Genomic DNA, 57671 nt, shown 5'->3' with positions numbered 1-57671 from the left:
AGTACCTTCATATCATAGACATATCCGGTCTGAGGATCTACTTCCCCTTTCAACTGTACAATCAACTCATAATTGTGACCGTGAAAATTGGGGTTATTACACTTACCGAATACCTCTTCATTTTTTTCAGCCGACCAAGTCGGGTTGAATAATCGATGCGCTGCGTTGAAGTGCTCTTTACGAAATACGGATACTTTCATTGAAGGTAGAAACAGGAGATCTGAAATTTTTGTTTAATTATTTTTCAATTCTTTTAAACAAAAAGACCAACGTCCTGCATGTCAGTTTCTTAATTTATGGAAAGATTGCAAAAGTAGAGATAATTCATCCTCAGCCCAAACTACCCTTTTTTTGCTCTCATCCCTACAACCTAAACGGTTTTGGATTTGGTTCCATGATAGACAGTTTTGCTACTACTGACAAAAATGACAATAATCAGCTTGGCAAAGTTTTTGACTATCTGGGCGATAGCTTACATTTGTTGATCACCCAACCAACTTATTTATGACAATCACCCAAGGAATACTCCTTCCTTTGATCTGGGTTATGAGCTTTACCAATCTCCCGGAAAAAAGTGAAGCTACTCGTGTCGTAGTCAATCCGAAAGACGATTCGGAAATCCTGCTGGAGCATCTATCTGAAAAACACAAAAATTTACCCTCACTTCCTGCTATCGATCTAGCTCTTGAAGGTTACGAAAAACTGGAAAATGAGCTTAAGAATCCACTTTTAACGGTCATTGATTTTTCCTTGCCTTCCACAGAAAAGCGACTTTGGGTAATCGATGTAGAAAAACAGGAAATACTGCTCAATACTGTAGTCTCACATGGCAGAAACTCCGGCATGTTGATGGCGGAAAAGTTCTCCAACCGTCCGGAATCCTACCAAAGCAGTCTTGGATTTTATAAAACAGCCGAAACTTATCACGGAAAGCACGGCTTTTCCCTAAGACTGGATGGCCTCGAAAAAGGGTTTAATGATCAGGCAAGAAACCGCGCTATTGTGATTCATGGCGCTGATTATGCACGAGAAGAAGTAGCCAAAATGTCAGGAAGATTAGGACGGAGTTTGGGATGTCCTGCAGTTCCGACAGAGGTTTCAGATAAGGTAATTAATTTGATAAAAGACGGTTCATTGATTTTTGTGTACGCCCAAGATCAAAACTATCTCAGTAATTCTGAAATGATTCAGCCCTGATCAATTCCTTAAGAATTTCAGCAACTCTCCGTCTCGCCCATAAATATCTGAACGAAAATGGGGAGTCCCTTTGGAATCCGCCCAAAAGGTAAGGTAAATCAAAACAACAGGAATTTTTCGCGGAAGATTGACGATTTGCTCCTTCTCCTGGTGCATGGCTTTTTCGATTTTTTCCAAGGTCCAAGTAGGATCATCTTTCAGCAAAATCTGAGCAAACTTCACTGGATTTTGAAGGCGGATGCATCCATGGCTCAGGGCACGGTCTTCTTTTTCAAAAAGTGATTTGGAAGGAGTATCGTGGATATACACGCTATGGCTGTTTGGGAACATAAATTTGACTAATCCCAAAGAATTGCTCCCTCCTGGCTTTTGTCTAATCATGTAAGGAAAAGACTTAGAAGACCAGTTGATGGTTGAAGGATCCACCAGCTTGCCTGAAGGAGTCACGACCTCCATGTTTTTCTGTTGAAGATAATTGGGGTTTTTCCTGATAGCAGGGATGACCTCGTTTTTTGCAATGGAAACAGGGATATTCCAATATGGGCTGAAAACGATATAGCTCATCTGTGCAGAAAAAATAGGTGACTGATGGTAACTCTTCCCGACAATCACTTTGGAGGAAAATACAGTGTCCAGCTTGTTGACATAGTCTAACTGAAAATTGGCGATATTGACCAAAATAAACTCAGCATCGCGAACGGTATCAGGCAACCATCTGAGTCTTTCCAGATTGATAGCCGCTTTATCCATAAGAAAAGAAGGAGAAGCATTGAATCCAGAAACTGTGTTTTTACCAATTGCACCATCTGGCTCCATCCCGTTTTCTTTTTGAAAACTTTTCACAGCAGCCACCAAAACTGAATCATAAAGCTTTGAATCCAGGTTGTCACCAGACTTCAAATGCCCCCAAAATCGTAACCTTTGGCGGATGGCTGGTATGGCTGAATGGGTATCACCCGGCTTTATTGCTTTATCGATTTTGATAGGTTTCCAATCCAGTGTATCGCTTTTTTTCAGCTCATCCAAGGTCCTGATTACCTCCCTGCCTTTTCGATAAATGGTAAAATCCGGGTACAATTCCTCCAATTTCTTTCTCACAGAGTTTTCCTGGATCGCCCGATTCAGTAAAGAAACATAATCTGCCTTCTGGGGTTTGCGTGAAATCTCCCAAGAAGAAGTTAATTGGGATGGATCCACTTTTCCCCTTTCGAGATGAGAGGCAAGCTTAAAGAAAGCATCCGTCAATAAAAGGTCTAAGTCTGCCAGCTCTTTGTAATCATTGGCCTGTCCCGCTTTTTTATTCGCCTCAAAGGTCTTGAAAAATGAGTCTATCAATCCGATGTGGTAATCAGAAGGATTAAGTCCGTCAAATTTAGACTGCCTGATCTCGAATCTGAGCTCATAAGCCTGTTCGGTGAGAATACCATTGACAGACCAGGCCTCGTCATAGTTTCGGTCATCGTAATAGACATAAATATTCGGAGTGCTATGAAGAGTAATACCCCTGACAGTAATTTTCTTTCCGGGATTTTCCTGCTCCAGTATTAACCTAAGCTGATCAGAAGTAGAACTCCTAAAAAGAGGATACCCCGTGCAAAACCCAAGAGTGGCTATGACCAGAAAAACGGTTAAAAAAAAGGACTTGCTCATACAGAAAGATTATTGAACCTGAAAATCCTGGTATTTCCTTCCCAAAGTCCATGCCTCTTTGAGCATACTGAGGAAATCGCCCATTCTGTGCAAAGGAATCAGATTGGGACCATCACTGAGTGCTTTGGCAGGCTCGGGGTGGGTCTCGATAAAAAAGCCATCTATTCCCGTTGCCGCTGCCGCTCGAGCCAAAATCGGAGCAAACTCGCGTTGCCCCCCACTACTGCCTCCCTGTCCACCAGGCTGCTGTACTGAGTGGGTAATATCGAAAACTACCGGAGCAAACTGACGCATGATCGGCAGCCCCCTCATGTCCACGACCAGATTGTGATAGCCCAATGAAAATCCACGCTCGGTAAGGCAGACATTTTCGTTACCTGTCGATCTGACTTTTTTCACCGCATACTGCATATCCTCAGGTGCCATAAACTGACCTCTCTTGATTTTTACCGCTTTCCCGGTATTGCCTGCTGCCAAAAGCAAATCGGTCTGACGACAAAGAAATGCAGGAATCTGAAGCACATCGACAACTTCGGCGACTTCCGCGGCTTGGTAGCTTTCATGAATATCGGTCACTAAGGGAATGTCTAAGGCCTTTCCAACCCGTTGCAACACTTCCAGGGATTTATCCATCCCAATACTTCTGAATGAACCGGAAGATGTCCGATTGGCTTTGTCGAAAGAAGCCTTAAACACATAGGAAAACCCGTTTTCCTCTGCCCAAGCTTTTACTTTTGTCCCGATTTCCAAACAAATATCAAAGCTTTCCACCGCACAGGGACCAGCAAAAAGAACTGGTTTTTCGGATCCAAGCACCACTCCTTCCCGGATATGCATGGGTTGGGTATTTCGTATCATCATTCCTTATTGGATAAATTTTCGATTAATGGGATAAGCTGTCCTTTAGCATGAAGCAAGATGTCCGAAAACTCGCGGAAGACTCCCTTACCCCCTGCCAGGGGAGAGATATAGTGGACTGCAGATTTGATGTAGGGCAAAGCATCCGAAGGGGCCACCGCCAATCCTACTTTGGACAGAACAGGCAAGTCAATCAGATCATCCCCGATATAGGCTACTTCTTCCAGGGTCAATTCCATGGTCTCCAGAACTTCTGAAAGTTTTTTGAATTTATCCTTGACCCCATGGTAATGAAAATCAAAGCGAAGTTCTTCACATCGGTTTTCGACTACCTGAGAAGCCCGACCGGTAATTGCCCCGACCAAGAAACCGGCCTTTTTCATATGCTGAACGATCAGGCCATCTTTTACATTGTACTTTTTGTATTCCGTTCCGAGGTCGTCATAAATAATCCCTCCGTCGGTGAGTACTCCGTCTATATCAGTGATTAGGACTTTGATGGTTTTGGCTTTTTCAAATACCTCCTCAGGCACGTGATTCAGGTAGTCCTGAATTATTTTTTCTGTTTCCATTGAATTGAATAAAGATCAAGTCTGCGTTGCTCCAGGTTTCTTACACTTCCCGCTTTACGCTGCTTGGTAAGTAAATCAAGGTCCACATCGGCAACAATGGTAGTTTCTGCGTTTTCGGAGGCCATAGCTACCGTGGCATCATGCGGAAATGAAAAATCTGAAGGCGAATAAATGGCTGCCTGAGAATACTGAATGTCCATATTCTCCACTTTAGGAAGGTTTCCGACCGAGCCGGTAATCGCCACATAACATTCATTTTCGATGGCTCGTGCCTTGGCGCAGGTGTTGACGCGAAGGAAGGCATTTTTGGTATCAGTCCAGAACGGTACAAAGAGGATATCCATTTCCTGCTCTGCCAAGATCCTTCCCAGTTCGGGAAATTCCACATCATAGCAGATCAAAATACCTATTCTGCCGGCATCCGTATCAAAGACATTAATCCCGTTTCCACCCTGAAGACCCCAGTAGGCTGCTTCATCCGGAGTGATATGGAGCTTGTATTGCTTGTCCTGGGTACCATCCCTACGACAGAGATAGCTGACATTACGGAGTTTTTTACCATCGTACTCAGGCATGGATCCTGCGATAATGTTGACGTTGTACGAAACGGCCAATTCGCTCATTCGACCTACAATCTCATCCGTGTAATCTGCCAAATTTCGAATGGCTTCAGAGGCATCCATATCATTGAACTCGGCCAACATTGGAGCATTGAAAAACTCTGGGAGCAGACAGAAATCAGATTTATATCCTGAGACTGTATCCACAAAAAACTCTACCTGCTGCATCAGATCATCGACATTCGAAAAGCGGCGCATTTTCCACTGCACCAATCCCAGTCGTACAATTGATTTTTTATTTCCAATGAGTTTTTCTTCCTTTTCGTAATAGATGTTGATCCATTCGAGAAGCGTGGCATAGGCTCTGGAGTCAGTATCTTCGGGAAGGTATTTGGTGATTACTTTTCTGACGTGAAACTCATTGGCCAGCTGAAAGGATAGCACTGGATCAAAAATCTCCCGGTTTTTCACAAAGTCGATATACTTTCTGGGAGTCATTTCATCCGCATACTTGGAATATCCGGGAATCCTCCCCCCTGCAATGATGGAACGGAGGTTGAGGTTTTCACAAAGTTCCTTACGCGCATCATAAAGGCGACGCCCCAGCCTCATTCCCCGGTAATCCGCATGGACAAAAATATCAGTTCCATAAAGGGTGTCTCCATCCGGATCATGGGTGTCAAATTTCCCGTAGCCAGTGATTTCATCATAAGTATGATTATCCCCAAACTTGGAATAATCCACGATAATACTCAGAGCTGCTGCGATGACCTTCCCATTGTCCTCGATACAAATCTGGCCTTCCGGAAATACTTTCAATTGATTTTTGAGTTCTGCTTTGGTCCAAGCGCCACCCTGATTTCTGTAAATTGACACCATGATCTCCCGAATATCTTCATAATCAGAAAGTTTGATATTCCGGAGTTTGAGTCGGTGTTCTAATTCTTCTCTTTGCTTACTCATTTGCCAAAATTACATCAATTAGGTCAGAACTTCTTTAAAATTGGGTTTTTATGAGGATGCACGTCCAATGCAACCCTATCAAGCTGTGCACCACATCTAAGCTCTTGTGAAGATTCTGAAATTTCAATTTTTTATCAGTAAACTCCTGCCATTCCCCCTGAGGAAGAAATTTGAATAATTGGGAAAATAGTCTAATTTTTGTCCTTAAAGACTAAGCTGATTTATTTTTACCAGTCTGAAAATGAAAAGATTACTTCTGGTTTTTGTGTTTTTATTGTCCTGGGAAGCCAACTCTCAGAGCTTTTATCGGTATCGATTTGAGGCGCCGTGGTCTATTTCCGCGGGCATAGGCCCCACACAATATTTTGGGGAATTATATTCATTTTGGAAGTATAGCGAAGGGGTTCAGCCAGATTGGCACGCCAACTTTTCGATTAATTATATCTTTGGGACCCATCTAAAATCCAGGCTGGAAGGTACTTATTACAAAATGTCCGGATCAGATCCTCCATCAGATCCCAGAGCTTATCGAACACCTAGAAACCTTCATTTCCAGGCTAAAAACTGGGAGGTTTCGACCATTATCGAATACTATTGGCATCCGGTCAAAGTCAATAATATCACCCGCCACCTGTGGAATCCTTACATTTTTGCAGGGGTTGGCATGTCGACCAACAATCCTCAGGCACAGCTCGATGGCAATTGGGTGGACCTGCGTCCCCTGCAGCTTGAAAACAACCCTTATGAAAAATACATTGTGGTTTTTCCTATGGGTTTGGGATTTAAATACAAGCTGAATGTATACATGGATTTCCGATTTGAAGGAAATTATCGGTACACTTTGACTGACTACATGGATGATATTTCAGCTTACAATGTAAACGAATTTTACCTAGACCTTGTGGACGATTATGTGTCAGGTGCCAATCCCGACAGATTAAGACTAGCAATCAGAAATCCGAGTTTTATGGATGACAATGGCAATCCGGATGTTCAAAAAATACTCCAAAACCGAGGTAGAATCCGAAGAGGGTCAGGTCTGACCCATCGGTATGATGGATATATGACCTTAAGCGTTGGACTGGAAATTTACTTGTCCGAGGACATCTTCGACAACTGGATATTCCGTAACCGAATCTATGAGAAACGATTTAGATTCTGGTAAATCCCGGGACTAAGGAAAATATCCCTATCAGTTTGGAATGGAGCAAAAAAGCTACAACACAAGGTTGCAGCTTTTTGAAGATCGTTTCTTAGCAAGAAAAAGAAAGATCTCTAATCATTCTTAATACTCAATACCCCCATTTCGGACTTAAAGATCAACGTATCGGTAGTTCCCACAAGATAGGCCGGCATTCCCTTTCTATCTCCTGAAACCACGGCAGCAAGTTCGATACTTTTTGATTTGCAAAACTCAATAATACCCTGCTCGATATCCTTGTGGTTAAACACATGGGTATGTAAGACAAGCTCTTCATGGCCTTTGGAAAATCCAGACATTGCTTGCTCAGATTCGGTAGAGCTGACAAAGCCTTCAGGAGTATTTATATAAACCAAATGAACGGATGCCTTAAACAACTTGGCTATCGGAACCATCTTGGAGAAGGCTTTTTTGGAAGACTCATTAAAAATGGAAGCAAAGGCGATTTTTCGGAAGGCATTTCCATCCAGTACCTTTTTCACGGCCAAAACAGGGCAATGAGATAATCTGATTACTTTTTGGAGATTAGAACCGATGAATTTTCCTTCTATAAACCCTTTTCCGTAAGCACCCAACACAGCTAAGTCTGCCTGAGATTTTTCCAAAACCCGAAGAATCTGCTCATATGGCACCCCTATTTTCACCACGATTTCAATGGGCGCTTTGGCAGGCGCCACTCTTTTCAGGTAGTCAGGTATGACTGATTTAGCTTCCTCCATTTCCTCAATCAGATCTGGATATTTTTTCTTTGCCTCTTCAGGAAGTAAATCCCAATCTACCTCTGAAGGAACTACAGTAACACAGATAATTTTAGCCCCTGATTTCACACTGATCCGCTGGGCTGTTTGAAGTGCAGCAAGAGAATATTCCGAAAAATCGAAAGGTACGACAATGGTTTTCATGGGATGGAAGTTTTGGTTGATGATCAAATTTCACCTTTGTTTCCAAAAAAATCCGTGCAAAAAATCAGCTAAAAACCTGATAAATGTTAGTATAAATCAACTAATTAGAAATCAAATTCCATTTTAACATCACATCTCCCATAGGATCCACATTCCATATTAGCGGGTCTAAAGCCTAATTTTTCATAGAGATGAAGTGCTGGGCCAAGCTTGGTGCTGGAGTAAAGAGCGAGCTTTTTAGCACCTTTCTCCCGAGCAAGCTCAAGGATTCGATTTCCCAACAAAAATCCCACACCTTTTCCCTGAAATGATTCGGCAACGCCCATTTTGATCATTTCCCAAAGGCCATCTCCCTTAGGAATCAAAGCTACCGTTCCGACAATTTCCTGTCCGACTTTTGCAAAAATAATTTCCCCTCCTTTTGCCAAAATAGTCTCCTCAGGATGCTCAAGCTGATCAATATCAAACTGCTCAAGGGAAAAATATTTTGATACCCAAGCCTTATTGATGGACTCAAAGTAGGGCTGAAGCTCTGGAGAATAAGGAATAATCTCAATAGAATGCATAGTAGCGATCAGAAATACCTACCAAAAGTAGCCAGAAAGGATTAGCTTAGAAACGGTAAAATCAATCCCTTGAAAAATATGAGAAAGACATTTCTTCTGCTTGGCCTGTTGATTTTTGCGCTAGCGACACACTATGCACAGGCACAAACTCCCGAGGAAAAAATCAAACAATTGGGTCTTAGCATCCCTGAGGTAAGCCAACCCATCGCCAACTATGTAAAATGGAAGCAGGTGGGCAACCTACTCTACCTCGCCGGAAGCGGACCAAAAATCTACGGGAAAGTAGGCGCGGACCTCAGTGTCGAACAAGGCTATGAAGCTGCCCGGGCTACCGGATTGGAAATCATTGCCGTACTCAAGGCTGCCACAGGCGATCTGAGTCGCATCAAGCAATTTGTCAAAGTACTGGGAATGGTCAATGCGACTCCGGAATTTACGGCCCAACCTGCAGTCATCAATGGATTCTCTGATCTGATGGTAGAAGTGTTTGGAGAAAAGGGAAAGCATGCACGGTCTGCCGTGGGAGTTGGTTCCCTACCCAACAATATGGCCGTAGAGATTGAGGTGATCGTGGAGTTGGAGGATAAGTAAGCGGTAGCAGTGTTAAGTGACCTGTATGCCCTTACACGGTGACTGAACACTGAATACTGACCACTAAAAAAGACTTCCCTGAAACCCATGGCCTTCCAACTCTAGGAGGGCCTTTTTTCTGTCCAATCCTCCCGCATATCCAGTTAAGCTGCCGTCGCTTCCCAGTATCCGATGACAAGGAAGAATGACTAAAATAGGATTGGCACCAATCGCTGCCCCAACAGCCCGGATGGCAGCAGGATTACCAAGCTTTTGCGAAAGCTTCATGTACGTGGTCGTCTGCCCAAAAGGAATCTTAGCCACTTCCATCCATACTTTTCGCTGAAAGTCCGTCCCTCCCAGTCCGATCGGCATATCGAAGTTTTTTCTTTTCCCAGCAAAATACTCCTCCAACTGCTCTTTGGCACTCAAAAGCACCTGATCCAACATTTCATCGTCAGTTTGCTCCTCGGTAAACTGCAAACGGCTCAGACAACCCTCTCGGGACTCAAGCAGGATATTACCAAAAGGGGAAGAGATGATGGGCATAGGAAAAGGTGAATTGGTTAATAGTTAATTGGTTTGAAAAGCGATTGGACATTGACCAAGCAATATTTCAACGCTATTTCACGAAGCAAAGTGGCGTCTATTTCAACAGTATTTCTATTGGATCTCAGATTTCAACTCATCGCCAGGCGGTACCTCCACACTTCCCGGACTTGCTCAATGTCCACTTCGAATGGAATGTAGATCGGATTGGCTGAGCAAAGCAAGAGTTTCTGATCCGATTTGATTTTGTTGTAAGCAATCTTGAAGGTCACCCCATCCTGCTCGGTGACGATCACGTAGCGTTCTCCGTCTTTGATCGCCATCCAGTCATCCACGTATTCGCACACGATCCAAGCTCCATCGGGAATCGGCAGCATGGAGTCTCCATCCACCTGAAATACCCTATGCTTTTTGTCTGTGGGCAAAAAAGGCAATGAAAATCGAGGCAACTCAGAGATAAACTCCGGATCGGCAAAACCTGCCAAATAACTGGCCTTTGCTCGTTGAGAGACCACCTCGATCAGTTCGCGTCCCTCGGCATCTACCGTGGTAGAGAGAATTCGCAGCTTTCGCCCCCGGAGAAACTGATCGGTCTCCAGAAGCTCACGGAGCTTGTATTCGGAGTAGGTAGTCAAGTCTTCACGGAGAAGTATATCTATAGAAACTCCGAGTTGATCGGAGATTTTCACCAACGTATCCAAAGGAGGATTGATGTTGAGTTCGTAGCCTGCGAGTTTGGATCGGGAGATGCCTACAGCTTCAGAAAAGGTTTCCTGGGTGAAGCCTTTCTTTTTGCGGAGGAATTTGAGGTTGGTATTTAATGACATTGATATTTTTAAGATATGCTGTGCGAGATAGTTTTTAAGATATAGCTAAAGCTGAGATACTTGAGGAGATACGCTGTGAGAGATAATTTTTTAAGATATGGCTAAAGCCGAGATAAAAATGAAGATATGCTGCGCGAGATAGTTTGACACTATCCCAAATCCTTCTTGGCTTCATAGGTCGTTTTTATCTGCCCATTTAATTTAATCTGTAAATTTTTCGCGATCGAAAACATGGCTTCGTGTTCTTCTTTAGCAACGATTCCTCGTTCAAACCCAAGATCAATCCAGTGATCCATGCCCTCAGATAGTGAGGCTCTTGAGATATAATAAAATCTAATCCGCTCCAGAAAATGATATCTAGCATACCCCTCGGCAATATTTGCCCCAACAGAATCGATAGCCTCCAACATTTGGTCTCCCCAAGTTTTACGCTGGTGATATCCCAACCTCTCGTAAATCAGCCAAGCCATAGCGGATAATTCCCTTGCCAATTTATAGATCGTTAATTCTTTGAGCGGGATATACTTCGATTTTTCATTCATAGCTATAATAAATTAAAAACCAATACTATACAATTATTTTTCAAGACAGCTACGCAGATATTTTCAAGATATGACTGCGTCAAATAGCCCCTATCTCGCGAAGCATATCTTCATTTCTTCAAGATAGCTACGCAGATATTTTTAAGATATGACTGTGTCAGATAGGTCCTATCTCGCGAAGCATATCTTCATTTTTCAAGACAGCTGCGCAGATATTTTCAAGATATGACTACGTCAAATAGCCCCTATCTTGCGAAGCATATCTTCATTTTTCAAGACAGCTACGCAGATATTCTCAAGATATGACTGCGTCAAATAGCCCCTATATCGCGAAGCATATCTTCATTTTTCAAGATAGCTACGCAGATATTTTCAAGATATGACTACGTCAAATAGCACCTATATCGCGAAGCATATCTTCATTTTTCAAGACAGCTGCGCAGATATTTTCAAGATATGACTGCGTCAAATAGCCCCTATCTCGCGCAGCATATCTTTTTTAACCCCGACAACTCCCGCCACTTTCCTAACCCAAATCTACTCTTTTTGATTAAATTATAAACATTAAAATGTTAAAATAATCAACAAAAAGCCATGGAAGGGAAGCGAAGCATTGTGCATATGGATTTGGACACGTTTTTTGTGTCAGTAGAGCGGCTTTTTGACAGCCGACTGAATGGCAAACCCATCCTGATCGGAGGATCGAGTGACCGGGGAGTGGTGGCCTCATGCAGCTACGAGGCGCGTAAGTTTGGGGTGCACTCGGCCATGCCCATGCGGACCGCGAGGCAACTCTGCCCCGAGGCGGTGATCGTACGGGGGGATTTTGAGAAATACAGCCAAAAATCCCACGAGGTCACCGAGATCATCAAGGAGTCCGTCCCGCTTTTTGAAAAGTCCTCCATCGACGAGTTTTACATCGACCTCACGGGCATGGACCGCTTCTTTGGCTGCTTCAAGCTCGCCCACGAACTCCGGCAACGCATCATCCGCGAGAGTGGACTCAATATCTCCATGGGCGTATCCGAAAACAAAACCGTCTCCAAAGTCGCCACCGGAGAGGCCAAGCCCAACAACGAAAAGCAGGTGCCTTTCGGTGAGGAAAAGCCCTTTCTCGCCCCACTCTCCGTACGCAAAATCCCCATGATCGGCGAGAAAACCTCCCAAACCCTCTACAACATGGGCGTCAAAAAAGTCCATACCCTGCAGCAGATGCCCTCCGAACTGCTCGAAGCGACCTTTGGCAAAAACGGGAAGATGATCTGGGAAAAAGCCAACGGCATCGATCGCTCTCCGGTGATCCCCTACTCCGAGGCCAAGTCGGTCTCCTCCGAAAACACCTTCGAAGAGGACACCATCGATGTGAAATTGCTGGAAGCTACCCTCGTAGCGATGACCGAGCAGCTCGCCTCCAAACTCCGGCAAAAAGGCCAACTCACCGCCTGTGTGAGCGTGAAGATCCGCTACTCGGACTTTGAGACGCATACCATGCAGCAGCGGATCCCCTACACCTCGGCAGACCACACGCTCCTGCCCGTGGTGAAGGAACTCTTTCGCAAGCTCTATAGCCGCCGACTCCTCATCCGTCTGATCGGTGTGCGCTTCAGCAGTCTGGTCTATGGCAACTATCAGATCAAGCTCTTCGAAGACAGCCAAGAGCAGATCAACCTCTATCAGGCCCTCGACAAGCTCAACGTGAAGTACGGCGACAAAACTGTCTGCCGGGCCGTGGCCATGGGCGTGGGAAGGAGAAGATTTAATCCATTTAATGGAATGGAGGTGTGAGAAAGTAAGAAGTAAGAAAGCACGTGTGTGAGTAGCTTAAAAATGTAATCTCTCGATCGTAACCGAAAATAAATAGGTAAATTTTCGGTTACGATCGAGGAAATTCACATTTTATCCTCCACCATAATCGTAGATGTCTTGTCTTTGGTCAGATTCATTGCTCCTGATTGGGTAGGAACGGTCACTTCTGATTGGTTTGTTACCTGACCACTTATGCCTCCCAAATACAGTTGAAGGTCCGCCTTACTTCGATCGAGAAAAAGATTCAACGATTCGATGCCTACCACCTGAAGCTGGGAGTTATTACCCCCCGAAAAATCCAAGTGTTTCACGCCATGATCCTTATCCAAGGCTAGATGTCCTGCTATAGAATTGACTTTTAAGGTATCCAACCCCATACTTCTCAAGCGAACTTCGGTCACTCGGTCCATGATGATGGACTTGATGCCTCCTACCTGAATGGAAAAATTTCCGTTTGGTCTTTGTCTCATCCCCTTGATAAACAAGGTGTCGTTGCGGACTTCATGAATAAATGGATCCGGATCTCCATAATTTTTGTCACGATTATGAGAAGTAAACACTCTGTCATACTGAATAGATCCTTTTTTACTTCCATCAAGCTGAACAACCCAAGAGTCACTGATTGAAACGACTGAAAAATCACCCAAGATCTCCCACGATTTGTTTTCAATCTTCTCGACAATGGATGCCCCTCTCAGCATGGAATAGCGAAAAGACACAAGCAAGGTGACCATGATACTGGCCCAAGCGAAAAGAAGGAAAGAGAAAAGAATTTTATTACTGGTTTTCATTTTCATGGAGTTGTTGGATTAAGGGTTCAAAATCAGCCAAGGTCAATCGAAGTACCTTGGCCTGATGGACGAGTTTGGGGAGTTCATCTTGGATGAATTGGGCCTTTTCATCAGCAGCCAATTGCCGCCTGGCCTGATCGGAGACAAAAAAACCGATCCCGCGACGATTGTCGATGATGCCCTCCTGCTCCATCAGCGCATAGCTGCGCATGACGGTGTTGCGGTTGACCTCAATATCGGCTGCCAGCTCACGGACAGAAGGAATCCGATCTCCTGGAGCGAGCTTACCCGTGAGAATCTGATCCACAAGCCAGTCCCGGATTTGGAGAAAGATGGTTTTGTGATCGCCAAATTCCATCCTAAACCTCCCGCTCTTTTAATTTGAAATACGCTACCACATAGCTCAAAGCCGAAGCAGTGTACAGTAGGAAGATGATCACCAATATCATCAGTGGTACACGGTCAAAAATCTCTGGCTGATCAATACTTATACTGAAGTCCCAAACCGATTTTTCCTTGCTAAATAGGATTTGTGACAAACCAATCGAAGAACCTGCCAAAATCAAATAATAGACAAAAAGACTAAGCGGGGTCAGAACCACATTCCACTTGCCGAAATACAGACTTCCTGAGAAAAGTAAAGAAATGAGAAGAAGAGAAATTCCTGCAACCAAAAGCTGAATTGCCCAAGTATTTCCAGAGGAGGACATAAAAAGTGTCAATTCAAGAAAAGAGATATCAGAAACTCCCGTTACCCCAATGACTTGATCAATCAAATCTGTCCAAATCCAATGGGCCGCCTGAATGGCTGTCCAAAAGATAAAAGGCAACACCAACTCTGCCAAGGCCATGAAGAAGACAAACTGAGCTGTCAATTTCTCCAAAATCGAGGACGGCAAAAGCAAATAAAACTCGGCTGATGATCTACTGCGCAACTCTTTGAAGCTTTGGGCAATGACCACAAACAAAACCAAAACTCTAAAAGCAATAAAAAGACTGATGTAGGCACTCTTATCCCAAATCGAATGATTAGGATTTCCCCCATCAATATATAGCTCAAATTGTCTGGCACTTTCTGAATTTTTATACCACACAAAAAGCATGAATAACAGGGTGAAGAAAAATGTACCGATAACCAGCATCAAATAATACTTCCTATGAAGCAAAAACTCCAAGCGCATCAAATTAGCTATCCTTTTGAAAGACAATTCCTTCATAGCTTCACTTCATTTAGATCTGACACATATTTCCCCTCTATATTCCCTTCGATTACTGCCTGAAAGAGCATTTCCAGGTCTGGACTTCCCCCGCTTATCCCGCCGTTTGATTTGGTAATATATCGGGCGCCCAAAAGATGGGCTTCAGTATAAATGGAATCCGGCGGGCTATCTGCCCCCTGACCAAAAACAAAAGACTCTTCAAGGATTTCTATATCTGCCTGAAGCTTGATTTTCCCCTCATCCAAAACCACCACCTGATCGATCAAATGCTCGATATCCTTGACCTGATGGGTGGAAATGACCAAAAGTTGATCCTCTCCCAGATTGGCAGAGACCACTTTTCGAAAAGCACTTTTAGAAGGAATATCCAGCCCGTTCGTGGGTTCGTCGAAAAGTAATAGCCTCGTTCCTGCACTCAACCCAATAGCGATTTGGAGTTTTTTTTGCTGCCCGTAGGAAAGATTGGCGATGCGATGACTTGCCTCGATCTGAAAATCCAACAGCAATCGATTCATCTTCTCCGAATCAAATCCAGAATAAAACTCTCTATAAATGCCGACGTATTCGCTGACTTTTAGGTGTTCTGGAATTGATACTTTCTCCGGGATAAACAACAGTTGATCCAAAAACCGAAGTGGACGATCAAATGTCATTTCCCCCTCACAGAGGACCCTTCCGGCTGTTGGGCGAAGTAACCCTGCCATCAATCGGATCAAAGTGGATTTCCCGGCCCCATTTTTACCCAGTAATCCGACCACCTTTCCACTTTTCAACTCCCAATCCAACCCCTCAAAAAGCAGAGGCCTCTTTGGGTAACCAAAATTTACCTGCTCAAAAACAATCATTCCATTAAAATTTATGTGTCATAGTGTATTATGACACCAACATACCTCATTAGAATTTGCATTCCAAATTTTTCTGACAAAAAATCACTCCCCCCTCCTTTCATTTTATATACCTGACCTCTATCTTTCGCTAGACCCTAAATTCTCTAGCTATTGTTTTCCTTTATTCACCGAATTGGCATTATGCTCGCCCTTTTGATAACTCTAGGGCTATGCAATTCGGTTTTTTCTCAAAAATTCACCTCCTCCCCCAATCCTGAATTTGACTCCTTAATCCTGAAAGCTTATGGACTTCGATTTATCAATTGGGACAGTGCAATGACCCTCATTGGAAAAGCTCAAAAATTTCCCGAGCTCAGTCCACTTCAGGAAATCATGATTGCCAATCAGCTGGGTTCTCTTTATTACATAAAGGGCGACTATCCGCTGTCGCTTCGTTTCTACAGCCAAGCCATCGAACTCCTCGAAACTTCCCCTGACCTTCCTCAAGAAGCTTTGGCTATGAACGGACGGGGACTGATTTATCTGAGCCAAGATGAGTTTCAGAAAGCAGCGGATATTTTTGAAAAATGTGTTCAGATCAATTTATCAATAGGTGATACAGGAAGAGTAGCAGCGAGCTATTTTAACCAGGGAATCGCATTTGATGAACTGAAAAATTACGACCTCGCCCTCGCTTCTCTTGAAAAAGCCATTGCGATTTCGGAAAAACTACCCGATCTCCAAATCAGGTATATGAGCTTCAACCGGCAAGGTCAAATCAAATTGGAACAAGGGGAATTGGAAGAAGCAAAACGACTGTTTTCCAAAGCACTTTTCGAAAATCCTAGCCCAAACAATTGGGAGCAAACCTTTGCCAATACCGGCCTAGGCATGATTGCTCTTCGGGAAAACAACCCTCAAGAAGCGGTTCAATTTGGTCTAAAAGCCTATGAAGCCGCCAAGTTGGTTAAGGCATTTTGGGACAAAGAAAGGGCCACAAGCTTACTTTCGGATGCCCATGAGCAGCTTGGTCAATACCGGGAAGCCCTGGAGTTTGCCCGACTCAACAAGTCCTATGCTGACAGTCTTTACAATCAGGACAAAAACGCTGAGGTGAGCTACCTTCAGCTTCAGCTTGCGGAAGCTGACAATGCCGCGCTAGAGCAAGCTAAGCAAATCAGCGACCAACGTGCTCAAATCAGCAACAGAACCATCCTTGGCCTCAGCCTGATCTTGGCCGTTTTAATGGTTGCTCTTTTCCTGTATCGCAGGTGGCTGAAAGAAAAAGAAAACCTTAATTCACAGTTGTTGGAGAAACAAAAAGAAATCATCCAGCAAAATGAAAAACTTAACCGCCTTAATGAGGAGAAAAACAAGCTTTTCTCCATTTTGTCCCACGATCTCAAAACACCGATCAACTCTATCCGCCAAATCTTGGAGCTTCAGTCTCTGAATCTTCTAAACCCGGAAGAAAAAAGAAAATCCGATGAAATGCTCGTCAGACAAGTCCAGCACACCGACCAAATGATGGATCAGTTGCTTCGTTGGGCGCATGCTCAAATGGAAGGAATAATTACCCAGCGGGATGCGGTCGATCTGAATACTATCATCCAAAAAAGTATTGCTCAAAACGATTTCGTGGCCTCTAAAAAGGAAATCCAGTTTGATTTCTCTCCGGATGATTCCCAACCCAAAATACTAGCTGACCGAACCCAAGCCCAAATAATCATTCAAAATTGCATTCAGAATGCTGTCAAGTTTTCCCATGTGGGCGGGAAAATACACCTATCTACCCTAGACCGGGAAAACCTAATCCGGCTGACCATTCGGGATGAAGGTGTTGGAATTCCTAAAAACAAACTTGCCGAAATTCAGGAAAAACGAAGCCCTGTCAACTCCTCAGAGGGCACAAACAAGGAACTGGGTACCGGACTCGGATTGCTACTCGTCAGACAATTCATCGAGATGAACGAAGGAAAGATTCAGATTGAAAGCGAGCCTGGAAAGGGAACGACGATCACTCTTACATTTGAAAAAGCAGCTTAACATGAATTCCCCCTACCTCTTTCAGACTAAAAGACTGGGTTTTAGACTTTGGCAACCCTTTGATCTGGATGATTTCACCGCCATCAATGCCGATCCTGAAGTCATGCGCTTTTTTCAAAAACCTTACACTCTTGAAGAAACCCAATCCATGATGGATCGGATGCAGCGGCTGTACGAAGAAAGAGGGCACTGCTACTTTGCCGTCGACCTGCTGGAAACCAAAGATCTGATCGGAACCATCGGACTGGGCTGGAAAACCTTCGAAGCAGACTTCACTCCCTGTGTGGACATCGGCTGGAGAATAGGAAAAAAATGGTGGAATCAAGGGCTTACAAGTGAAGGCGCTAAGGCTTGTCTCGACTTTGCCGGACAACTAGAAATCAAAGAAGTGTTTTCCTATGCTACAGCCACCAATCTTCCCTCTATCCAGGTGATGAAAAAAATCGGCATGCTCTTTTGCTATGAATTTGATTATTCAGAACTCAGGGACTATCCGGATCTGAGGCAATGTGTGCTATATAAAGCGATGCTGTGATTTAGATTTACGATTTTGGATTTAGGAATTACGAAATTCAGAGCAGCACCCAAGCTCCTCTCTCAAGCCATTCCTGTTTGATTTTTCAGCGTTGTCGATTTCTGATTTCACCCGACACTTGTTGGTTTTCAATCTTCCCAAATACTTCCTGACTCCAGGCAAAGAACTATTCCAAAGTTTGGAACTTTGGAAAAGCTGTAAACGGCGCCTCGCAACTTGATAAATGACGCAAGCTACTTGGATCTAAAGTCTATTCTCTTATGTCTTGCTTATTGATACCAACTACTTGATACTAAAAAAGCCACCCCCTTTCGAGGATGGCCTAGCTCCACCGCTACCCAGCTATCAGTTGGAGCTCTTCAAAAATAAACCTGCAATTCCCAATACTTCCTGCATAGAGAGTGGCTCATCCCAGGCTTCGGACACCCCTGCCGAATCGATACCAGTCAAATTTGAGACATTCACTCCCGCATGGGTGAGATTTTCTTCTCCGGCATAAATCCCGGCCGCTGCTGCCGGAAGAGTTCCGATCGAGTTGCCCGTGATCCATCCTTTTACCGTATCCTGACCTTTTTTGGTGCGTAGTCTTCGGATCATGGAGGCATGTCTTGCTTCTACCGAGTGAATGGACAAAGCCGCCGTCAGCACCACATCACTTTCCATCACATTGGCGGCCTGTCCTTTGTAGGCTCTCACTCCCGTATCCTCGAATGCCTGCGCCAAAGCGAGAAAAGTCGGATAGTCCTGAAATGGCCTAAAATTTCCTTCTGCTGTAAAATCAAAGTCAGGTTCCGCGACAGGCGTGCCGTTGAGCACACTGCCTATGACCTCTGTGAGAAATCTCACGTGAGCCAATTCATGATCCCTGATTTTCTGGATAATCGGCCTTTCAGCCATCGCTACCACACCTGAATCCAGCCCTAACTGATAATATCGGTATTCCAAATGCTCCAAAGTGAGTGCATAGTTGAGCACATTGATCAGAGAAGCCGTGTCAGCTTTGGCGATATGAGGAATCGAATTCAGGACAGAAAGTGGGACAGCTGCCAGCGCGATTTTCTTTCCAAAATCACCAAATTGGCGAAATGCATCCCTGCGGGAATAAAATCGGTCTTTGGCCTCTGCATCTTTGGTATCAGGACAAATCGTGTCCAATAGTTTCATCAAATTCATGATTTCTGATTTTTAGGATAAAAGATTAACTCGGCAATTGACTGAAGTCGATTTCAGTCTTCACAAACGCACTGGCAGCTGTAAGCACCTGCTGAAAATTGAGCGTACGCTCAAGCCCATTGGCATCAATCAGATCATCTCCGGCAAAATCCACCGAATTGGGATTAATCAGGTCGCGGATAGCCGCGGCATGACGAGCCTCCACGGAGACAATTTTCCCGGCAATCAACAATAGGTCCGCATTTGTCAAAAACTGCCCTGCCCCATTGTAAGCAGCCACTCCTAAGTCCTCAAAGGTCTTTGCAGCAGCCAACACAGCATTGCGGCTATTGAAATCAATACTGCTGAAGTCTACCTCTAGATCTCCGATGGCATTAGCACCTAAGGCCACTTTAAAAAACTCCCGATGGGCCCGCTCATGCTTTTCCAGGTCCCCCATGATGGTCTTTTCCTCGGCAGTAGCATTGGCAAAATAGCCTCCCTTCATGACCTCAGCATAAAATGCCGCTTCAAGCTGCTCCAGCGCATAAGCGTAATTGAGAATTCCCACATCACCCGAACCCAGATTCACCATACCTGGCATCGAGGGCATGCTATCCTCGTCGTTACATCCCATCAGCAGCAGTCCTGCCCCTGCAACAGTCAGCGACCCCATTTTGAGAAATTGTCTCCGGGGATTAGCCGTCTTCAGTCCTTCCGGCATAAATAATTCGTTTTTCATTAGTCTTGTGTTTAGGTTAAAATCCGGTTTAGAATTCCATGGAAAAATCTGATCATTGACCGATTTGAAAGGACTTACGAAGTGGAAGGATGAATTGGATTTTAGGAATTGAAAAAAATTGCAATTATTATTTTTTGCCAAAATCCAATTGAAACACCTCGGTTTTTGTCGAGGATTTTTAAAACGGCATGATTAAATTGATATTCATTTTTCTGATTATCAGAAAGTTTGATATCGGCACTCCGATGGGAGTTACTTGTTTACTAATAATTATTCACTTAACACAAACCCAAATTCCATGAAGTTTTTATCCAATACCCAAATCCTTGGGATAGCACTATTGCTATCTGTTCTGCTTATTTCAGGCTGTATGACCGAAGACAGCTCCACCACTGATCCTCTTCTTCCAGAAGTGAATACCGAGTTAAAAAATCCAGATCTTTGGCCAAATCCATTGGACAACTTGAGATTAGATCCTAGCACCCTAAAAATGCTGGCTGAACTACGTCAAGCAACGGTTCAATACCACGACATCAACGTAGCGCTGGAAGCTGGATACGAACAAGGTTCTGAATGTGTGTCATCTCCATCAGGAGCAATGGGGTTTCATTATGTGAATTTCGGTTGGGTGGATGGAGAATATGATCCCTACCAACCAGAAGCCTTATTGTACGAGATGGACCAACATGGCAAGATGCATCTTGTCGGTGTTGAATTCGTAGTGGTAGCAGATCTCTGGGATTTAGAAAATGAAATGATCCCAAATTTTGGAGTGCAGGAATTTGATGAAGCTTTCCCCCCTGCACCTTTACCCTTCCGAAATTATCAACTTCACGTTTGGGTTTGGAAAGGAAATCCAAATGGAATATTTACCAAGTTTAATCCGAATGTCAAGTGTAATTAATTCAAAAAAAGCCTTCTACAATCGGAAGGCTTTTTCATTTCCCTAATTCATATTTTTATCTTCAAGGCAATTAATCCCTGAATCATGAAATTTTCATTTTCCTTACTCCTTTCAATCTTTATCCAATTTGCAGTTTTCGCTCAATCCCCTTCTACCAGAGAAATGGACCGGATCAACTGGATGGAGTTTGCTGAATTTGTCCCCTCCAACATCAACACCGTCCTTCTTCCCACCGGCACCCTTGAGCCTCACGGAGTCATCAATAACGGTGCTGACAATACCGCTCCATTTGCTATGGCCAAGGCTATTGCCGCTGAGCTCAATGCGATGATCGCCCCGACTTTGAACTATGGCATCACCGGAAGTATGGCTGCCTACCCTGGAGCATTCCAAATCTCGGAAGAGGCCTATGCGCCCTTCGTGAGGGACATCCTCAAAGGACTGGCAAAAAATAAATTCAAAAATATCATCATTCTCAACGGGCATGGAGGAGGACAAACGGCCGTACTTCAAAAAGTGGCTGCAGAAGTGGCCAATGAGCTTGGCATCCGGACTTTAGTCATCAACTGGTGGTCTTACGCTTCAGATGTCACCATGGAGGTCTTCAAAGAAGATGGTGGACATGCAGGCCTAAACGAGACGGCTTACATCCAAGCCATTGATCCGACTTTGGTGCACAAGGACCGCTATAATTCAGATCAGGCCACTGCCTATCCCAAACCCAACACCTGGTCAGCCGTTCCTTTCCCTTCCTCCATTGGACTCTATCAAGAAGGTCAGGGCTACCCCAACTTTGACGAAAAACAGGCCAAGGAATACTTCCAAAAAGTCAATGCAAAAGTGGCAGGATTGATTAAGGAGACAATTCGAAAGTGGGATTTGGCAGGTCTCTAGGGTTCGAGGTTCATTAGTTCGGAGTTCGAGTTTCGTTGCTGTTCGGTGTTCGAAATTCAGCGTTCCGCGTTCAAAATTTTACAACTTTGAACATCGAACCAGGAACATCGAACTTCGTAGTCAATTCTAATTAGCTGCAACCTCTGTATGACCGACCAAACCTACCAAAACCTTCTCGCCGCCGATTTCAAACCGGGTGAATACGATTCCTGCACCTTTATCGCCTGCAATTTTTCTAATCTCAACTTCCATGGCTCAAGCTTTGAAAACTGCACCTTCCGTGACTGCGACCTGAGCAATGCCAAGGTCTTCAAAGTGGGTTTCCAGAATGTCAGGTTTGAGCGATGCAAAGTGCTTGGGGTGCATTTCAATACCGCTAATGCCTTTTTGATGGAATTTCAGTTTGACCACTGTCAACTGGACTACTGCAACTTCTTTAATCTTAAACTCAAAAAATCCCGCTTCATCCACAGCCGCCTGCTCGAAGTAGATTTCACCCAAGCCGAACTGCAAGAGGTGAGTTTTCAGGGTTCGGATCTCAGCGGGGCCGTTTTTGATAGAACGAATCTTGAAAAAGCCGACTTCAGAGAAGCGATGAATTACCAAATCGATCCGGAGATCAATAAGGTGAAAGGCGCGAGATTTGACTTGGAAGGTTTGCCGGGGCTTTTGGCTAAGTGGGGAATAAAAGTGGGGTAAAAGATCAATAACCAATTTTCAAATCCAATGATCAAGGAGGGTTTTCAATGACCAATGACCCTTGTACCCCCCGCCCCCCTTAAGTGGGAGATCTGAGAATAGTGGTTGTAGCTATTGAAAATTAAAAAAGCCAGCCTCAATCGAAGCTGGCTTTCTGAATTAATGAAAATCGACCTTATTTTTTAATCAGCCTTCCGGTCATTACCATCTTGCCAACCTGAATCTGAACCGTGTACATGCCCGGAGCCAGTCCGTTCACATCCAAAGTCTGGACAAAGGTCGCCTCTCGGGTAAACTGATCGCTGATCACCATCCTACCTACCGCATCAAATACCCTCAAGGATACTTGGGAAGGCTGATCCAGTTCTACCAAGACGTTGGCTCTGTCCTCTGCTGGATTAGGATAGATCAGGAACTCGCCAATTTTGAGTTCACGGAAGAGTGTGATGTCCTTGCTGATGGTCTGTCCCGCACGGTCGGTGCTGAATACGGTCAGCTTCATCTCTGCATCAGGCATTCCTGTTCCTTTCCAGATCAAGCGGTTACCTTCCACGGCCAAGTCCGGATGTCCTTCCACTCGGTAGGTATGGACATTATCCACAGGATCCACCGTACTAAGAAGACCAATCTGATCGCCTACTCTCAGCTGATTGGAAACAGACTTGCTGCTCAGCTCGATATCTAATGCCTTTGGCTTGTCCAAGACCAAGATATTCAATACAGGAGTCGAACTGAATCGAGCCTGAAGCTGAGGAGTGGATAAGGCTTTCACCTGATACATTCCCGGAGTCAGAGGTTCATAACCATCTTCAATCCAACTCAGACTTAGGTTTTCTTCCACTTCAATACCGGAAATCACTTCCTCAAAAGCAGTATTCCAAGGCACAGTCACCAGTTCAGGGTTTTGGAAATCCAATCTGGCTCCATTTCTTCTGATTCTTGGAGCGGTTCGGACAATTCTCACGGTAGCTCTTGCGGTGTTTCCGCTGGCATCCGCCACATTGATGGTCACATTATACGTCCCTGCGGTGGTAGTGATAGTTCCTGCCGGGATAGACTGGACATATGAATCTACCCCACAATTGTCAACAACAAATTCACTGAAATCAGGAATCTGATAAGTTTCACCTTCTGGCATAGTGAATTTAATATCCTTTGGAAGTCCAACAAAAGTAGGTGATGTCGCATCCTGAATAGTCACAAAAGCAGGTGCAGAAGCCGTGTTTCCGTTTACATCGGTTGCTGTAAGAATGACCTCTCTCGTACCCAAGTCTACACAGGTAAACTGTGTCACATTGATACTCAAGCTTGCTATTCCACAGGCATCCCGCGTTCCCCGATCGATCGCCCCCGGAGTCAAAGTGGCTGTCCCATCCGCTCCGAGTCTTAAGTTGATATTTTTAGTAGCCACGGTCGGTAATGTCTGATCCAAAACAGTTACTAGGATGGAGGTAGAGTTGGAATTTCCATTTTCATCCGTCGCCGTCAATTGAACGATAGGACTAACTGCCACATCTGCACAACCGAAGGTCAAGCGATCCAAGGCAAGTAATAGATTTTCTGGAGCTGTGAAATTATCCGTGGAACCGTTATTCACCTGTTCCGGAGTAATGGTTCCAAATCCATTGGCATCCAAAATCACTGTAACGGCCTGACCGATTGCTACCGGAGGCGTCATATCATTCAGTGTGATGCTGAAGGTTTCCGCCTCGGTCTCATTCAGGAATAGATCTGTGACGGTGAAGGTGAAGGAATCCGTTCTTGCCGTATTCACCGTGTTCTGATAGCTCAACTTGCCAGTGGCAATATCAGCCTGAGTGAAGATGTGGCCAATTTCTGCCACTGCTCCATCGAAGCTTAGGGTGCCAGCAAGCGGTAGAGACTTGATGGTAAATACCAGCTGATCTGCCGGTGACTCGTCATCATCTGCACTGAGGTCAGCTTGAGTAAAGGCTCTCGAGGCATCGGTGTCAAAGGTACCAGTCTGATTGACAAGCGTCGGAGGAGTATTGTCCAGAGTAAAGAACCCTGACTCTGCAAACTCCCCGCCTGCCAGAGCTCCGTCAATGGCTTGCAGGCTCCATTCAAAGGTCTTGCCTTTGTCCGCTTCGGAATAATTCCACTCATAGAAGGTATTCAAGGAAGCATTACCTAATCCTGGAAGCAATCTCCAGCCATCGCTTTCCAGTGCTTCAGGAGTTTTGGAATAGTTCGAAGACCCTACTTCACGGATAAAGAGGTTGTATGAAAGAGAATTCACCGGAGTCTCAGTATCCGAAGCAGCCCCCCATTCTAATCTCATTTTTTGCTCAACCGGATTCGGCATCGACACCAGATTCATTGGAGCGGTTGGCTTCGCATTGGCAGAACCTCCATTTTCTACATGGTTATTCAAATAGATCCTTGTTTTCAACTGGTAGGAACTATTAAGACCGGAAATAGCTATGTCCAAATCTCCATCTCCATCCAAATCTGCCCATCCACCTCGGGAAATCAGACCTAACTCCAAGTTAAGTGGCAGTTCTTCAAAAACATCTGAACCCTGATTTCTATATACTCTGGATATAAACCGTTGCTCTTCGGTTGGTTGAGTAAAGTCTATTCCTGAACTCAGGAGATCCAAATCTCCATCATTGTCAAAATCCCCCCATTTGATCATTCCCGCCCAGTGTGGCTGAATGTTCAGATTTACTGGAGTAAATTCATCACCTCCATCATTTCGATATAGACTGCTAAAGGCTTGCCAAGAAGAATTACGTCCTGAAATGAAAAGATCCAAATCCCCATCAGAGTCATAATCTCCCCAATCCATTGCAGGTTCAATAAATCCTGGTATCGGTGTAACCACTTCTGTAAAGGTATCCGCTCCGTCATTTCGGTAAAGTTTAGAAAGAGGAGTCCCATTGGGCTGATTTCCCGAAACAAACAAGTCTAAATCTCCATCCAAATCATAATCAACCCAATTTAAATTCCCCACATGTAGTTGCTCAAGCCCGGCATCAACTTCAACAAACTGGTTACCTCCCTCATTTCTATATAATTTGGTGATAGGTATGTAAAGATTTGTGCCTTGGTCAATTCCCAAATCTCCAATTACTGCCAAATCCAAATCACCATCATTATCAAAATCACCCCAAGATCCGGTTCCTTGTCTAAGGCCAATAAGATTTGCCTGGATGTCAACAAATCCATCTGGGCCATTATTTTGGTAAATTCTACTAGCAAGGGTGCCGTCAACCAATCCATTTGTGAAGAAATCCAAATCTCCATCTCCATCGTAATCTCCCCATGGGGATTGGGTATTGATGGATTGGACTCCAATCTGCTGATCAATGGCACTGAAGGCTCCAGTTCCGTCGTTTTCAAAAAATCCGGCCAGTTGAGAAAAACTATTAAATGAGAAATCAAGATCCCTATCTCCATCCAAATCCCCAAGATCCATAATTCCCTTGTCTGAAATTGTAGCCACCAAATCAAATGCTGCTCTTGGCGCTACCTCATCCAACACCCCATGAATCCTTACCGCACCGCTTCGCTTTTCTCCATCGAACCTGGTAAAAGAACCAATAGCCAAAAGCTTACCGTCACTCTGCTGCAACACTTTCTGAACATTTCCATTAGCTCCCAAACCAAAATCATATCGAGTGTCCAAAGATCCATCTGGATTGATGGCAACAATTCGATTGGCAGGCTGACCATTATAGGTGGTAAAACCTCCACCCACGAATAGTCCTCTATCCCTTCTGGAAAATACAGTGCGGATGAAGCCTGGAGGAAATCCCCCTCCCGTATTAAAGCTGGTATCCAAAGAACCATCCCGATTGATTCTGGCTATTCCATTAATAGTTGTTCCGTTGAAGCTTGTAGGCCCTACAATTACAATTTTCTGATCATCCTGAATCGTCAAATCCCAAGCTTGACCAATTAAAGTTGCTGAAATGGAGGGATCTGCCGAACCATCAGGATTGAGTCTAAAAAGCCTAAACTCGAAAGCATCCGGGGAAACATTTGCCCCAAAGACAATTTTTCCATCTTCCTGAATCCCCAAGGGTAAACCGCTTCGGAATTTGGGTACACCGGGAACAAAACTAGAATCCAAACTTCCATCCGGGTTTAATCGAACAATTGCGTTCACAGGGACAGAGTTGTACCCATTAAAATCTCCTACAACCACAATTTTACCGTCTTTCTGGACCGCGATATTCCTGACTAAGGTATTGAATTGTAACCCTGTGAATCCGGTCCCGGTTTGGAACGAATCATCTACTGAGCCATCTTCATTGAGTCGTACCAATTTTTGGATCGTTTGACCATTAACTTGAGAAAAATTTCCACCCAATAGCAATTTGCCATCAGCTTGTTTGGTCATTACATAAACTTGTCCGTCGGTTTGGGCAACAAAACTCTCATCACGGGTACCATCTGGGAAGAATCGGGCAATATTTCCTATCTCAATCCCGTCAAAGCGATTGAACACTCCACCTACATAAAATCTACCATCCTCTTCCACTAATCCCGTAGATGCAAATGGAGGTGAAATCGCCCCTCCCCCTTCGGAATACAATGCCTTGAAATTCAGGGAACAATCCACTTCTCCCAGTCCTTGACTGTTGCCGGTGATGATAATTTCTTGGGTTTGCGTGCTCTCATTTCCCGCAGCATCCCGGTAGGTCCAAGTAATCAAAGTAGATCCTACTTGATTAAGCGGGAAAATGGACAAATCGGTCGTTGCGGTTACCGCACCATCCACAGCATCTGTTGCTGTAGGCGCTATCAGTTCATCGGCATTGATTCCGCATTGGGATTGGATAGGAGCGAGCGTCCCAACGTTAGGTACGGGTGGAGTGGTGTCGCCTTGATTGGTACTGATTCCATGTATTCTGGCGATATTCACTCTTGTAGTGCCATTATAAGTGGTGAATGCTCCACTGATTAAAATTTTACCATCAGGATATCCTTTTAGGTCAGACACTGTTCGGTTTGCGCCTGTTCCAAAATTGAATTGGGTATTTCTACTCCCATCAGAATTAATGCTCACCAGATTAGTTGCAGTAGTACCGTTGTAGGAGGAAAAAGTACCTCCAGCTATAATTTTATCTGATGAGTAAATGAGGATTAAGCCGACCGAGCCATCAAAGCCAGTTCCTGGATTAAAAGATGTATCCAAGGTTCCATTTGAATTAAGCCTTGCAATTCTGTTCCGGGAAATTCCGTCAAAGTTTGTAAATGCTCCACTAATATAAATTTTACCGTCATCAGCCACCTTTATCTCTGAAATACGATTGTTTGCTCCAAAGCCAGGATTAAAAGAAGTATCTCGAGTGCCATCAGCATTAAACCGGGCAATTCTTCCGACCGCATTGGAGAATTCTCCTGAAACTAAAATTTTGCCGTCCGGTTGAACGGCAACATCGCTCATCGAGGTTGCGCCAAGGTTGCTGGGGGTATAAGTAGAATCATCAGTTCCATTTGAATTCAGAAGTACATACCTCTGCCGGTTTAAACCATTAAAAATGGTAAAATCACCGATGACAATGATTTTACCATCTGATCGAACTTCAATTTTTGAAACAGTATTGTTTGGACCTGAGCCAATATTAAATGTTGGATCCACACTCCCATCCGAATTTAGACGAACCATACGATTAGCAGGAACTCCGTTCACCGAACTAAAAATTCCTGCCATCAGGATTTTACCATCAGGTTGTTCCCTTATAGCATCTATGGTGGTAAAATCTGGTACAACTGCAGGATTGAAGGAAGCATCCCTACTGCCGTCTGCATTAAATCTAGCAACCGAAGTTACTGCAAAACCATTTATGGTATTGAAGGATCCTACCGCGAGGATTTTCCCATCTGATTGAACCCACATAGAAGAAATGGATGAGGGATAAGGAAAGCCCCCTTCCAAAAATTGGATATCACCCGCATTAAAACTCACATCCAATTCCCCTGGATTTTGAGCGGATACCCATCCCGAGAAGGATGCCAAAAAGAGAAGTAAGAGTAGTGCTTTTTTCATGTGTCTGTGTTTTTGTTGATTTTTTTTGATGGTCAAATCCGCTTGTCTAAAAAATATCACGCCGTAGGAATGAAATTACATCTTCGTCGAACCTCAGGACAGGGTGAGTTTGAAGTCGGTAGCGATGAGCAAGAAATCGGAAGAATCCGGGGTGCATTTGGTCTTTGGATCTTCCTATTCCTATCAGGAAAGATTTATCTGAATCATAGGAAGGTCCTCTGTCTTCCGAGACTTGACCTTGGCATTCCCCTTTTTGGAAATCTGCTCTTCCTAATCCTATCATGTTGTATCTAACCTTATCCATTTGCATCAGATGCATCACGAGTAAAAATCTTTAATCCTTCCCCTAAAATTTCTTGATCAATTCACCGAAAAATCTTGCACAAACGACTATTAATTACTTGTTTAGGAAAGATTATTTGGCAAATCGATAGTAATACCAAACAGAAGCAAGTGTTTATCCCCTTCACTCCACCTGTCAAAATTTGCTGATGTCATCTGGGAATCAAATACCTAGAAGTAAGTAATTTGTACTTAAAGTGTAATAAACTGTAGTTTGTGAGTCCATTTTTCTCCTTGGCGGTTCGTGTGGTGAGTTGGGTTTCGGCCTTTCCGATTCTGTTTTTACTTTTTTCCCTAAATCCATCAGAAGAAAAATCGACCTCCATTCCTTTTTGGGTTTTTACCGATGAGGGTCAGTCAGTTTCGGAAGCATGGAAGGATATTCCTGAGGAGTATATCACCCAGGGTCGGTTCAATCCTGGCATCCAACTTCATAGCTGGTGGGTAAAGACCGTGGTGAAAAATGAGTCTTCTGCCAAGGATCGCTTGTTTCTGATCTTGAACAATCCGCACATCAACCGGATCGAAGTCTATTTCAACGGAAGTCAAGAGCCCCAATGGATCACCGGAGACCGTTTCCCCTTTGATTCCAGACCTTACTCGAGCAGGGACTTTGTCTTTCCATTCGAACTGAATCCTGATGAACAGGTAACCGTATTGATGAAGCTGGATAAGCGTGGGGAAACGTTTCATATCGATCCGGAGCTACTTCCAGAAAATGACTTTGCCGAAAGGCGACGAACCGAGCACATCATGATGGGGCTAGTAGGGGGTTGGATGCTATTGGTAGTAGTTTTCACGCTTTTCTTCTGGTCCGAACTTCGGGACAGAAGTGCGTTTTATTATGCCCTGTATATCCTATTGGTGTTTCTGTGGATTTTTGCCCATTGGGGGATGGCATACCAGTTTCTTTGGCCTGAGGCAGTGACTTGGGTAGGCAAATCCAGACCGATCCTCAACCTGGCCTCATTCATATTCTTATTACTCACCATTATTAATTTTTTTCCTCCTACTGGCATCTGGAGACCTTTTGAGTTAGCCTTTAGAATAATGATTTGGACGAATACCGCTTTACTTTTGGCGTTTTTGGTGATTCCTGAGGAAGTCCCCTCCCCTGAGGTGGTCGCCTTTTTCCTCAAAGTAGTTTTGATTTTATCTGCAGTCCAGGTTTTGATAGTTGTAAGCTATTTAATCGTTCAATACAAAGCGAAAACACCTTTTGCAGGCTTCTATCTCTCCGGGATAGCCTTCCTGATGGTTTTTTCTTTATTGATTTATTTGGATCAAGCTACGGGTGCAGTACTGCTCTCCCATACACTTCTCAATTTTGGAAGTGCATTTGGACTGATGGGAGAAACAGCATTGATTTCATTTGCCTTTATGAGACAAGCCTCTTTGGAGAAAAAGGAAAAGGAAAAGCTGGCAGTCAAAATCCTAACACGGGAAAAGGAAATCGCCGACCAAATCATTTTGGCTCAGGAAGAAGAGCGAAACCGTTTGGGAAGAGACCTGCATGATGGATTACTAGGATTTCTCGGAAGCGCCCATCTGAAGGTGCAGACGCTGGTTGACAAATTTCCATATCCTGAATTGCTGGAGCTGAAAAATCAACTTAACGAAGGAATCAGGGAAACCCGTGTGCTTTCCCATGACCTGACTCCTCCCTTGTTGGAAGAGTTTGGACTCGAACAATCCCTTCGCAACAAACTGGTGGAACTCGAGCAAAGCGGCGCCTTTAAAACCTCTCTTTTTGCAAAACTACACTTCGACGTCAGCAAATCCATCCAAGTCACCGTGTATCGGATTTGTATGGAATTAATCCATAATGCTCTGAAGCATTCCAAAGCCCAAGAACTCCATATTTCGCTGGAAACCACCCCAGACGAACTTATCCTGATGGTTGAGGATGATGGTATAGGATTCGATCCCGAAGCGAAAAAGAAAGGAATTGGACTAAAAAACATCGAAAACAGGGTAAACTACCTAAAGGGCACTCTTCAGATCGATTCAAAATCAGCAGGAACGAGCATTCTTATCCTAATCCCCCTATCCCCCAACCCAAATGAGTAAAATCCGAATCCTTCACATCGACGACCACATCCTTTTCACTCAGGGAATCCAATATCTGCTTTCCGAAAATCCGGCATTTGAGTGGATTGGAGGAGCTTCCTCGGGCAAAGAAGGGGTGGAAAAAGCCCTGAAGTTTAAGCCGGACCTGGTCATCGTCGATTATTTTATTCCTGAAACCAACGGGGTCGACATAGGGACAGAAATCCTAAAAACCCTCCCTAAGACCAAACTGGTGCTGTTGACTATGGAAAACAGCTATCTGATCATACAAAGTGCGAGGGAAAAAGGATTTTCAGCTTGGATTTCCAAGGCTGCTGAAAAGGACGAACTCTTGTCCACACTGGAAAGAGTGTGCAGGAGTGAGGAAAAAATTTTCCCGGAACAGGTTTCCATTCAAGTCAGTCCCATCCAGGGAAATTATAAGTTTGATCAATTGACCAAAAGGGAGCGTGAAATCCTTCTCCTGATCACCCAAGGTTATACTTCCCAAGAAATTGCAGACAAACTGTACCTCAGCTTGCTGACTGTGAATACCCACCGCAGAAATCTGCTCAGTAAACTGGGAATCAAAAATTTCGCCCAGTTATCGGGAGGTTCGGGATTGGGGAAATTGATGGAAAAAAAGAGTTGAGGACCTAATTCCAATTACTCGGTCTGAAATCGTGAAGCTCTTTTTGGGAATTGGAATCCCTTATTCCACCCATCTCCCATTTGACCATAAAAAAACCGGACCTCTCAGCCCGGCTTTTTCAAATGACTAATTTTCAATCGCATTCCAAAAAAATGGCAACAATTCCCAAGATTCAATCCACTTGATCATTGGTGATTGAGATATGCGAATTGTTCCTTGAACTCATTTCTTCATATATGCATCCCTTACTGCCTTAAATTCAGAGCCATCTTTCCAGCCCGGCCACTTGTCAGACTTGGAGAGGTTTTTTCCTACATTATAGAGTAGCTGCACATCGTCTACTGCACCGTCCAGGTTCCAGCGGGAAGTATCGTATTCGTCGGAAGCTTTATGATAATACTGTGCCGTATATTCATCCTGAAGCTGCTTTCCGTATTCTTTGCCCTTTTCGAAATGATCAATGCCGGTACCGAAATACAAGGCAGGAATCCCGATTTTGGCGAAGTTGAAATGGTCAGAACGGAAATAATACCCAGCTACCGGATTGGGTTCTGGAGCACTGTATCTTCCCAACTTTTCCAATTCCACATTGAGTAAATCCTCCATTTCAGACTGACCCACTCCGATAATGGAGACATCTTTCATTTTCCCATACGGATTGATACCGTCCATATTGATGTTGGCCACGGTTTTTTCCTTAGGATAAATCGGGTTTTGAGCATAGTAAGCCGAACCCCAAAGTCCCTGTTCCTCGGCAGTTACGGCAAGGAAAACAACGGTTCGCTCTGGCTGAGCGTCTGCTTTGAAAGCTTTGGCCAAGGCCAAAAGTGCGGCTGTACCGGAAGCATTGTCCAGCGCCCCATTGTAGATGGAGTCTCCTGTCTCATCAGGTTTGCCTATGCCCAAGTGGTCCCAATGAGCGGAGTAAATGATCACCTCTTCCGGTTTGGACTTGCCGGTCACCTTTGCCACTACGTTTTGAGAGACATTGTATTCTGCTTTTACCCGAATGGAAGCACTTGCCTTAATTCCCATCGGGATGGGCTCAAAGTCATCCTTTCTTGCTTTGGCCAACAATTCTGATTCTTTCATCCCGGTGAGTTCGAAAAGCTTGTTGGCAGTGGGAAGGGTAATCCATCCTTCGAAGCCCAACTTGTATTTTTCCTGTCCTCGGTCATCGAGGTAAAGTTTGGAGGCATTCCAGCTGTTTTGAATCACGTTGAAGCCATATCCTGCCGGAATGGTGTTGTGCACGATCAGACAGCCCAAGGCACCCTGACGGGCGGCTTCTTCAAATTTATAAGTCCAGCGACCATAGTAGGTCATGGTATTTCCCTTGAAAAGAGAGGCATCCTCTGTCCCAAACCCTGGATCATTGACCAAGACTACCACGATTTTTCCTTTTACATCCAGGTTTTTATAATCATTCCAGCCATATTCCGGTGCCACGATTCCAAAGCCCGCAAAAACCACTTCCGCATTTTCGACAGAAACCAAACTATCTGTGCGCTGAGTCCAGATCACAAAATCCTTCAGGCCTTCTGCCGTTAGATTTCCCTTGGAGCCTATAAACTCCATTTTCTCAGAAGGGCTGCTGGTGACTGAAACCATCGGAACATCCTGAAAATAGGAATCTCCGTTTCCCGGCTCCAATCCAAGTTTTTTGAATTCCTGCTCCAAAAAAGCGGTGGTGATTTTTTCGCCTTCCGTAAAGGGCATTCTGCCCATAAACTCATCGGAAGAGAGGGTAATCAGATGGGGTTCAAGATCCGAGACCTGAAACTGATAATGGGAATTTTGCTTGCTACAGGCTACCAAAGTAGCGGCGAGGCAAAGCACTAGTAGTGATTTTTTCATAGGTGATGAGTTATTCTAAAGACAAATAACGGCTCGAAGTTAAACTTTTAGATCTTGATTTCCTGACTGATAAATCCAAATTGCATCTTTCATATTGGATTGCCTGAATTTTGACTTACCTTTGTAACCGGCGGCACGACCAGCTCCTGCTGAATCCCCCAGGTCCGGAAGGAAGCAAGGGTAGGCGGTTGTAGCGGTGCGATGCCGCCTCTTTTTTTGCCCTTCTCGGCCAAATCCCCTCCCCGATTCAATTTCTAATCCTGAATTATCTTCTAACTTTGCCCAAAGCCTCTACTTGGGGTGAATATGCTTTTGAAAAATTCTTAACCAAAAAACCTATTCCCATGAAGTTCTTTATTGACACTGCCAACCTCAGCGAAATCCGCGAAGCCTACGATTTGGGCGTATTGGATGGCGTGACTACCAATCCTTCCCTGATGGCCAAAGAAGGCATCACCGGTGACGAAAATGTAAAAGCCCACTACAAGGCAATCTGCGATATCGTGGATGACAAAGTGAGTGCGGAAGTGATCGCCACAGATTATGAGGGAATGATCAGAGAAGGAAAAGAATTGGCTAAAATCGATGACAAAATCGTAGTCAAAATCCCAATGATCCGAGACGGTGTGAAAGCACTGAAATATTTCAAAAGTGAAGGTATCCGTACCAACTGTACCTTGATCTTCTCTTCCGGTCAGGCCTTATTGGCTGCTAAAGCTGGTGCCTCTTATGTTTCCCCATTTATAGGAAGACTGGATGACATCTCCTATGACGGTTTGGAGCTGATCGGACAGATTGTACACATCTACGGAAACTATGGCTACGAAACCGAGGTTTTGGCTGCATCCATCCGCCATACCATGCACTTGATCAAGTGTGCCGAAATCGGAGCCGATGTGGCTACCTGCCCACTTAAAGTCATTACGGGATTGCTCAAGCATCCGCTTACCGACTCCGGACTGGCACAGTTTCTGGCAGACCATGCCAAAGCAGCCGGAAAATAAAACTCACTGGAGGCTGAATCTGAAAAGACTCAGCCTCTTTTTCACTCCTGATTTATGTATATCATCAAAGTAAAAGGAAAAGCAAAAATCCCTGATTACATCCAGATTCGGGACGAGAATTTTGTTCTCGTGGCTTACTTCAGAGCTGATCGGCCTTTAAAAAGCGTGGAAAAATTCGGCTTGGAAGGAAAGGAAGAACAGCTCGAGGAGTTGATCAAAAACCTTCCTTTCGGAAAACTTCAAAAACTAGATCTCTAAACCAATGGATTTCAGTACCCATCCTGTGTTGTCGATGACGCAGGCAACCATTTTTCAGGGTGAAAACCCAGTATTGACAGACGTTAACTTCTCTGTAGAGCAGCATGAGTTTGTATTCCTGATCGGAAGAACCGGAAGCGGAAAAAGCTCCTTGCTGAAAACCCTTTATGCAGATCTCCCGCTGAAAGCAGGTCATGCGGAAGTGGTTGGCTACAATCTTTCCAAAATAAAAACCAAGGAGGTCCCTTTCCTTCGAAGAAAAATCGGCATCATTTTTCAGGATTTTCAACTATTTACGGATCGGTCGGTCAGTGAAAATCTTGCCTTTGTCCTAAAAGCAACCGGTTGGACGGATTCTTTGAAGATCAAAGAACGAATCAGTGATGTATTGCTTCAAGTGGGACTCGTAGACGCATTGAATAAAATGCCACATCAACTATCAGGCGGAGAGCAGCAGCGCATCGTGATTGCCCGAGCTTTATTGAATAACCCCTCCATACTCCTGGCAGACGAACCTACAGGAAACCTGGACCCAGATGTGGCAGATGGGATTTTCAAACTTTTCCAGGAAATCAACAAACAAGGAACTGCCATCCTTATGGCAACCCACAACCACGAATTGCTCCGAAAATTCCCATATAGGGTCTTAAAATGTGAAAAAGGAAAATTGCTGGACAGTCAATTGCACGATGTTTCATTTGGTTCTTCCTTTTGAGAAAAAATTTTTCTTACTTCCTTGTGAACAAGACGCAAAAATCGTCCGTTTACCAATAGTCAACCAATTAACTATATGAGTTCAAAGTATTTATTCAGGATTTTGCTCTTCGGTCTCTTGATGTGGGGAGCAGTGGGATGTCAGGATGAGGAGGATACCGAGCCTGTAGTAGAAGAACCCGTCAACCCCAATATTGCCATTAATAAATGGATCAACGATGTGATGAAAGAGGTGTACCTATGGCTGGGAGAAATGAAAACACCGATTGCCAATACCTCAAATCCTGAAGATTATTTCGAATCACTTTTAAACAGACCCACAGACCGATTTTCGGTGATCTATCCGGATTATAAGGAACTGATCAATTCGCTGAACGGAGTCACCTTGGAGGCAGGTTATGAATTCACCCTTTACCGAGAAAGCTCCTCCAACAACAATGTAATCGCAGAGGTAACCTACATCAAAAAGAACAGTCCCGCAGCAAATGCAGGCATGAAGAGAGGTGATTACATCGTCCGGATCAACGGTACCCAGATGACTTTGGAAAACTACCGTCAAGTCTTGGGGCAAATTGATAAGCAACACACTTTAAATACCATCCGATTCAATGAGGGAGCAGGCAATTTCCAGCCTTTACCGGAAATTTCGCTGAATCCTGTGCAATTGGCCGAAAATCCCAACTTTTTGGATTCAGTATACACCATCAATGGAGAAAAGATTGGTTATGTAGTTTACCATTTCTTTGCACCTGGGCCAGGTAACAACAGTACTGCTTATGATCAGGAAATGGACGGAATCTTTGCTGATTTGAAAGCACAGGGCATTCAGCATTTGATCGTGGATTTCCGATACAATGGAGGAGGCTTCGTATCATCGGCTGTAAATCTTGCCAGCTTGATTGCTCCGGATGTGAAGTCAACAGATATATTCTCCAAGACCAAATACAACAGCTTTTTGATGCAGTTTGACAATCTTAAGAACGTACAGACTCCATTTAGAAGCAAGGCGGAAAATCTGGGAAAAACACTGAAAGGAAACCGTGTATATATCCTGACCTCTACTAGAACTGCCTCGGCATCCGAATTGATCATCAACGGGCTCAAACCCTACATGGACGTCTTTATCATTGGAGATAAGACTACCGGGAAAAATGTCGGTTCGGTTCCGTTTGAAGACACCGACAATCTCAGCAATAAATACGGGATGCTTCCGATCGTTTCCAGAAGTTACAATAGCTTGGATCAGTCGGAATATACCAATGGGTTTTTACCAAATATTGAGGCGAAAGAATCCTCAGAAAGACTAAAACCTCTTGGTGATGTGAACGAGCTCTTGCTTAGAAAAGCCATCGAGCAGATTACCGGTATTCCATCAGGGGCGAGATTCCAACAGCTTGACCGAGTAGATGTAGGAAGCACCTTGGACGACAAGGTTAGGGCCGGAGTGATGGTAGAAACCATCGATATAAAATAATATTTCTCTAATTTCTCCTATGAATCGGGGGCATTGACAATTGTCAATGCCCCCGATTTTTTTTTGCCTGACTCATTTTTTTGGAATTAATCAAATAAAATCACAAATTCAGATGAATCCTTATCATAATCAGACATTTACCCCAACCTCTAACCATGAAAAACACCCACTTCAAATTCCCTTTTAAGCCAATAGGATTGGCCATAGGGCTAGGTTTGGCATTGATTTCCTGCCAACCTGAAGAAAACCTCAATCTTGCTGATTCGGAATCTTTGGAATTCATCCAGTATAAAAATGGAGATATAATTCCCGGGCAATACATTGTCGTTTTACACCCTACGGGCATTTCTTCGAGAAAAGATCTGTCTTACGAGTCTGCACAGGCCTCCATGCGTAGAATGAGTTCTTCTATTCTGGCCAAATACCGGATTTCGGATGAAAATCTGAGACATGTGTATGGAAGTACTATTGAAGGATTTTCCGTGAAACTGACGGCTGAACAGTCAGAAATCATATCTAAAGACCCTGCAGTTAAGTTCATTGAACCAGATCGGATTATTTCCATAGCCCAAGGCAAAGGGAAGCCGGGTGGTGGCGGTGGTTCTACTGGCCAAACTACACCTTGGGGGATTACCAGAGTAGGTGGATTTGTAAACTACACAGGCACTGCAAAAGCATATATCATAGACACTGGCATTGACCTCGACCATCCTGATTTGAATGTGGCAACTATTGGGTTTAATGCATTTAACTCAGGCAGAGATGGGGAATCTTTGGATGATGGTAACGGTCACGGAACTCACGTAGCCGGCACTGTAGCAGCCATTAACAACTCTATTGGGGTCGTAGGTGTAGCCGCTGGAGCTCAGGTGGTTCCTGTAAAAGTTCTGAATTCCAGAGGCTCTGGCTCTTACGACGGAGTCATTGCAGGGGTAAATTATGTAGCGGGAAATGCCCAAGCGGGTGATGTGGCCAACATGAGTTTGGGTGGTCCAATATCAGAAGCCCTCGACGCAGCAATAATTGCAGCTTCCTCTAAGGTCAAATTTGCCATCGCAGCAGGAAACAGTTCCGCAAATGCGGCTAATTATTCCCCGGCTAGGGTAAATGGATCCAACATTTTCACTGTGTCTTCGATGGCTACAGGAGACAATTGGTCTTCTTTCTCCAATTTCGGTAATCCACCGGTAGATTTTTGTGCTCCCGGATCCTCGATCAACTCCACCTGGAAAGATGGTGGATATAACACTATCAGTGGGACATCTATGGCTGCGCCGCACGTAGCGGGTATTTTATTATTAGGTAATAACCCAAGGAACGGCGGGCAAGTAAAAAATGACCCTGATGGAAATCCAGACACAATTGCGATAAGATAAATTATCCATCAACCAATAGAAAAATACCCCAGTCGAGCCAAAATCTCAACTGGGGTATTTTTTCGGATATCAGATTAACTTTTTATTAAAAATGACAATTATTATTTGTTGCAAAAAGTCATTCTTCTAACTTGCTCAAATGGAGGCCATTGTAAGTTTCTTAATTTTGTTTAGCGCCTATTTTTTAGGTTTTTTGGCACTAGTCCAGTTAGGGGTAAGACCTATCAGAAAGTTAGTGCTTGACCCAAATACACAGAGAAAAGTTTTCATTTCCAATCACCTCAAAATCATTGTTTTGAGCTTGATTTTGGCTTTGGCAACAACATCCGTTTATTATTGGCTTTTTCTCTGATTAATCCCTATATGGGATAGTGTTTGAGTTGTTTTTTTCTGGGACAGCATTGACTCTCAATTCGATGAACTGATTCATGTCATTTTCACCTTTGACCAATTCGAAGGCATCATATAATTCTCCAATAGCGGTGTAGGATTCGAATTTAAGCCGGTTACCTTCTACAGTGATTACTTGAAAGAGTTGAGTATTTTCGGCAACTCGATCCCGTTGTCCGCCTTTGGCAGTCCAATCATCCCCGAGATCATACATCTTTCCACCGCTCACACTTACTACGTAAACTGTACCAGTGAGATCTTTCACATTGACTCCATCCATGACATTTTCACCCGGTGCCACTCTTCCCCTGGCATAGGCATGGTCATGACCCTGAAGGGCAAGATCCACCCTATACTTGTCAAAAATAGGTTTCCAAAGATTTCTCAACTCCTCATTGTCTCTACCACCGGAAGCCGAGAAAAATGGATGGTGGTAAGTCATGATCGTCCACTTTTTAGGATTATTGGCAAGAACTTCTTCAAGCCAGGTTGCCTGAATTTCATGATCGCGGTTGGAGTCCAATGAAATCACACGCACATCCTGATAGTCCATGTAATAGACCGTCTCCTCCAATCCCTTTGGCCCATTAAGCGGCAAAGTAAATTGAGGTCTCCATTGCACTGACAGACTACGGAGTTTTGCTTCCGATTCCTTTTGGTCTTTGGCTCGGTATTCATGGTTGCCTGGAGTGGGAAAGGATGGAATCATGCTGTGGATAAAACCTCCTGCCGTAAACCATTCATGCCATTCTTGCTCCCGGTGGGCCCGATTGATCAAATCTCCGGCATGAATAAAAAATTTAGCGTCCGGAGCCGTGCGAAAGCCTTCCCTCACCAATCTTGACCATAGCTCCAAAATGTAATTTTGCGCATCTCCTACATACAAAAAAGAAAATTTATCATTGGGTTGATCCGAGGCAGTTCTAAACTGAAACCATTCACTCCATCGCTCTCCATCACCTACACGATAAGCATAGGTAGTATCTGCCAGCAAGTCCTTGAATTCCACCGAATGGTAATGTGCCAGCACCTCAGCATCAACCACTTTTCTGGCATCCAGCACCTCTGTTTTTGCTTGAATAGTTTTTCCGTTTTTCCAAAATTTAGGAGCTGCAGTAGCCAATGCAATTTCCGCAAAAGCGATCTTTATTTCAGAATTGGTTCTCCAAGTCACATTGACTTCTGAAGATGGGTTTTGACCAAAATTGAGTACAATACGATCAGGATATTCGGAAGGCTTAGACCAATTGGCATGAAACTTTGGCTCTTTGTAGGTTTGAGTTTGACTGAAAACCTGAAAATGGAGAGAAACAAGAAATGAAAACAGAATCAAGCGGGAGAAATTCATGCGGGCAATATTTGTTCAGAATCTTTACTAATCCAATCAATGTAGGCAAAATCAGCCTGATACAAAAAGTCATTTATCTCTTTGGACTAAAAAACCCAATCAAGCAGGGGAAGATGCAAAGGGAAGTATTTTGATAAAGCAAATGAAAAAACAAAAGCCGACTGAAATATAGCCGGCTTATTAAAAGAGTAAGTTTCCCCTTAGTTTGATTTTTGAAGGTTTTCTTTTGCCTGATTGAAATTTGGCTCAAGAGAAAGCGCTTCGGTAAAGGCCGCCTTTGCTTCAGCTTTGGAATTTTGATCCAAATAAACCAAACCTTTCAAATTCAAGGCTGCTGCCTTCATGCTTACTTGCTGAGTCTCTGATTCAGAAATCGCAAACCCGATTTTCTCATCCGGCTTTGCATTTTTGACAAGCATATTGACAGAGTTTAGTGCTTCCGCATACCTTTTCAGAGAAAATTGCAGATAGGCAGATTTATACAGGCTAAAGTTGTCTCCTGTGAGCAGATTTAAACTCTCATAATATGGCAAAGCTCGATCAAAAGCTCCAAGTTGCTCCAGAGAATAGGCGGCAATTTCCAAGGCACCGACATTCTTGTCATTTACCTTTAAAATATCCATTGCCACGAGGGCGGCAGAAGCATTCAGTCCCGATTCAAAATAAAGACTCCCCAATGCTTCCATATAACGCATATCCTCAGGATTTCTCACCATCAGATCATAAAGTTTGATCTTGGCCATCTCCATATCATTATATCTCAGTGCAGCCTGATAGGCCATTTGATCTGCCACATTAAGGGCATTTTTCGTTTTGGGATCAAGTTTGGGAATAGAGTCATTTGACTGGGCTACTACGTTTCCGGCACACAAGGCAAGGAACAACAGGAAGAATATACGCTTCATATAATCGATTAATTTATTAGGATTTTTCTATGGGTGATAGCCCTTTTTCTAAGGCTATTTGCAACATCAGGTTTCTCGCCTCCTCAGGATTGTTTTGGATTCGGCCTTCCAATATAGCTTCTTTGATTTCTTCTTTTATGTCCCCGATAATTTTTGAAGGGGGGATTCCAAAAATTGCCATGATTTCCTCTCCGCTCACCGGTGGCTGGAAATTGCGGACTTGATCCTTTTCTTCCACTTCCTGAAGCTTCTGCTCTACTTTATCGAAGTTTTCCAAATACCTCTGGACCTTTTTGTTGTTTTTGGAAGTGATATCTGCACGGCATAATTTCATCAGATCTTCAATATCATCCCCTGCGTCAAAGAGAAGTCTTCTCAGAGCCGAATCTGTCACTTCGTCCTTAACCAAGGCAATCGGTCTCAAATGAAGTCGCACCAATTTCTGCACATATTTCATCCGATCATCCATTGGAAGCTTTAATCTCCTGAAAATACCAGGCGTCATCCTTGCTCCTTTGTCCTCATGCCCGTGAAAAGTCCACCCTGCCTTTGGGTTAAATCTTTTGGTGGCTGGTTTGGCAATATCATGCATGATGGCAGCCCAACGAAGCCAAAGATTGTCAGAAACTTGGCAGACATTGTCCAGTACTTGGAGAGTATGATAGAAATTATCCTTATGGGATTTATCATCCACCGAATCTACTCCTTGTAGTTCGACCATTTCTGGAAAAAACTCATGCAGAAGTTTGGAAGCGAACAGAAGCTTAAACCCATAAGAAGGCTTAGGAGTCAGGATGATCTTATTCAATTCATCGATAATCCTTTCGGCCGAAATGATCTGAAGTCTCGATGCATTTCCAGCTATCGCAAAAAAGGTGTCGGCATCAATATCAAAATTGAGCTGTGCAGCAAATCGCACAGCACGCATCATTCGTAACGGATCATCAGAAAAGGTAATTCCGGCTTCCAAGGGTGTTCGGATCAATTTTCTTTTCAAATCTCCCAACCCGTCGAAAGGATCTACCAACTCTCCATAATTTCCCGGATTCAAGGAAATGGCCATGGCATTGATGGTAAAATCCCTTCGTTCTAAATCCTCCAGAAGGGTACCATCTTCCACAATAGGCTTACGGGACTCCAATCTGTATGACTCTTTTCTGGCGCCCACAAACTCCAACTCCCAATCATCCAACTTGAGCATGGCGGTACCAAAATTCTTGAACACCGACAAAGGCACGTGTTCTTGATAGGTTTTGGCTACCTCCTGAGCTAGTTGGATGCCACTACCCACACAGGTAAAGTCGATATCCTTGCTCGGTCTTCCTAGCACAAGATCCCTGACATATCCTCCTACCACATAGGACTCTAATCCCAAACGAGCTGAAGTTTCGGCCACTCTTCCAAAAACCTCATGTTCGTCCAGCTTTTCTTTCAAATTCATCCTTTGATAATTTTGACCTCTCCCTCCGGACCCAAAAACATTTCTTTGACTGAAGCACTCAGCAGAGGAAAAAAGACCTCTGCTTGAAATTCGGATGCTGTTTCTTTTCCAACCTTGGCAAGAACGGGTTGGGATAGCTGAAACAGAAGTTTGTTCCATTGTGGCTCCCTGACCAAAGAAAACTTGACTAGGCCATTTTCAATAGGACCATGGGACATGAGTTTATTGACGGGGCTATGATAAATCGTGGGCTTTGAAGCAAACTCCACGATATCTAAGGAGACTTCGGAGAAAGAAACACAAATAGATCTGATCTGAAAAAGGTCAAAAATCAAATAAATCCAATCTTTCCCCATTTCATCCTTCCAGAGTTCAGGTTTCAGAAAAGTAATCACTTTTCCGTTTCCCTCTTTGATTGTGGTTTCTCCTTTCTCCCGGAAAGTTTTAACAATAGCAGCTGTGTCCAAGTCAGTAATTATTTAGCACAAAAATAATCAGAATATCCGGCAGGCCTTCGTAAATCTCGACTCATTCCAAAAACTCAATTCAATCGAGGAAACCTTTTTTATTTCGGGGAATAACCGAATAAAATAAAAACACCCTCTTCTAGGTTATCTATAGGTTATAAATTATTTGGTTTTTACTCAAAATATCAAAATTTACCAAACAAAAAGAGACAGCTAATTCGCTGTCTCTTTTAAAAAGGATAATCATTCAATTATCCTCTCAGCCAGTTGATGAAGGTCTGATATCCTACACCAATTTCTCTTGCGAAAGCAGCTTTGGTTTTCTTTCCCGCAGCCTCCACTTTTTTCCATTCTTCTACAATTTTACTTTTTTCAGAATCAGAAAAAGATCTTCTTTTTCCTCCTGATTTAGCAGAAGCACTTCCACTTAAAGCAGAAATAAGATCGTTCAATTCACTGACAAATTTACTGTCAGTAAGATATAAACCTGCAGCTTCCAATTTCTTAATCACTTCATCTTTCGGATTCACAGGAGTAACCGCAATACCTCTTGCGGCCGCTTCATGAAGGTCAATTTTCTTTCCTTCCGCGGTCACATAAATAAAACCATCAGCTCTTTTTAGATCTGCAATGGATTCTTTAATTAGTTCTCTCATTTGTTTAAAATTTATTTGACAAGAAAAATCAATGCAATATAAAAATTGAATATACAGCATAAAACAAATATCATGAAAATATTCTAAATTCTCCATCAACTCTCCATGATGATATTCATTTTTAAAAAAATATGCTTCTTCAAAATGATGATTCTATTAGCTTTTAGCAAAAAGCTTATGAAGGAAAAACTTTCATTTATTCATCTAAACAGGCTTAATATTACTTTAACTGATCGGAATATCGCATAATTATCCCGCACCTAACTAATGAGATGTACAGGCTGGAGAATTGAATTTAACAAATGGCAAACCATCCTCTAACTAAGGAAAATAAACATCGAGAAGACATCCATTATACAGAAAAAATGTCTTTGGGACTTTTTCAATTCATTTCCTTCACCAACCCTACACCAAAATTCGGTCTCCACAAAACCCAATAATTAATTGAGTGAATAAGTGTCTAACCAGTGTTGAATAAGGTTCTTGGTCTTGAAATCTTTTGCCAGGATATTATAATAGGTCTTTTCAAGTTGTCTGTCATTGAACTGGATGGTATATCCCCCCAAATCAAACTCGCCCATTAGTTTTTCCAGCATTTGGTCAAAAGAGTCGAAAAGATGAGGAGTGGATTCCCCTTCCTGAGAAAAATCGTGCCCTGCTTCATGGTATTCAAAACTTGAGGCAAACGAATATCGAATGATGCCATTTTGATCAAAACGGAATAAAACAATGTAGCCTTTTTCACTTGTCAAAGTAGCTACTTCATCCATCTGTTCATTTATCCGGATATCTTCAAGCAAGGATTCAATCAAAAAATAAATTAACTTTTTCCAGCCTCTTAGTATCTCTGAAGTCAGACCATACTCGGAAGACAGCGCAGTTTGCTTGTAAATCTCCAATTCAAACTGATTATGTTTTATCAAATTTGTCAATTCAAACCAATCATTTCCAAACTGCTCTGCCAAGGGCCAAAAACAGACCAATACTTTTTTATCAATCACCACTTCATCAAAAAGCTTGGAATAAATCTGATTGATCACTTGAACATCTTCTTCATATAAGGTCCAATCTACCTTAGTAAATAACTCCACAGGATCCAACACATAAAATTCCCGAGAATTGGTGTTTACCCTCTCTTTCCAAACAGGTCTGTCCTGATTGATTTTGTCCCAGAGGACAATTTTTTTGTTTCTTAAGTTCATGGCTATTCTTTGTTTAATATTTTTAGACAGTATTGTTTTGATATAGAAGCGCTTTTTTTAATTCAAATTTTTCAGCCACACTTCAAAGACTGAAAACCCTTCGAAATCATGACACTAAGCTAGGAGGGCTTTTGAATCCAAACAATCTTTTGACACAAATTGTCAATATATACTTTTGATCTATTACTCATCAAGTCAGCTGAAAAAGTCTAAACCAATCCAAAATTCAAAAGGATTAAAAGCAGGCAAGTCAGGAATTTTCCCTAATTTTGAGCCCCATAAGAATCCAACCAAAATCATCCCGCCGCCCATTCTTATGGCTCAATCCACCAAGTACATTTTCATCACAGGAGGTGTGACCTCTTCCCTAGGAAAAGGAATTATCGCAGCTTCTTTGGGCAAACTCCTGCAGGCAAGAGGCTTTAGTGTGACCATTCAGAAGTTTGATCCCTACCTCAATATCGATCCGGGAACCCTAAATCCTTATGAACACGGAGAATGCTACGTCACCGATGACGGAGCAGAAACAGACCTAGACCTGGGTCATTATGAACGTTTCCTGAATGTGCCTACCTCTCAAAGCAACAACATCACGACAGGTAGAATCTATAACAATGTGATCACCAAGGAGAGAAAAGGTGAATTTTTGGGCAAAACGGTGCAAGTCATCCCACATATCACCGATGAGATCAAGAGCAATTTCTATAAACTGGGCCAAGACGGGAAATTTGATGTAGTCATCACAGAGATTGGCGGCTGCGTGGGGGATATCGAATCTCTTCCATTTATTGAAGCAGTACGTCAGGCAAGGTGGGACCTTGGCCCAGGAAATTTCCTGGTCATACACCTTACGCTTATCCCTTATCTTAAGGCGGCCAAAGAGCTGAAGACGAAACCAACCCAGCACTCTGTTAAGCAGCTGTTGGAAGCAGGTATACAGCCTGACATTCTGGTGTGCCGCACCGAGCATCACTTACCCTCAGAAGTAAAGAAAAAGCTTGCCCTTTTTTGCAATGTCCAGCTGAACGATGTCATAGAGGCAATGGATGCCGAGTCCATTTACGATGTCCCTCTTCTGATGAAAAAGGAGAAACTGGACGAACGGGTACTATCCAAGCTCAAGCTTAGTTCAAAGTCCACTATCGATCTCGAAAACTGGAAAGACTTTTTGGGGAAACTCAAAAATCCGACCCAAGAAGTGACCATTGGATTAATCGGAAAGTATGTTTCGCTTCCTGATTCGTACAAATCCATCATTGAGTCCTTTACTCATGCCGGAGCATCGGTAGAATGCAAGGTCAATTTGAACCTCATTTCCTCAGAAGAGATCAACTCAGACAATTTCAAATCCAAACTAGACCAACTCGATGGAATATTGGTAGCCCCCGGATTTGGAGAAAGAGGATTTGAAGGGAAAATAGAAACCGTGAGGTATGCCCGAGAAAACCAGGTTCCTTTTTTTGGAATATGCCTTGGAATGCAGGTCGCAGTGATCGAGTTTTCTAGAAACGTCTTGAAATTGGAAGGTGCAAATTCTACAGAAATGGACCCAAATACTCCACATCCTGTTATTGCGCTGATGGAAGAACAAAAGAAAATTGACCAAATGGGCGGAACTATGCGATTGGGTTCGTATGCTTGCGACCTCAAAAAAGGAAGTAAGGCAGCGATCGCCTATGGAAAAACGAAAATCCAGGAGCGTCATCGTCACCGGTATGAATTCAACAATGAGTATCTGGAGCAAATTGAGTCAAAAGGACTAATCGCCTCAGGAAAAAACCCCGAGACGGGATTGGTTGAAATCGTCGAACTCAAAAACCATCCATGGTTTGTGGGCGTTCAGTTTCATCCAGAATATAAAAGTACGGTGTTAAACCCCCAGCCTCTGTTTGTGAAGTTTATTCAAGCAGCGATCGACAATAAAAAAATTAAATAAAAGCTGAGAAAATCAGCCCTGAAAGATTATAGTATGGATAGAAATCAAGCAACTGGTTTGATTCTTTTTGCAGCAGTAATTTTGATATACTCGATATTTTTTGCGAGTGGTCCAGAAGTTCCTGCCGTAGAGGAATCGGCACCACAAACAGAAAATCAAATCCAGCCCTCATCGGCAGAAGAGGAATTGACTTCCTCTCTGCCCGACAGTTTGGTTGATGCGCAGAGAGCGGCCAAATTCGGAGCACTGGCTACCCTGACCATAGGTGAGGAGAAAGAAGCAGTGCTGGAAAATGATCAAGTGAAGGTAACGATATCCACCCGTGGTGGGGGAATCAAAGAGGTTTTGATGAAAGAATATTTCAGCTGGACCAATGAGCCCTTACTGCTTTTTGATGAGCGCCTTTCACAAATGGGCTTTTCTGTCGACAGCAGGTTTGGAGAACTGAACCTAAGCGATTTTTACTTCGTCCCAGAAACAAGCACTGAAGAAATTGATGGAGTCAAGACGCAAGTGTTGACACTTCGTGCAGGAACTGAATCCGGTCAACTTATCCAAAAATATACCTTGGCTGAAGGTAGCTTTGTGGTTCAAAAATCTTTCGAAATAGATCGATACCAAGGAATCTTTACCGGAAATGAGTTGAAATTCCAATGGAATGACCAAATCAAAGCTCAGGAAAAAGATCTGGCAGAGTCGAGAAGGAAAACCCAAGTTAATTACTACCTGTCTTCAGGCTCTTATGAAAACCTAGGATTGAGTGATGACCCTGAGGAAGAAGAAGTAGCAGAACCTGTCAAATGGGTAGGATTTAGCCAGCGGTTTTTCACCGCCGGAATCATTGCAGAGACAGATTTCCAAAATGTAAAACTTGCTCAAAGCACTCCTTCAGACTCTTCAATAGTCCGGAATATGACTGCCTCCCTGTCTATTCCCCTTACTGATGGAAAAGCCGGCCTTTCGTATTACTTCGGTCCGGATCAATACAAGACCCTCAAATCCGTAACGGAAGGATTCGAGGAAAATGTAGACATGGGGTACTTCTTTGTGAGCTGGGTCAATAAGTGGATAGTCGTGCATCTGTTCGAATTCCTGGAGAAATACTTTGACAGTTATGGCATCATCATCATTCTGATTGTCTTGATCATCAAGTTGGCTCTCTCACCTTTGACCTATAAGTCCTATATCGGGATGGCCAAAATGCGGGTCATCAAACCGGAAATTGATGAGCTTAAGGAAAAGTTTGGTGACGATCCTACCAAGATGCAACAAGAACAGATGAAGCTTTTCTCCCAATTGGGAGTGAGCCCTATTTCCGGCTGTCTGCCTTTGTTGCTACAGATGCCGTTTTTGTTTGCCATGTTCTTTTTCTTCCCAAATGCGATTGAACTGAGACAAGAGTCTTTCTTATGGGCGGAGGATCTTTCCACCTATGACGAGTTTATCAAGCTCCCGTTTACAATTCCTTTTTATGGAGCTCATGTGAGTTTATTTACCTTGTTGATGACGGTTTCTCAGATCGTTTATACCCATTTCAACAATCAGCTTACCACGGCTACGGGACCAATGAAAAATCTGGGCTATATCATGCCTGTGATGTTTATGTTTATCCTCAACTCTTATCCGGCAGGTTTGAGCTTCTACTACTTCGTCTCCAACATGGTGACCTTTGGCCAGCAAGCCTTGATCAAGCTCTTTGTGGATGACGCCAAAATCCGTCAGAAAGTAGAAGAAAACAAAGCGAAAAACGTCAATAAAAAGAAGTCCAAATTCCAGCAACGATTGGAAGACGCTATGAAAGCCGCAGAGGCAAACAAGAAAAAATAAGAAAAACTGGAGTCTTAAAAGGCTCCAGTTTTTTTATGACAAGTAGTGGCAATTAAGGAAGAGCCCGCCAAGATCACGGACTTGACCCACAGAGATTTAACCTTTTTTCACTATGTTCTTGTCTCAAAAAAAGGCTTTCTTACCAAAGGATTAGCCCTGAATTTGCTTAATATTGGAGTCCAAATACCCTTATTCTAACCCATGGGAAAAATAATTGCCATTGCCAACCAAAAGGGCGGTGTGGGAAAAACCACCACCGCCATGAACCTGGCCGCAAGCCTGGCAGTACTGGAGTACAAGACCTTGGTGATCGATGCCGATCCCCAGGCCAATACGACTTCAGGTCTTGGCCATGATCCCAAGGCGATAGAAACCAGCATTTACGAATGCATGGTAGACGGGATAGAGGTGGAAAGCATCATTCTGAAAACGGAAATTGAAAATCTCTATTTGGTACCTTCTCACATCGACTTGGTCGGTGCCGAGGTGGAGATGATCAATATGGAAAACAGAGAGGAAAAGATGAAGGGAGTCATTGCCTCCATCAAAGATCAGTATGACTTCATTATCATCGACTGCTCTCCTTCTTTGGGCCTGATTACCATCAATGCACTGACAGCAGCCAACTCTGTAATCATTCCTGTCCAATGCGAGTATTTTGCGCTCGAGGGACTTGGTAAACTGCTTAATACGATCAAAATTATTCAAACCCGACTCAATCCCGATCTGGAAATCGAAGGGATTTTATTGACCATGTACGATGTCAGACTTCGACTTTCCAATCAAGTGGTGGAAGAAGTCAGGCTTCATTTCAAGAATATGGTTTTTGACACCATTATTCCCCGCAATGTCAAGCTGTCTGAGTCTCCTAGTTTCGGACTTCCTGCCATAGCCTTTGATGCGGAAGGAAAAGGATCCATAGCTTATTTAAATCTGGCTGGGGAGATCGCCCAGAAAAACGGCCTTCAAAAAGTGACTAACTAACCATGTCAGAACAAAAACCAATCAAAAAAAGCGCATTAGGAAGGGGCTTGGGAGCACTTTTAGAAGATAGCCCGGCAAAAGCCAAATCTCAGGAAATCCTTCCCGAGGTCGCGAAAACCGGAATCTTTGAAATTCCTCTGGATGAAATTCAAGTCAATCCTTACCAGCCAAGAGTACATTTTGACAAAGAGGCCTTGCAGGAACTTTCAGAATCCATCAAGGTGCAAGGGATCATTCAGCCCATTACCGTAAGAAAGCTTGGACCAAATGAATACCAATTAATTTCAGGAGAGAGGAGATTTCAAGCTTCAAAGCTTGCCGGATTAAAGCAAATACCTGCCTACGTTCGTACCGCTAATGACCAGCAAATGCTGGAAATGGCATTGATCGAAAATATTCAGAGAGAAAATCTCAATGCCCTTGAAATTGCCCATTCTTACCAGCGACTATTGGCTGAATGCAATCTCAAACAAGAGGAACTAGGTGATCGGGTAGGAAAAAACAGAACCACTGTCAACAATTACCTTCGATTGCTAAAGCTCCCTCCTACCATCCAAGCTGCCATTCGGGATCAGCAGCTTTCGATGGGACACGCCCGAGCTTTGATCAATATCGAGGATGTGGATAAGCAACTGGCGATTTTCAAAAAAGCACTTGAAGAAGAGCTTAGCGTTAGAAAAGTGGAAGCCCTGGTAAAAGCTCTTAACGAAGGAAAAACCGAAAAGGAATCTCAAAAAGTAGGATTGGATCCTGTCAGAAAATATGAGATGAACAAGATCCAACAAAGGCTGGCTTCCCATTTTGGAACTAAAGTTGCGCTGAAGGCAGACCAAAAAAACAGAGGGGAAATCAAAATCCCATTCAATTCCGCCTCAGACCTAAACCGAATTCTTGAAATTCTAGAAATAATCTAAAATTGAAGGTGTTCTTTCCAGTGAATCAGAAAGCAAAAAAGACCCCATGGATAACCTTGGGGCTTTTGCTTTTTTTATTATCCGGAATACAACAATTATCAGCTCAAACACAGTCCAACACTCCGAGGGAAAAAGAGAAAAAAGAGAAACCTGATTACTCTACCCTTCCAAAAAACCCCAGAAAAGCAACTATTCTCTCCGCAATTATCCCCGGGGCAGGCCAGATATACAACGGAAAGGCATGGAAAGTACCAATCCTTTATGCTGGATTCATGACAGATATTTACTTTATAGGCTACAACAACAAACGCTATCAGACCTTTCGGGATGCTTTGTTTGCTTTTGATGATGGGGAAACCAATCAATTTCCTTCTCTGAACAGAAATGCATTGGTGAGAAACGTGGATTATTGGAGGCAGAATAGGGACCTGACCATCTTACTTCTCCTAGGCATATATGCTTTGAATCTGGTGGATGCCAACGTAGACGCCCACCTTTCAGGCTTTGATATCTCCGACGACCTTGCCTTAAAATTTGAACCCAATTTAGGTTCCTTCTCGGCAAATTCAACTTCATATGGACTAACGTTAAAACTTCAGTTTAAATAATGAATATTCTAATTCTTGGCTATGGAAAAATGGGAAAAATCATCAGCGAGATCGCTGAATCCCGAGGCCATACCATTGCAGCAAAAATCAATATCGACAACAGAGAGGAGCTATCAACCCTCGATCCTACCAAAATAGACGTTGCAATCGAGTTTAGTCAGCCTGAGGCAGCTCTTGACAACATCAAATGGGCTCTCGAACGCAATATTCCGATTGTGTCTGGTACTACGGGATGGCTATCTAAAAAACCTGAAATCAATCGCCTGACTTTAGAAAAGAAGGGGGCCTTTTTTTATGCCTCCAATTTTAGCATCGGAGTAAATATCTTTTTCAAAGTGAATGAATTTCTAGCCAAACTGATGAACGAGACCTCCGGATATACTGCATCCATGGAAGAAATTCATCACACGGAGAAGAAAGATGCACCATCCGGCACAGCCATTACGCTGGCTCAGGGAATCCTAAAAAACAACAAACAACTGAAAGAGTGGCACTTAGTAGGAGAAGGACAAGGCTCTGAACAGTCTTTACCTATTACCGCAAAGCGAATAGATCCTGCACCCGGTACACACATCATACGTTATTCTTCTCCAATCGATGAGATCGAGATTACCCATACGGCGCATAGCCGTCAGGGATTTGCCTTGGGAGCAGTGATGGTTGCAGAGTGGATTCCGGGCAAAAAAGGAGTACTTTCAATGGACGATTTTCTATCTTTCTAAGTCAATTTCGAGCAAATGAGTCAATACAAGCATAAAAAATCTGCAACCCGTGAATGGGTAGATGCCTTAGTCTTCGCTGTAGTGGCAGCATCCCTGATCCGCTGGCTTCTCCTGGAGCCATTTACCATCCCAACCGCCTCCATGGAGAAATCCCTTTTAGTGGGAGACTTTCTCTTTGTAAGCAAAATGCACTATGGGACCAGGGTTCCAAAAACTCCCCTTCAGATTCCGCTCACTCACCAAAAAATCTGGGGAACTGAAATTTCTTCCTACTCGGATGCCATTCAGCTGCCTTATTACCGGCTTCCCGGTTTTTCAGAAGTGAAAAGAAACGATGTAGTCGTATTCAATTATCCGGTAGAATTTGAATACCCAAATGACCTAAAAACCAACTATATCAAAAGAGCCGTAGGGGTACCGGGAGATGTGGTCGAGATCAAAGATGGGGAATTGATTGTGAACAATGAGCCGGCTCTAAAACCTGAAGAAATGCAATACTCCTATGAAATTTCCACCAACCGACCGCTTACGGTTGAGTTTTTGGCGGATTATGGAATCAATCGGGAGAGCTTCTATACCGCGCCGGAAGGAAATCGATATATGATTTGGACTACAGATCAGACTATCGAACGTCTCAAGACTTCTCCAGTAATTACATCGGTCTCTAAATCAATTTACCCCAAAGGCCAAGGCGAATCAAACATCTTCCCAAATGGTTCAAACTTTGGCTGGAACAGGGACAATTATGGGCCTCTACTGATCCCCGGAGAAGGAATGGAAATAGAAATGAACCCTGAAAACGTCGTAAAATATGCCTTTACCATCGAAAAATACGAGGGACATGAAAAAGTCGAAGTGAAAGACGGCCGATTGTTCATCGATGGGAAGCAGATTGACCAATATACCTTCAAACAGAATTATTACTTCATGATGGGGGACAACCGTCACGATTCCTTGGATTCCCGCTATTGGGGATTTGTGCCAGAAGACCATGTGGTAGGAAAGGCTTGGTTTCTCTGGCTATCACTGGACAAATACGAGTCCATGTTTAGCAAAATCAGATGGAGTCGTTTCTTTAAAGGAATTGACTAAAGCCAAAGCCCCGAGTTGTTTCGGGGCTTTTTCATTACCATTTAATGGGTTCTTGATTGGTTTGGATCAAGTACTCATTTGCCTTGGAGAAATGCCCGCAACCTAAAAATCCCCGATGTGCTGAAAGAGGACTGGGATGGGGCGCCTTCAGAATCAGGTGCTTTTTGGGATCAATCAACTCTGCTTTCTTCTGGGCATATGCACCCCAAAGCATGAAGACCACATGCTCACGTTGTGTATTGATCACTTTGATCACCTCATCTGTGAAGATCTCCCAACCTTTATTCTGATGCGAACCCGCCTGATTTGCTCTCACTGTAAGCGTGGCATTCAATAAAAAAACACCTTGGTCTGCCCATCTGGTCAAATCTCCATTTGGAGGCATATCAAGACCTAGATCATTTTTTATTTCCTTAAAAATATTCAAAAGACTCGGAGGAAAAGGCACTCCCGGTTTGACCGAAAAAGAAAGCCCATGCGCCTGTCCTAATCCATGATAAGGATCTTGGCCTAAAATCACTACTTTTACGGCCGATAAGGGACAATGCCAAAAAGCATTGAAAATTTCTTTCCCGGGCGGAAACACTTGTTGGGTTTGATATTCAAGTTTTACAAAACTCACTAAATCATTGAAAAACTTAGCCTGAAAAACATCTCTTAATGAGTTTTTCCAACTATCTTCAATTTTCACATCCATTGATTTGAAATTAATAACTTGTAAATTATAGCCACAAAATTACTTTATGACATGGTCACAGCTGTAACAAAAGGCATACAGGTCAGTGTGGAAGTTACCTATCAGGCGGAATTTTCAAGCCCACACCAGCATCATTATGTTTTCACCTACAAGGTAACTATTGAAAATAAAAGCCAGCACACTTTTCAGTTACTAAGAAGAAAATGGGAAATTTTTGATGCTGCCGAAACTCCAAAGATCGTTGAAGGAATTGGAGTGGTCGGTCAGCAGCCTATCCTAGAGCCGGGTGAATCGCACACCTACGTCTCTGGATGTAACCTAAAATCAGGCCTAGGAAAAATGAAAGGAATATTCACCATGGAAAAGCTGTTTGACGGCCATATGATTGAGGTATCGATTCCTGAATTTCAAATGATTGCAAACATCTTTCACAATTAAAACCGCTTGAGGAAACTCATTTTTCCGGCCCTATCCTATTTTTCTTACTGGCTCAAAAAGGAAGACCTCTACAGTCAACAGTCGCCATTTTTATTTTCAGTCTACGGGGGATTGATCAAATTCCTCCAAACCTGTCCAAAAGGCGATCCTGACATAGAAAAATTTCGGAATTCCTTATTGGAAGACTCCACTGAAATACTTGTGGAAGACTTTGGGGCTGGTTCTAAAAAAGTCCCAGATCCCCGGAGGGAAATCCGAAAAATAACTCGACACTCGACTAGCTCGCCCAAATTTTCCCTACTCTATCAGTACTTCTGCCAACTTACTCCAGCAGAGCAGGTTTTGGAGCTTGGAACCTGCATGGGAATCAGCACGAGGTACATAAGTAAGGCAACCAAGGGGAAACTATGGACTTTGGAAGGCTCCAAAGAGATTCAACAAGTCGCCAAAAGATATCCCACTCCGGAAAAAACTGAATTCGTTTTGGGCAACATTACTGATACCCTTTCAGAAGTATTGGAAAGAATCAATCAACTTGATTTTGTTTTGATTGATGCAAATCATACGTATGAAGGCACCCTTAACTCCTTCTTTCAGTGTCTGACTAAAGTACATCCAAAAAGTATTATCGCCATTGGAGATATCCATTGGTCTGCTGACATGGAAACGGCGTGGGAAGAGATCAAAGCTAATCCCAAGGTTAGGCTCACCCTGGATTTCTTTGAATGTGGGATACTCTTTTTTGATTATCCGGGTCCAAAAACAAACCTGATCTTAGAGGTTTGACTTTTTCAGAATCATGAATAATTCTGACCCCATCCGTGGAGGAACTGAGTTATGACAGGGCTCAAACTTTTCGAAATGAAAATATGGCTTGAAAAGCTCCCGATATTCTTCAGCGCTACCTCCGAAGGGTGGCCCGCCTTCAAAGTCCCGGTCAAATAATACTCCAACCAATTTCCCTCCGGGCTTCAACAGCTCAGCCATTTTTGCTGCATAATCGACTCTTAGTGCTGGATCCAAGGCACAAAAAAAGGTTTGCTCTAAAATCAGATCATACTGGCCGGAATGCTCGAAAAAATTTTCATGATGTACTTGAGACTTTGGAAAAGATGGATTTTTCTCCAAAAATCTGGCAATTGGAACCTTAGAAATATCCAGTAAATGAACCTTTTTCAATCCTATAGCGAAAGCAGCGACCACCTCGTAGGCATTGCCTCCACCGGGAACCAGAATCACCGAATCCTTTTTCTCAATTTGGCAAAGATATTGATAAAGTGGAGGTGAGGCGTAGCCAAGGTCCCAACCCGTATACCCGTTTTCATACCGGGAAGACCAGAAGTTTTCGTCTAAATCAATCATATCATAGGCCCTTATTTAAACCACCATGAATAGTAACTTTGAAAACGAATCAAAGCAAAAAAAAGATCAAAGCAAGAATATCATAATTATTGTTTTGGTTCTTTTGGTCATCATCAGCGGTATCAAACTATACACCGACTATGTGGACCGGACCAAAAAGACAGAAGAAATTCTGCTGCTTTCGACTGAAAACAATGAATTGAATAAGAGATTGGATTCAGTTACTTATCAGCTTGACTTGAGGATAAAGGAAATCGAAAAACTTGGCGGCGACGTGAAAGCATTGGAAGCAGTCAGGGATCAGTTGATCGCTGAAAGAAACAGTGCTAGACAAAGAACCAATTCCGAGATTGCAGCATTGAATTCCAAAATCAACAACCTGAATGGCTTAATAGCCCAAAAAGACCAGGAAATCCTGGAATTGAGGGCCGCAAATCAACAACTTTTCTCTGAAAATCAGGATCTCAAAACCACTCAGGCCCAAATCGAGGAAGAAGTAGCCCAACTCAATATTCAAAAGCAAAATCTTCAGGCAAAAGTGGACGTAGCCTCCATGCTGAAAGCAGAGAACATTGTAATCTCTGCGGTAAATTCAAGAGGAAAAGAACGAATAGAGACGACCAAAGATTTCCGTAACAGACAGATGGAAAGGCTGAAAGTAAGCTTTAACATCGCGGACAATAAGGTTGCCGAAAAAGGACCAAGAAATGTTTTTGTCCAAGTACTTGGTCCAAACAATCAGCCCATCTTCGATGTAGCCAAAGGATCTGGAACGTTTATGATCAATGGTCAGGAACAGTTTTACACCGTCAAGCAAGACATCATTTTTGATAATACAGGACAAAATCTGGTTTTTTATTATGAAAAAGGATCAGAATACGCTTCCGGTAACCATCAGATCAAGATTTTTGTAGACAATTATCAGATTGGAGCAAAAAGCTTTACCGTAAAATAACCCAAACTGATCACATCTTCTAAAAGCCTCTTCCATAAGGAGAGGCTTTTTTGATTTTACCAAAGTGATTTTAGACAATTATTTGGATTACAGGACCGATTCCTCTACTTTTGCGGTCTGTTTATTCAAATTTCCTAAACACATTAAAAAATGTTCCAAAGAAGTTACGAGACGGTATTCATTTTAACTCCCGTTTTGTCTGATGTTCAGATGAAGGATACTGTCGACAAGTTTGTGAACTTGTTAAAAGAAGAGGGGGCAGATGTGATCAATGTGGAAAACTGGGGTCTTAAGAAGATGGCTTATCCTATCGAGAAGAAGACGACTGGTTTCTACGTATTGGTAGAGTTCAAGGCTGATCCAACCATCATCCGCAAGTTTGAGCTGGAGTTCAGACGTGATGAGAAAGTGATGAGATTCCTTACTACTGTATTGGACAAGCACGCTATCGTGTATGCCGAAAGAAGAAGAAAAGGAGAATTTAACAAAAAAGCTGAAGCTAAGGAGGAGCAAGCCTAATGACACTAGTAAACGAACCTATCAACAGAGGCGAAATCAGAAAGAAGTATTGCCGCTTCAAGAAGCATGGAATCAAGTACATCGACTACAAGGATCCTAACTTCCTTTTGAAATTCGTAAACGAGCAAGGTAAAATCCTTCCTAGAAGACTTACAGGTAACTCTGCGAAGTATCAGAGAAAAGTAGCTCAGGCTATCAAGAAAGCAAGACATTTGGCTTTGTTGCCATTCGTAACCGATGGTTTGAAATAATTCGGTCTTGTATCGTTCAATCAAAAAAGATCATTACAAATGGAAATCATTCTAAAAACAGACATCAAAGGTCTTGGATATAAAAATGACTTGGTAGACGTAAAGCCAGGTTATGGCAGAAATTACTTGATTCCTCAAGGTTTCGCTGTACTTGCTACCGACTCTAACAAGAAGATCCTTGCTGAAAACATCAAGCAGGCAGCACACAAAGCTGAGAAAATCAAAACCGAAGCGGAAAACATTGCTGCTAAACTTGCCGAGACTACTCTTGAAATCAAAGCTAAAATTGGTGATTCAGGAAAAATCTTCGGAAAAGTGACTACACTTCAGATTTCTGATGCATTGGCTACCAAAGGATTTGACATTGACAGAAAGAAAATCGCTATCAATGTTCCTGTAGAGGGCGCTGGCGAATTCACTGCCGATATCGACCTTCACAGAGAAGTGAAAACCAAAGTGAAATTTGTAGTAGTAGGAGAATAATAATCTCTAGCTCATCAAAAAATAAAGGCTCGCAAATTGTGAACTAGCCCCCAAAAGTTAGACGGATTAATAATGATTTAAATTTAATGAAGAAGCTCGGTATTGTACCGGGCTTTTTCCGTTTAGACTTGATTTTATTCGTTGGTGGTTATA

Annotated in this window: 56 protein-coding genes and 1 other RNA gene (1 of these 57 running past the window's edge); 30 read left to right on the top strand and 27 right to left on the bottom strand. The window is 43.3% G+C overall.

Going from position 1 to position 57671, the window contains the following annotated elements:
- Positions 1–200: the beginning of a 6-carboxytetrahydropterin synthase gene (locus tag DDT91_RS18160; RefSeq protein ID WP_187177614.1), read on the bottom strand. Its footprint begins 211 nt before the window's first position; 200 of the gene's 411 nt are visible here — the first part of the coding sequence; the start codon lies at positions 198–200; its stop codon lies off the left edge, out of view.
- Positions 201–504: 304 nt separating this feature from the next.
- On the opposite strand from DDT91_RS18160, the gene DDT91_RS18155 reads away from it, so the two are divergent.
- Positions 505–1197, top strand: coding sequence for a murein L,D-transpeptidase catalytic domain family protein (locus DDT91_RS18155; RefSeq protein ID WP_187177613.1), 693 nt, complete (start codon positions 505–507; stop codon positions 1195–1197).
- On the opposite strand, the gene DDT91_RS18150 is transcribed toward DDT91_RS18155, so the two are convergent.
- From DDT91_RS18150 to DDT91_RS18135, 4 genes are read right to left on the bottom strand one after another with little or no spacing between them, the layout of a single operon-like run.
- Positions 1198–2847: a murein L,D-transpeptidase gene (locus tag DDT91_RS18150; protein WP_187177612.1), complete on the bottom strand. Its 1650-nt coding sequence runs from the start codon at positions 2845–2847 to the stop codon at positions 1198–1200.
- 9 nt (positions 2848–2856) lie between these two features.
- Positions 2857–3705, bottom strand: coding sequence for a 3-deoxy-8-phosphooctulonate synthase (gene kdsA / locus DDT91_RS18145; RefSeq protein WP_187177704.1), 849 nt, complete (start codon positions 3703–3705; stop codon positions 2857–2859).
- Entirely contained in the window at positions 3705–4277 is a 573-nt protein-coding gene (locus DDT91_RS18140; protein ID WP_222718683.1) for an HAD family hydrolase, read from the bottom strand. The genes kdsA and DDT91_RS18140 overlap by 1 nt, the downstream gene beginning before the upstream one ends.
- Positions 4259–5800 carry a bifunctional GNAT family N-acetyltransferase/carbon-nitrogen hydrolase family protein gene (locus tag DDT91_RS18135; protein ID WP_187177611.1) on the bottom strand — a complete coding sequence of 514 codons (1542 nt, stop codon included), beginning with the start codon at positions 5798–5800 and terminating at the stop codon, positions 4259–4261. The genes DDT91_RS18140 and DDT91_RS18135 overlap by 19 nt, the downstream gene beginning before the upstream one ends.
- A gap of 241 nt (positions 5801–6041) precedes the next feature.
- On the opposite strand from DDT91_RS18135, the gene DDT91_RS18130 reads away from it, so the two are divergent.
- Complete coding sequence (locus DDT91_RS18130) at positions 6042–6965, top strand: DUF6089 family protein (protein ID WP_187177610.1); 924 nt, start codon at positions 6042–6044, stop codon at positions 6963–6965.
- Between the two features lie 110 nt (positions 6966–7075).
- On the opposite strand, the gene DDT91_RS18125 is transcribed toward DDT91_RS18130, so the two are convergent.
- Both DDT91_RS18125 and DDT91_RS18120 read right to left on the bottom strand, forming a co-directional pair.
- The gene (locus DDT91_RS18125) at positions 7076–7903 is read right to left on the bottom strand and encodes a universal stress protein (protein WP_187177609.1); all 828 of its coding nucleotides are present in this window, start codon (positions 7901–7903) and stop codon (positions 7076–7078) included.
- 104 nt (positions 7904–8007) lie between these two features.
- Positions 8008–8469, bottom strand: a complete 462-nt coding sequence (locus DDT91_RS18120; RefSeq protein WP_187177608.1) for a GNAT family N-acetyltransferase — start codon at positions 8467–8469, stop codon at positions 8008–8010.
- Positions 8470–8547: 78 nt separating this feature from the next.
- On the opposite strand from DDT91_RS18120, the gene DDT91_RS18115 reads away from it, so the two are divergent.
- Complete coding sequence (locus tag DDT91_RS18115; protein WP_187177607.1) at positions 8548–9060, top strand: RidA family protein; 513 nt, start codon at positions 8548–8550, stop codon at positions 9058–9060.
- Positions 9061–9123: 63 nt separating this feature from the next.
- Here DDT91_RS18115 and DDT91_RS18110 read toward each other — a convergent pair whose 3' ends face one another.
- The 3 genes from DDT91_RS18110 to DDT91_RS18100 form a co-directional block, all read right to left on the bottom strand.
- Positions 9124–9588, bottom strand: coding sequence for a methylated-DNA--[protein]-cysteine S-methyltransferase (locus tag DDT91_RS18110; protein ID WP_187177606.1), 465 nt, complete (start codon positions 9586–9588; stop codon positions 9124–9126).
- Between the two features lie 131 nt (positions 9589–9719).
- Positions 9720–10415 (bottom strand): LexA family transcriptional regulator, encoded by a 696-nt coding sequence (locus DDT91_RS18105; RefSeq protein WP_187177605.1) that lies wholly within the window; start codon positions 10413–10415, stop codon positions 9720–9722.
- 149 nt (positions 10416–10564) lie between these two features.
- Entirely contained in the window at positions 10565–10957 is a 393-nt protein-coding gene (locus DDT91_RS18100) for a four helix bundle protein (RefSeq protein WP_187177604.1), read from the bottom strand.
- Between the two features lie 594 nt (positions 10958–11551).
- Between DDT91_RS18100 and dinB the strand changes: the two genes are divergently transcribed.
- The gene (dinB, locus tag DDT91_RS18095; RefSeq protein WP_187177603.1) at positions 11552–12742 is read left to right on the top strand and encodes a DNA polymerase IV; all 1191 of its coding nucleotides are present in this window, start codon (positions 11552–11554) and stop codon (positions 12740–12742) included.
- Positions 12743–12846: 104 nt separating this feature from the next.
- Here dinB and DDT91_RS18090 read toward each other — a convergent pair whose 3' ends face one another.
- From DDT91_RS18090 to DDT91_RS18075, 4 genes are read right to left on the bottom strand one after another with little or no spacing between them, the layout of a single operon-like run.
- Positions 12847–13554, bottom strand: coding sequence for a hypothetical protein (locus tag DDT91_RS18090; RefSeq protein WP_187177602.1), 708 nt, complete (start codon positions 13552–13554; stop codon positions 12847–12849).
- A complete protein-coding gene (locus tag DDT91_RS18085; RefSeq protein ID WP_187177601.1) occupies positions 13541–13912 on the bottom strand; it encodes a GntR family transcriptional regulator in 372 nt (123 codons plus the stop codon). Before DDT91_RS18085 ends, DDT91_RS18090 begins: the two co-directional genes overlap by 14 nt.
- 1 nt (position 13913) lies before the next feature.
- Positions 13914–14771 carry a hypothetical protein gene (locus tag DDT91_RS18080; RefSeq protein ID WP_187177600.1) on the bottom strand — a complete coding sequence of 286 codons (858 nt, stop codon included), beginning with the start codon at positions 14769–14771 and terminating at the stop codon, positions 13914–13916.
- Complete coding sequence (locus DDT91_RS18075; RefSeq protein ID WP_187177599.1) at positions 14768–15619, bottom strand: ATP-binding cassette domain-containing protein; 852 nt, start codon at positions 15617–15619, stop codon at positions 14768–14770. The genes DDT91_RS18080 and DDT91_RS18075 overlap by 4 nt, the downstream gene beginning before the upstream one ends.
- Before the next feature lie 153 nt (positions 15620–15772).
- Here DDT91_RS18075 and DDT91_RS18070 point away from each other — a divergent pair, with 153 nt between their 5' ends.
- Both DDT91_RS18070 and DDT91_RS18065 read left to right on the top strand, forming a co-directional pair.
- Positions 15773–17647: a tetratricopeptide repeat protein gene (locus DDT91_RS18070; RefSeq protein WP_187177598.1), complete on the top strand. Its 1875-nt coding sequence runs from the start codon at positions 15773–15775 to the stop codon at positions 17645–17647.
- 1 nt (position 17648) lies between these two features.
- Complete coding sequence (locus tag DDT91_RS18065; RefSeq protein ID WP_187177597.1) at positions 17649–18182, top strand: GNAT family N-acetyltransferase; 534 nt, start codon at positions 17649–17651, stop codon at positions 18180–18182.
- A 345-nt stretch (positions 18183–18527) separates the two neighbouring features.
- On the opposite strand, the gene DDT91_RS18060 is transcribed toward DDT91_RS18065, so the two are convergent.
- The gene (locus DDT91_RS18060; protein WP_187177596.1) at positions 18528–19355 is read right to left on the bottom strand and encodes a ferritin-like domain-containing protein; all 828 of its coding nucleotides are present in this window, start codon (positions 19353–19355) and stop codon (positions 18528–18530) included.
- A 25-nt stretch (positions 19356–19380) separates the two neighbouring features.
- A complete protein-coding gene (locus tag DDT91_RS18055; protein WP_187177595.1) occupies positions 19381–20076 on the bottom strand; it encodes a ferritin-like domain-containing protein in 696 nt (231 codons plus the stop codon).
- Positions 20077–20374: 298 nt separating this feature from the next.
- Between DDT91_RS18055 and DDT91_RS18050 the strand changes: the two genes are divergently transcribed.
- The 3 genes from DDT91_RS18050 (at position 20375) to DDT91_RS18040 (ending at position 22573) form a co-directional block, all read left to right on the top strand.
- Positions 20375–20980, top strand: a complete 606-nt coding sequence (locus DDT91_RS18050) for a hypothetical protein (RefSeq protein WP_187177594.1) — start codon at positions 20375–20377, stop codon at positions 20978–20980.
- 84 nt (positions 20981–21064) lie between these two features.
- Positions 21065–21874 carry a creatininase family protein gene (locus tag DDT91_RS18045; RefSeq protein ID WP_187177593.1) on the top strand — a complete coding sequence of 270 codons (810 nt, stop codon included), beginning with the start codon at positions 21065–21067 and terminating at the stop codon, positions 21872–21874.
- Between the two features lie 147 nt (positions 21875–22021).
- Positions 22022–22573: a pentapeptide repeat-containing protein gene (locus DDT91_RS18040; RefSeq protein WP_187177592.1), complete on the top strand. Its 552-nt coding sequence runs from the start codon at positions 22022–22024 to the stop codon at positions 22571–22573.
- 175 nt (positions 22574–22748) lie between these two features.
- Here the strand turns inward: DDT91_RS18040 and DDT91_RS18035 are convergent, their stop codons facing one another.
- A complete protein-coding gene (locus tag DDT91_RS18035) occupies positions 22749–28595 on the bottom strand; it encodes an FG-GAP-like repeat-containing protein (RefSeq protein ID WP_187177591.1) in 5847 nt (1948 codons plus the stop codon).
- Positions 28596–29153: 558 nt separating this feature from the next.
- On the opposite strand from DDT91_RS18035, the gene DDT91_RS18025 reads away from it, so the two are divergent.
- Positions 29154–31007 (top strand): 7TM-DISM domain-containing protein, encoded by a 1854-nt coding sequence (locus DDT91_RS18025; RefSeq protein ID WP_187177589.1) that lies wholly within the window; start codon positions 29154–29156, stop codon positions 31005–31007.
- Entirely contained in the window at positions 31000–31638 is a 639-nt protein-coding gene (locus DDT91_RS18020) for a response regulator transcription factor (protein ID WP_187177588.1), read from the top strand. Before DDT91_RS18025 ends, DDT91_RS18020 begins: the two co-directional genes overlap by 8 nt.
- 222 nt (positions 31639–31860) lie before the next feature.
- On the opposite strand, the gene DDT91_RS18015 is transcribed toward DDT91_RS18020, so the two are convergent.
- Positions 31861–33495: a M28 family metallopeptidase gene (locus DDT91_RS18015; protein ID WP_187177587.1), complete on the bottom strand. Its 1635-nt coding sequence runs from the start codon at positions 33493–33495 to the stop codon at positions 31861–31863.
- Positions 33496–33621: 126 nt separating this feature from the next.
- Here DDT91_RS18015 and ffs point away from each other — a divergent pair.
- From ffs to DDT91_RS17985, 6 genes are all read left to right on the top strand, one after another.
- Positions 33622–33710, top strand: an RNA gene (gene ffs, locus DDT91_RS18010) — signal recognition particle sRNA small type.
- A gap of 129 nt (positions 33711–33839) precedes the next feature.
- Entirely contained in the window at positions 33840–34499 is a 660-nt protein-coding gene (gene fsa / locus DDT91_RS18005) for a fructose-6-phosphate aldolase (RefSeq protein ID WP_187177586.1), read from the top strand.
- 54 nt (positions 34500–34553) lie between these two features.
- Positions 34554–34757 carry a fructose-6-phosphate aldolase gene (locus DDT91_RS18000; RefSeq protein WP_187177585.1) on the top strand — a complete coding sequence of 68 codons (204 nt, stop codon included), beginning with the start codon at positions 34554–34556 and terminating at the stop codon, positions 34755–34757.
- A gap of 4 nt (positions 34758–34761) precedes the next feature.
- Entirely contained in the window at positions 34762–35472 is a 711-nt protein-coding gene (locus DDT91_RS17995) for a cell division ATP-binding protein FtsE (RefSeq protein ID WP_187177584.1), read from the top strand.
- A 75-nt stretch (positions 35473–35547) separates the two neighbouring features.
- Entirely contained in the window at positions 35548–36945 is a 1398-nt protein-coding gene (locus DDT91_RS17990; protein ID WP_187177583.1) for a S41 family peptidase, read from the top strand.
- Positions 36946–37100: 155 nt separating this feature from the next.
- The gene (locus tag DDT91_RS17985) at positions 37101–38321 is read left to right on the top strand and encodes a S8 family serine peptidase (protein ID WP_187177582.1); all 1221 of its coding nucleotides are present in this window, start codon (positions 37101–37103) and stop codon (positions 38319–38321) included.
- Positions 38322–38673: 352 nt separating this feature from the next.
- On the opposite strand, the gene DDT91_RS17980 is transcribed toward DDT91_RS17985, so the two are convergent.
- The 6 genes from DDT91_RS17980 to DDT91_RS17955 all read right to left on the bottom strand — a co-directional run bounded on the left by DDT91_RS17980 (position 38674) and on the right by DDT91_RS17955 (position 44730).
- A complete protein-coding gene (locus tag DDT91_RS17980) occupies positions 38674–40059 on the bottom strand; it encodes a metallophosphoesterase family protein (RefSeq protein ID WP_187177581.1) in 1386 nt (461 codons plus the stop codon).
- Positions 40060–40259: 200 nt separating this feature from the next.
- On the bottom strand, positions 40260–40964 hold the full coding sequence (locus tag DDT91_RS17975) for a lipopolysaccharide assembly protein LapB (RefSeq protein ID WP_187177580.1): 705 nt from the start codon (positions 40962–40964) through the stop codon (positions 40260–40262).
- A gap of 16 nt (positions 40965–40980) precedes the next feature.
- A complete protein-coding gene (locus tag DDT91_RS17970; RefSeq protein ID WP_187177579.1) occupies positions 40981–42405 on the bottom strand; it encodes a CCA tRNA nucleotidyltransferase in 1425 nt (474 codons plus the stop codon).
- Positions 42402–42872, bottom strand: a complete 471-nt coding sequence (locus tag DDT91_RS17965; protein ID WP_187177578.1) for a hypothetical protein — start codon at positions 42870–42872, stop codon at positions 42402–42404. Before DDT91_RS17965 ends, DDT91_RS17970 begins: the two co-directional genes overlap by 4 nt.
- 251 nt (positions 42873–43123) lie before the next feature.
- Positions 43124–43624, bottom strand: a complete 501-nt coding sequence (locus DDT91_RS17960; protein ID WP_187177577.1) for a hypothetical protein — start codon at positions 43622–43624, stop codon at positions 43124–43126.
- Positions 43625–43968: 344 nt separating this feature from the next.
- Complete coding sequence (locus DDT91_RS17955) at positions 43969–44730, bottom strand: hypothetical protein (RefSeq protein ID WP_187177576.1); 762 nt, start codon at positions 44728–44730, stop codon at positions 43969–43971.
- 316 nt (positions 44731–45046) lie between these two features.
- Between DDT91_RS17955 and DDT91_RS17950 the strand changes: the two genes are divergently transcribed.
- The 7 genes from DDT91_RS17950 (at position 45047) to lepB (ending at position 52813) form a co-directional block, all read left to right on the top strand.
- Positions 45047–46666: a CTP synthase gene (locus DDT91_RS17950; RefSeq protein ID WP_187177575.1), complete on the top strand. Its 1620-nt coding sequence runs from the start codon at positions 45047–45049 to the stop codon at positions 46664–46666.
- Positions 46667–46699: 33 nt separating this feature from the next.
- Complete coding sequence (gene yidC, locus DDT91_RS17945; protein ID WP_187177574.1) at positions 46700–48493, top strand: membrane protein insertase YidC; 1794 nt, start codon at positions 46700–46702, stop codon at positions 48491–48493.
- Between the two features lie 201 nt (positions 48494–48694).
- The gene (locus DDT91_RS17940; protein ID WP_187177573.1) at positions 48695–49477 is read left to right on the top strand and encodes a ParA family protein; all 783 of its coding nucleotides are present in this window, start codon (positions 48695–48697) and stop codon (positions 49475–49477) included.
- A gap of 2 nt (positions 49478–49479) precedes the next feature.
- Entirely contained in the window at positions 49480–50391 is a 912-nt protein-coding gene (locus DDT91_RS17935; RefSeq protein WP_187177572.1) for a ParB/RepB/Spo0J family partition protein, read from the top strand.
- Positions 50392–50456: 65 nt separating this feature from the next.
- Positions 50457–50999 carry a DUF5683 domain-containing protein gene (locus DDT91_RS17930; protein ID WP_222718682.1) on the top strand — a complete coding sequence of 181 codons (543 nt, stop codon included), beginning with the start codon at positions 50457–50459 and terminating at the stop codon, positions 50997–50999.
- The gene (gene dapB / locus DDT91_RS17925; protein ID WP_187177570.1) at positions 50999–51721 is read left to right on the top strand and encodes a 4-hydroxy-tetrahydrodipicolinate reductase; all 723 of its coding nucleotides are present in this window, start codon (positions 50999–51001) and stop codon (positions 51719–51721) included. The genes DDT91_RS17930 and dapB overlap by 1 nt, the downstream gene beginning before the upstream one ends.
- A 15-nt stretch (positions 51722–51736) precedes the next feature.
- Entirely contained in the window at positions 51737–52813 is a 1077-nt protein-coding gene (gene lepB, locus DDT91_RS17920; protein WP_187177569.1) for a signal peptidase I, read from the top strand.
- A gap of 34 nt (positions 52814–52847) precedes the next feature.
- On the opposite strand, the gene ung is transcribed toward lepB, so the two are convergent.
- Entirely contained in the window at positions 52848–53510 is a 663-nt protein-coding gene (ung, locus tag DDT91_RS17915) for a uracil-DNA glycosylase (protein ID WP_187177568.1), read from the bottom strand.
- A gap of 51 nt (positions 53511–53561) precedes the next feature.
- On the opposite strand from ung, the gene apaG reads away from it, so the two are divergent.
- The gene (gene apaG / locus DDT91_RS17910) at positions 53562–53948 is read left to right on the top strand and encodes a Co2+/Mg2+ efflux protein ApaG (RefSeq protein WP_187177567.1); all 387 of its coding nucleotides are present in this window, start codon (positions 53562–53564) and stop codon (positions 53946–53948) included.
- A gap of 6 nt (positions 53949–53954) precedes the next feature.
- A complete protein-coding gene (locus tag DDT91_RS17905) occupies positions 53955–54734 on the top strand; it encodes an O-methyltransferase (RefSeq protein ID WP_187177566.1) in 780 nt (259 codons plus the stop codon).
- On the opposite strand, the gene DDT91_RS17900 is transcribed toward DDT91_RS17905, so the two are convergent.
- Positions 54723–55310, bottom strand: a complete 588-nt coding sequence (locus DDT91_RS17900; RefSeq protein ID WP_187177565.1) for an SAM-dependent methyltransferase — start codon at positions 55308–55310, stop codon at positions 54723–54725. The genes DDT91_RS17905 and DDT91_RS17900 overlap by 12 nt on opposite strands.
- 25 nt (positions 55311–55335) lie before the next feature.
- Between DDT91_RS17900 and DDT91_RS17895 the strand changes: the two genes are divergently transcribed.
- The 4 genes from DDT91_RS17895 (at position 55336) to rplI (ending at position 57518) form a co-directional block, all read left to right on the top strand.
- Positions 55336–56265 carry a hypothetical protein gene (locus DDT91_RS17895; protein ID WP_187177564.1) on the top strand — a complete coding sequence of 310 codons (930 nt, stop codon included), beginning with the start codon at positions 55336–55338 and terminating at the stop codon, positions 56263–56265.
- Between the two features lie 150 nt (positions 56266–56415).
- Complete coding sequence (gene rpsF, locus DDT91_RS17890) at positions 56416–56784, top strand: 30S ribosomal protein S6 (protein ID WP_111392159.1); 369 nt, start codon at positions 56416–56418, stop codon at positions 56782–56784.
- Positions 56784–57035 carry a 30S ribosomal protein S18 gene (rpsR, locus tag DDT91_RS17885; protein WP_092729973.1) on the top strand — a complete coding sequence of 84 codons (252 nt, stop codon included), beginning with the start codon at positions 56784–56786 and terminating at the stop codon, positions 57033–57035. The genes rpsF and rpsR overlap by 1 nt, the downstream gene beginning before the upstream one ends.
- 39 nt (positions 57036–57074) lie before the next feature.
- The gene (gene rplI, locus DDT91_RS17880) at positions 57075–57518 is read left to right on the top strand and encodes a 50S ribosomal protein L9 (protein WP_187177563.1); all 444 of its coding nucleotides are present in this window, start codon (positions 57075–57077) and stop codon (positions 57516–57518) included.
- A gap of 66 nt (positions 57519–57584) precedes the next feature.
- On the opposite strand, the gene DDT91_RS20885 is transcribed toward rplI, so the two are convergent.
- On the bottom strand, positions 57585–57671 hold an 87-nt coding region (locus tag DDT91_RS20885; protein ID WP_187177702.1), incomplete at its 5' end, for an IS3 family transposase.

It is taken from the genome of Algoriphagus sp. AK58, assembly GCF_014324365.1.
Classification (GTDB): Bacteria; Bacteroidota; Bacteroidia; order Cytophagales; family Cyclobacteriaceae; genus Algoriphagus.
Note: the sequence above shows the minus strand (reverse complement) of the source record. Positions and strands in the feature narration are given on the sequence as shown.

Excerpts from the sequence above, each read along its gene's own strand:
- DDT91_RS18110 (WP_187177606.1), bottom strand. The coding sequence starts at position 9,588 with ATGCCCATCATCTCTTCCCCTTTTGGTAATATCCTGCTTGAGTCCCGA.
- apaG (WP_187177567.1), top strand. The coding sequence starts at position 53,562 with ATGGTCACAGCTGTAACAAAAGGCATACAGGTCAGTGTGGAAGTTACC.
- DDT91_RS18040 (WP_187177592.1), top strand. The coding sequence starts at position 22,022 with ATGACCGACCAAACCTACCAAAACCTTCTCGCCGCCGATTTCAAACCG.
- DDT91_RS18100 (WP_187177604.1), bottom strand. The coding sequence starts at position 10,957 with ATGAATGAAAAATCGAAGTATATCCCGCTCAAAGAATTAACGATCTAT.
- DDT91_RS18000 (WP_187177585.1), top strand. The coding sequence starts at position 34,554 with ATGTATATCATCAAAGTAAAAGGAAAAGCAAAAATCCCTGATTACATC.
- DDT91_RS18065 (WP_187177597.1), top strand. The coding sequence starts at position 17,649 with ATGAATTCCCCCTACCTCTTTCAGACTAAAAGACTGGGTTTTAGACTT.
- DDT91_RS17995 (WP_187177584.1), top strand. The coding sequence starts at position 34,762 with ATGGATTTCAGTACCCATCCTGTGTTGTCGATGACGCAGGCAACCATT.
- rplI (WP_187177563.1), top strand. The coding sequence starts at position 57,075 with ATGGAAATCATTCTAAAAACAGACATCAAAGGTCTTGGATATAAAAAT.
- DDT91_RS17900 (WP_187177565.1), bottom strand. The coding sequence starts at position 55,310 with ATGATTGATTTAGACGAAAACTTCTGGTCTTCCCGGTATGAAAACGGG.
- DDT91_RS18015 (WP_187177587.1), bottom strand. The coding sequence starts at position 33,495 with ATGAAAAAATCACTACTAGTGCTTTGCCTCGCCGCTACTTTGGTAGCC.
- DDT91_RS17950 (WP_187177575.1), top strand. The coding sequence starts at position 45,047 with ATGGCTCAATCCACCAAGTACATTTTCATCACAGGAGGTGTGACCTCT.
- DDT91_RS18085 (WP_187177601.1), bottom strand. The coding sequence starts at position 13,912 with ATGGAATTTGGCGATCACAAAACCATCTTTCTCCAAATCCGGGACTGG.
- DDT91_RS18020 (WP_187177588.1), top strand. The coding sequence starts at position 31,000 with ATGAGTAAAATCCGAATCCTTCACATCGACGACCACATCCTTTTCACT.
- yidC (WP_187177574.1), top strand. The coding sequence starts at position 46,700 with ATGGATAGAAATCAAGCAACTGGTTTGATTCTTTTTGCAGCAGTAATT.
- dinB (WP_187177603.1), top strand. The coding sequence starts at position 11,552 with ATGGAAGGGAAGCGAAGCATTGTGCATATGGATTTGGACACGTTTTTT.
- DDT91_RS17940 (WP_187177573.1), top strand. The coding sequence starts at position 48,695 with ATGGGAAAAATAATTGCCATTGCCAACCAAAAGGGCGGTGTGGGAAAA.
- DDT91_RS17895 (WP_187177564.1), top strand. The coding sequence starts at position 55,336 with ATGAATAGTAACTTTGAAAACGAATCAAAGCAAAAAAAAGATCAAAGC.
- DDT91_RS18045 (WP_187177593.1), top strand. The coding sequence starts at position 21,065 with ATGAAATTTTCATTTTCCTTACTCCTTTCAATCTTTATCCAATTTGCA.
- DDT91_RS18155 (WP_187177613.1), top strand. The coding sequence starts at position 505 with ATGACAATCACCCAAGGAATACTCCTTCCTTTGATCTGGGTTATGAGC.
- rpsF (WP_111392159.1), top strand. The coding sequence starts at position 56,416 with ATGTTCCAAAGAAGTTACGAGACGGTATTCATTTTAACTCCCGTTTTG.
- dapB (WP_187177570.1), top strand. The coding sequence starts at position 50,999 with ATGAATATTCTAATTCTTGGCTATGGAAAAATGGGAAAAATCATCAGC.
- DDT91_RS17955 (WP_187177576.1), bottom strand. The coding sequence starts at position 44,730 with ATGAACTTAAGAAACAAAAAAATTGTCCTCTGGGACAAAATCAATCAG.
- DDT91_RS18050 (WP_187177594.1), top strand. The coding sequence starts at position 20,375 with ATGAAGTTTTTATCCAATACCCAAATCCTTGGGATAGCACTATTGCTA.
- fsa (WP_187177586.1), top strand. The coding sequence starts at position 33,840 with ATGAAGTTCTTTATTGACACTGCCAACCTCAGCGAAATCCGCGAAGCC.
- DDT91_RS18115 (WP_187177607.1), top strand. The coding sequence starts at position 8,548 with ATGAGAAAGACATTTCTTCTGCTTGGCCTGTTGATTTTTGCGCTAGCG.
- DDT91_RS18055 (WP_187177595.1), bottom strand. The coding sequence starts at position 20,076 with ATGAAAAACGAATTATTTATGCCGGAAGGACTGAAGACGGCTAATCCC.
- DDT91_RS17980 (WP_187177581.1), bottom strand. The coding sequence starts at position 40,059 with ATGAATTTCTCCCGCTTGATTCTGTTTTCATTTCTTGTTTCTCTCCAT.
- DDT91_RS18140 (WP_222718683.1), bottom strand. The coding sequence starts at position 4,277 with ATGGAAACAGAAAAAATAATTCAGGACTACCTGAATCACGTGCCTGAG.
- DDT91_RS17975 (WP_187177580.1), bottom strand. The coding sequence starts at position 40,964 with ATGAAGCGTATATTCTTCCTGTTGTTCCTTGCCTTGTGTGCCGGAAAC.
- lepB (WP_187177569.1), top strand. The coding sequence starts at position 51,737 with ATGAGTCAATACAAGCATAAAAAATCTGCAACCCGTGAATGGGTAGAT.
- DDT91_RS18060 (WP_187177596.1), bottom strand. The coding sequence starts at position 19,355 with ATGAATTTGATGAAACTATTGGACACGATTTGTCCTGATACCAAAGAT.
- DDT91_RS18125 (WP_187177609.1), bottom strand. The coding sequence starts at position 7,903 with ATGAAAACCATTGTCGTACCTTTCGATTTTTCGGAATATTCTCTTGCT.
- DDT91_RS17960 (WP_187177577.1), bottom strand. The coding sequence starts at position 43,624 with ATGGAGAATTTAGAATATTTTCATGATATTTGTTTTATGCTGTATATT.
- ung (WP_187177568.1), bottom strand. The coding sequence starts at position 53,510 with ATGGATGTGAAAATTGAAGATAGTTGGAAAAACTCATTAAGAGATGTT.
- DDT91_RS17970 (WP_187177579.1), bottom strand. The coding sequence starts at position 42,405 with ATGAATTTGAAAGAAAAGCTGGACGAACATGAGGTTTTTGGAAGAGTG.
- rpsR (WP_092729973.1), top strand. The coding sequence starts at position 56,784 with ATGACACTAGTAAACGAACCTATCAACAGAGGCGAAATCAGAAAGAAG.
- DDT91_RS17935 (WP_187177572.1), top strand. The coding sequence starts at position 49,480 with ATGTCAGAACAAAAACCAATCAAAAAAAGCGCATTAGGAAGGGGCTTG.
- DDT91_RS18080 (WP_187177600.1), bottom strand. The coding sequence starts at position 14,771 with ATGAAGGAATTGTCTTTCAAAAGGATAGCTAATTTGATGCGCTTGGAG.
- DDT91_RS17985 (WP_187177582.1), top strand. The coding sequence starts at position 37,101 with ATGAAAAACACCCACTTCAAATTCCCTTTTAAGCCAATAGGATTGGCC.
- DDT91_RS18120 (WP_187177608.1), bottom strand. The coding sequence starts at position 8,469 with ATGCATTCTATTGAGATTATTCCTTATTCTCCAGAGCTTCAGCCCTAC.
- DDT91_RS18090 (WP_187177602.1), bottom strand. The coding sequence starts at position 13,554 with ATGAAAACCAGTAATAAAATTCTTTTCTCTTTCCTTCTTTTCGCTTGG.
- DDT91_RS18035 (WP_187177591.1), bottom strand. The coding sequence starts at position 28,595 with ATGAAAAAAGCACTACTCTTACTTCTCTTTTTGGCATCCTTCTCGGGA.
- kdsA (WP_187177704.1), bottom strand. The coding sequence starts at position 3,705 with ATGATACGAAATACCCAACCCATGCATATCCGGGAAGGAGTGGTGCTT.
- DDT91_RS18135 (WP_187177611.1), bottom strand. The coding sequence starts at position 5,800 with ATGAGTAAGCAAAGAGAAGAATTAGAACACCGACTCAAACTCCGGAAT.
- DDT91_RS18150 (WP_187177612.1), bottom strand. The coding sequence starts at position 2,847 with ATGAGCAAGTCCTTTTTTTTAACCGTTTTTCTGGTCATAGCCACTCTT.
- DDT91_RS17990 (WP_187177583.1), top strand. The coding sequence starts at position 35,548 with ATGAGTTCAAAGTATTTATTCAGGATTTTGCTCTTCGGTCTCTTGATG.
- DDT91_RS18075 (WP_187177599.1), bottom strand. The coding sequence starts at position 15,619 with ATGATTGTTTTTGAGCAGGTAAATTTTGGTTACCCAAAGAGGCCTCTG.
- DDT91_RS18130 (WP_187177610.1), top strand. The coding sequence starts at position 6,042 with ATGAAAAGATTACTTCTGGTTTTTGTGTTTTTATTGTCCTGGGAAGCC.
- DDT91_RS18105 (WP_187177605.1), bottom strand. The coding sequence starts at position 10,415 with ATGTCATTAAATACCAACCTCAAATTCCTCCGCAAAAAGAAAGGCTTC.